Origin of the sequence: Variovorax sp. dw_308, assembly GCF_019207085.1 — a bacterium.
GTDB lineage: Bacteria > Pseudomonadota > Gammaproteobacteria > Burkholderiales > Burkholderiaceae_C > Variovorax.
In genome coordinates this window covers 56,644-112,624 of sequence record NZ_JAATOM010000018.1, presented here as the reverse complement: position 1 = coordinate 112,624, position 55,981 = coordinate 56,644, and the positions used below count along the sequence as shown (strand labels likewise).

Annotated in this window: 53 protein-coding genes and 4 pseudogenes; 30 read left to right on the top strand and 27 right to left on the bottom strand. The window is 64.1% G+C overall.

The features are described from left to right. Positions 1-30: 30 nt before the first annotated feature. The 11 genes from HCU76_RS26970 to HCU76_RS26920 form a co-directional block, all read right to left on the bottom strand. Positions 31-1,011, bottom strand: coding sequence for a tripartite tricarboxylate transporter substrate binding protein (locus tag HCU76_RS26970; protein WP_213958953.1), 981 nt, complete (start codon positions 1,009-1,011; stop codon positions 31-33). A 13-nt stretch (positions 1,012-1,024) separates the two neighbouring features. Then, positions 1,025-2,512, bottom strand: a complete 1,488-nt coding sequence (locus tag HCU76_RS26965) for an NAD(P)(+) transhydrogenase (Re/Si-specific) subunit beta (RefSeq protein ID WP_213958952.1) — start codon at positions 2,510-2,512, stop codon at positions 1,025-1,027. Next, the gene (locus tag HCU76_RS26960) at positions 2,509-2,826 is read right to left on the bottom strand and encodes an NAD(P) transhydrogenase subunit alpha (protein WP_213958951.1); all 318 of its coding nucleotides are present in this window, start codon (positions 2,824-2,826) and stop codon (positions 2,509-2,511) included. Before HCU76_RS26960 ends, HCU76_RS26965 begins: the two co-directional genes overlap by 4 nt. Before the next feature lie 29 nt (positions 2,827-2,855). Continuing rightward, on the bottom strand, positions 2,856-3,986 hold the full coding sequence (locus HCU76_RS26955; protein ID WP_213958950.1) for a Re/Si-specific NAD(P)(+) transhydrogenase subunit alpha: 1,131 nt from the start codon (positions 3,984-3,986) through the stop codon (positions 2,856-2,858). Between the two features lie 113 nt (positions 3,987-4,099). Continuing rightward, positions 4,100-5,092 (bottom strand): tripartite tricarboxylate transporter substrate binding protein, encoded by a 993-nt coding sequence (locus HCU76_RS26950; protein ID WP_213958949.1) that lies wholly within the window; start codon positions 5,090-5,092, stop codon positions 4,100-4,102. A 46-nt stretch (positions 5,093-5,138) separates the two neighbouring features. Further along, positions 5,139-6,461 carry an MFS transporter gene (locus HCU76_RS26945; protein ID WP_213958948.1) on the bottom strand — a complete coding sequence of 441 codons (1,323 nt, stop codon included), beginning with the start codon at positions 6,459-6,461 and terminating at the stop codon, positions 5,139-5,141. 107 nt (positions 6,462-6,568) lie between these two features. Next, a complete protein-coding gene (locus tag HCU76_RS26940) occupies positions 6,569-10,138 on the bottom strand; it encodes an indolepyruvate ferredoxin oxidoreductase family protein (RefSeq protein ID WP_213958947.1) in 3,570 nt (1,189 codons plus the stop codon). 39 nt (positions 10,139-10,177) lie between these two features. Next, a complete protein-coding gene (locus tag HCU76_RS26935) occupies positions 10,178-11,209 on the bottom strand; it encodes an Ldh family oxidoreductase (protein WP_213958946.1) in 1,032 nt (343 codons plus the stop codon). A 22-nt stretch (positions 11,210-11,231) separates the two neighbouring features. Continuing rightward, the gene (locus HCU76_RS26930; RefSeq protein WP_213958945.1) at positions 11,232-11,921 is read right to left on the bottom strand and encodes a GntR family transcriptional regulator; all 690 of its coding nucleotides are present in this window, start codon (positions 11,919-11,921) and stop codon (positions 11,232-11,234) included. A gap of 8 nt (positions 11,922-11,929) precedes the next feature. Beyond that, on the bottom strand, positions 11,930-13,084 hold the full coding sequence (locus HCU76_RS26925; RefSeq protein WP_213958944.1) for a UxaA family hydrolase: 1,155 nt from the start codon (positions 13,082-13,084) through the stop codon (positions 11,930-11,932). Next, positions 13,081-13,341 (bottom strand): UxaA family hydrolase, encoded by a 261-nt coding sequence (locus HCU76_RS26920; protein WP_256354476.1) that lies wholly within the window; start codon positions 13,339-13,341, stop codon positions 13,081-13,083. The genes HCU76_RS26925 and HCU76_RS26920 overlap by 4 nt, the downstream gene beginning before the upstream one ends. Positions 13,342-13,543: 202 nt before the next feature. Here HCU76_RS26920 and HCU76_RS26915 point away from each other — a divergent pair, with 202 nt between their 5' ends. From HCU76_RS26915 to HCU76_RS26880, 8 genes are read left to right on the top strand one after another with little or no spacing between them, the layout of a single operon-like run. Then, positions 13,544-13,993, top strand: coding sequence for a hypothetical protein (locus HCU76_RS26915; RefSeq protein ID WP_213958942.1), 450 nt, complete (start codon positions 13,544-13,546; stop codon positions 13,991-13,993). A 3-nt stretch (positions 13,994-13,996) separates the two neighbouring features. Next, entirely contained in the window at positions 13,997-14,359 is a 363-nt protein-coding gene (locus HCU76_RS26910) for a hypothetical protein (RefSeq protein ID WP_213958941.1), read from the top strand. A 31-nt stretch (positions 14,360-14,390) separates the two neighbouring features. Further along, positions 14,391-15,362 (top strand): zinc-binding dehydrogenase, encoded by a 972-nt coding sequence (locus HCU76_RS26905; protein ID WP_213958940.1) that lies wholly within the window; start codon positions 14,391-14,393, stop codon positions 15,360-15,362. 18 nt (positions 15,363-15,380) lie between these two features. Beyond that, complete coding sequence (locus HCU76_RS26900) at positions 15,381-16,184, top strand: TauD/TfdA family dioxygenase (RefSeq protein ID WP_213958939.1); 804 nt, start codon at positions 15,381-15,383, stop codon at positions 16,182-16,184. Further along, on the top strand, positions 16,181-17,260 hold the full coding sequence (locus HCU76_RS26895; protein ID WP_213958938.1) for a phosphotransferase: 1,080 nt from the start codon (positions 16,181-16,183) through the stop codon (positions 17,258-17,260). Before HCU76_RS26900 ends, HCU76_RS26895 begins: the two co-directional genes overlap by 4 nt. A gap of 18 nt (positions 17,261-17,278) precedes the next feature. Further along, complete coding sequence (locus HCU76_RS26890) at positions 17,279-18,457, top strand: acyl-CoA dehydrogenase family protein (RefSeq protein WP_213958937.1); 1,179 nt, start codon at positions 17,279-17,281, stop codon at positions 18,455-18,457. Then, a complete protein-coding gene (locus HCU76_RS26885) occupies positions 18,451-19,203 on the top strand; it encodes an SDR family NAD(P)-dependent oxidoreductase (protein ID WP_213958936.1) in 753 nt (250 codons plus the stop codon). The genes HCU76_RS26890 and HCU76_RS26885 overlap by 7 nt, the downstream gene beginning before the upstream one ends. Positions 19,204-19,234: 31 nt before the next feature. Further along, on the top strand, positions 19,235-20,452 hold the full coding sequence (locus tag HCU76_RS26880; RefSeq protein ID WP_213958935.1) for a porin: 1,218 nt from the start codon (positions 19,235-19,237) through the stop codon (positions 20,450-20,452). Between the two features lie 143 nt (positions 20,453-20,595). On the opposite strand, the gene HCU76_RS26875 is transcribed toward HCU76_RS26880, so the two are convergent. Then, a complete protein-coding gene (locus HCU76_RS26875) occupies positions 20,596-21,312 on the bottom strand; it encodes an IS6 family transposase (RefSeq protein ID WP_213958934.1) in 717 nt (238 codons plus the stop codon). A gap of 35 nt (positions 21,313-21,347) precedes the next feature. Between HCU76_RS26875 and HCU76_RS26870 the strand changes: the two are divergent. The 4 genes and pseudogenes from HCU76_RS26870 to HCU76_RS26855 all read left to right on the top strand — a co-directional run. Next, positions 21,348-21,781, top strand: a pseudogene (locus HCU76_RS26870) (transposase); the annotation flags it as partial. Positions 21,782-22,507: 726 nt separating this feature from the next. Then, positions 22,508-22,807 carry a hypothetical protein gene (locus HCU76_RS26865; RefSeq protein ID WP_213958933.1) on the top strand — a complete coding sequence of 100 codons (300 nt, stop codon included), beginning with the start codon at positions 22,508-22,510 and terminating at the stop codon, positions 22,805-22,807. Position 22,808: 1 nt separating this feature from the next. Beyond that, entirely contained in the window at positions 22,809-23,003 is a 195-nt protein-coding gene (locus tag HCU76_RS26860; RefSeq protein ID WP_213958932.1) for a hypothetical protein, read from the top strand. 166 nt (positions 23,004-23,169) lie between these two features. Next, positions 23,170-23,328, top strand: coding sequence for a hypothetical protein (locus HCU76_RS26855; RefSeq protein WP_213958931.1), 159 nt, complete (start codon positions 23,170-23,172; stop codon positions 23,326-23,328). A 19-nt stretch (positions 23,329-23,347) separates the two neighbouring features. On the opposite strand, the gene HCU76_RS26850 is transcribed toward HCU76_RS26855, so the two are convergent. From HCU76_RS26850 to HCU76_RS26835, 4 genes are read right to left on the bottom strand one after another with little or no spacing between them, the layout of a single operon-like run. Next, positions 23,348-24,526 carry a 2-methylaconitate cis-trans isomerase PrpF family protein gene (locus HCU76_RS26850; RefSeq protein ID WP_213958930.1) on the bottom strand — a complete coding sequence of 393 codons (1,179 nt, stop codon included), beginning with the start codon at positions 24,524-24,526 and terminating at the stop codon, positions 23,348-23,350. A gap of 1 nt (position 24,527) precedes the next feature. Beyond that, positions 24,528-25,670 carry a TauD/TfdA family dioxygenase gene (locus HCU76_RS26845; RefSeq protein WP_213958929.1) on the bottom strand — a complete coding sequence of 381 codons (1,143 nt, stop codon included), beginning with the start codon at positions 25,668-25,670 and terminating at the stop codon, positions 24,528-24,530. Positions 25,671-25,682: 12 nt separating this feature from the next. Further along, the gene (locus tag HCU76_RS26840) at positions 25,683-26,417 is read right to left on the bottom strand and encodes a Sua5/YciO/YrdC/YwlC family protein (RefSeq protein ID WP_213958928.1); all 735 of its coding nucleotides are present in this window, start codon (positions 26,415-26,417) and stop codon (positions 25,683-25,685) included. Between the two features lie 42 nt (positions 26,418-26,459). Continuing rightward, positions 26,460-27,914: an MFS transporter gene (locus HCU76_RS26835; RefSeq protein ID WP_213958927.1), complete on the bottom strand. Its 1,455-nt coding sequence runs from the start codon at positions 27,912-27,914 to the stop codon at positions 26,460-26,462. Positions 27,915-28,031: 117 nt separating this feature from the next. Between HCU76_RS26835 and HCU76_RS26830 the strand changes: the two genes are divergently transcribed. Continuing rightward, positions 28,032-28,814: a GntR family transcriptional regulator gene (locus HCU76_RS26830; RefSeq protein WP_256354485.1), complete on the top strand. Its 783-nt coding sequence runs from the start codon at positions 28,032-28,034 to the stop codon at positions 28,812-28,814. A 193-nt stretch (positions 28,815-29,007) separates the two neighbouring features. Here HCU76_RS26830 and HCU76_RS26825 read toward each other — a convergent pair whose 3' ends face one another. Continuing rightward, a complete protein-coding gene (locus tag HCU76_RS26825) occupies positions 29,008-29,799 on the bottom strand; it encodes a hypothetical protein (protein WP_213958925.1) in 792 nt (263 codons plus the stop codon). A 284-nt stretch (positions 29,800-30,083) separates the two neighbouring features. Here HCU76_RS26825 and HCU76_RS26820 point away from each other — a divergent pair. Beyond that, positions 30,084-31,197 (top strand): annotated as a pseudogene (locus tag HCU76_RS26820) (IS5 family transposase). 259 nt (positions 31,198-31,456) lie between these two features. Here the strand turns inward: HCU76_RS26820 and HCU76_RS26815 are convergent. From HCU76_RS26815 to HCU76_RS26795, 5 genes are read right to left on the bottom strand one after another with little or no spacing between them, the layout of a single operon-like run. After that, positions 31,457-32,338, bottom strand: a complete 882-nt coding sequence (locus tag HCU76_RS26815; protein ID WP_213958040.1) for a nucleotidyltransferase — start codon at positions 32,336-32,338, stop codon at positions 31,457-31,459. Beyond that, the gene (locus HCU76_RS26810) at positions 32,335-33,234 is read right to left on the bottom strand and encodes an S-4TM family putative pore-forming effector (RefSeq protein ID WP_213958039.1); all 900 of its coding nucleotides are present in this window, start codon (positions 33,232-33,234) and stop codon (positions 32,335-32,337) included. The genes HCU76_RS26815 and HCU76_RS26810 overlap by 4 nt, the downstream gene beginning before the upstream one ends. Beyond that, the gene (locus tag HCU76_RS26805) at positions 33,231-33,707 is read right to left on the bottom strand and encodes a hypothetical protein (protein WP_213958038.1); all 477 of its coding nucleotides are present in this window, start codon (positions 33,705-33,707) and stop codon (positions 33,231-33,233) included. Before HCU76_RS26805 ends, HCU76_RS26810 begins: the two co-directional genes overlap by 4 nt. After that, positions 33,708-34,964: a nucleotidyltransferase gene (locus HCU76_RS26800; protein WP_213958037.1), complete on the bottom strand. Its 1,257-nt coding sequence runs from the start codon at positions 34,962-34,964 to the stop codon at positions 33,708-33,710. Positions 34,965-35,019: 55 nt separating this feature from the next. Then, complete coding sequence (locus tag HCU76_RS26795; RefSeq protein ID WP_213958036.1) at positions 35,020-35,202, bottom strand: hypothetical protein; 183 nt, start codon at positions 35,200-35,202, stop codon at positions 35,020-35,022. Positions 35,203-35,374: 172 nt separating this feature from the next. On the opposite strand from HCU76_RS26795, the gene HCU76_RS26790 reads away from it, so the two are divergent. The 3 genes from HCU76_RS26790 (at position 35,375) to HCU76_RS26780 (ending at position 37,722) form a co-directional block, all read left to right on the top strand. Beyond that, positions 35,375-35,761, top strand: coding sequence for a helix-turn-helix transcriptional regulator (locus HCU76_RS26790; RefSeq protein ID WP_218628315.1), 387 nt, complete (start codon positions 35,375-35,377; stop codon positions 35,759-35,761). Beyond that, positions 35,758-36,636 carry an ImmA/IrrE family metallo-endopeptidase gene (locus tag HCU76_RS26785; protein WP_213958035.1) on the top strand — a complete coding sequence of 293 codons (879 nt, stop codon included), beginning with the start codon at positions 35,758-35,760 and terminating at the stop codon, positions 36,634-36,636. The genes HCU76_RS26790 and HCU76_RS26785 overlap by 4 nt, the downstream gene beginning before the upstream one ends. 216 nt (positions 36,637-36,852) lie before the next feature. Beyond that, the gene (locus tag HCU76_RS26780) at positions 36,853-37,722 is read left to right on the top strand and encodes a site-specific integrase (protein WP_213958034.1); all 870 of its coding nucleotides are present in this window, start codon (positions 36,853-36,855) and stop codon (positions 37,720-37,722) included. 9 nt (positions 37,723-37,731) lie between these two features. On the opposite strand, the gene HCU76_RS26775 is transcribed toward HCU76_RS26780, so the two are convergent. Further along, positions 37,732-38,730 (bottom strand): site-specific integrase, encoded by a 999-nt coding sequence (locus HCU76_RS26775; RefSeq protein ID WP_213958033.1) that lies wholly within the window; start codon positions 38,728-38,730, stop codon positions 37,732-37,734. After that, positions 38,727-39,458, bottom strand: coding sequence for a tyrosine-type recombinase/integrase (locus HCU76_RS26770; RefSeq protein WP_213958032.1), 732 nt, complete (start codon positions 39,456-39,458; stop codon positions 38,727-38,729). The genes HCU76_RS26775 and HCU76_RS26770 overlap by 4 nt, the downstream gene beginning before the upstream one ends. Before the next feature lie 788 nt (positions 39,459-40,246). Between HCU76_RS26770 and HCU76_RS26765 the strand changes: the two genes are divergently transcribed. The 13 genes and pseudogenes from HCU76_RS26765 (at position 40,247) to HCU76_RS26705 (ending at position 52,069) form a co-directional block, all read left to right on the top strand. Next, positions 40,247-40,456 carry a hypothetical protein gene (locus HCU76_RS26765; RefSeq protein WP_213958031.1) on the top strand — a complete coding sequence of 70 codons (210 nt, stop codon included), beginning with the start codon at positions 40,247-40,249 and terminating at the stop codon, positions 40,454-40,456. Next, a complete protein-coding gene (istA, locus tag HCU76_RS26760; RefSeq protein WP_213958030.1) occupies positions 40,440-41,936 on the top strand; it encodes an IS21 family transposase in 1,497 nt (498 codons plus the stop codon). Before HCU76_RS26765 ends, istA begins: the two co-directional genes overlap by 17 nt. Positions 41,937-41,978: 42 nt before the next feature. Next, positions 41,979-42,335, top strand: a pseudogene (locus tag HCU76_RS26755) (acyl-CoA dehydrogenase family protein); the annotation flags it as partial. A gap of 80 nt (positions 42,336-42,415) precedes the next feature. Beyond that, a pseudogene (locus HCU76_RS26750) lies at positions 42,416-42,763 on the top strand (IS3 family transposase); the annotation flags it as partial. Between the two features lie 543 nt (positions 42,764-43,306). Beyond that, positions 43,307-44,179 (top strand): branched-chain amino acid ABC transporter permease, encoded by an 873-nt coding sequence (locus tag HCU76_RS26745; protein WP_213958029.1) that lies wholly within the window; start codon positions 43,307-43,309, stop codon positions 44,177-44,179. A gap of 8 nt (positions 44,180-44,187) precedes the next feature. Continuing rightward, positions 44,188-45,186 carry a branched-chain amino acid ABC transporter permease gene (locus HCU76_RS26740; RefSeq protein WP_213958028.1) on the top strand — a complete coding sequence of 333 codons (999 nt, stop codon included), beginning with the start codon at positions 44,188-44,190 and terminating at the stop codon, positions 45,184-45,186. Then, on the top strand, positions 45,183-45,953 hold the full coding sequence (locus HCU76_RS26735) for an ABC transporter ATP-binding protein (protein WP_213958027.1): 771 nt from the start codon (positions 45,183-45,185) through the stop codon (positions 45,951-45,953). The genes HCU76_RS26740 and HCU76_RS26735 overlap by 4 nt, the downstream gene beginning before the upstream one ends. Continuing rightward, positions 45,946-46,665, top strand: a complete 720-nt coding sequence (locus HCU76_RS26730) for an ABC transporter ATP-binding protein (RefSeq protein ID WP_213958026.1) — start codon at positions 45,946-45,948, stop codon at positions 46,663-46,665. The genes HCU76_RS26735 and HCU76_RS26730 overlap by 8 nt, the downstream gene beginning before the upstream one ends. A gap of 15 nt (positions 46,666-46,680) precedes the next feature. Continuing rightward, positions 46,681-47,850, top strand: coding sequence for an ABC transporter substrate-binding protein (locus HCU76_RS26725; RefSeq protein ID WP_213958025.1), 1,170 nt, complete (start codon positions 46,681-46,683; stop codon positions 47,848-47,850). Between the two features lie 30 nt (positions 47,851-47,880). Further along, complete coding sequence (locus HCU76_RS26720) at positions 47,881-49,524, top strand: acyl-CoA synthetase (protein ID WP_213958024.1); 1,644 nt, start codon at positions 47,881-47,883, stop codon at positions 49,522-49,524. 114 nt (positions 49,525-49,638) lie between these two features. Then, complete coding sequence (locus HCU76_RS26715; RefSeq protein ID WP_213958023.1) at positions 49,639-50,466, top strand: SDR family NAD(P)-dependent oxidoreductase; 828 nt, start codon at positions 49,639-49,641, stop codon at positions 50,464-50,466. A gap of 29 nt (positions 50,467-50,495) precedes the next feature. After that, complete coding sequence (locus tag HCU76_RS26710) at positions 50,496-50,930, top strand: Zn-ribbon domain-containing OB-fold protein (protein WP_213958022.1); 435 nt, start codon at positions 50,496-50,498, stop codon at positions 50,928-50,930. Next, on the top strand, positions 50,927-52,069 hold the full coding sequence (locus HCU76_RS26705) for a thiolase (RefSeq protein ID WP_213958021.1): 1,143 nt from the start codon (positions 50,927-50,929) through the stop codon (positions 52,067-52,069). Before HCU76_RS26710 ends, HCU76_RS26705 begins: the two co-directional genes overlap by 4 nt. 85 nt (positions 52,070-52,154) lie before the next feature. On the opposite strand, the gene HCU76_RS26700 is transcribed toward HCU76_RS26705, so the two are convergent. From HCU76_RS26700 to HCU76_RS26690, 3 genes are all read right to left on the bottom strand, one after another. Continuing rightward, positions 52,155-53,327, bottom strand: coding sequence for an acetyl-CoA acetyltransferase (locus tag HCU76_RS26700; protein ID WP_213958020.1), 1,173 nt, complete (start codon positions 53,325-53,327; stop codon positions 52,155-52,157). Positions 53,328-53,386: 59 nt separating this feature from the next. After that, a complete protein-coding gene (locus tag HCU76_RS26695) occupies positions 53,387-54,940 on the bottom strand; it encodes a class I adenylate-forming enzyme family protein (protein WP_213958019.1) in 1,554 nt (517 codons plus the stop codon). A gap of 157 nt (positions 54,941-55,097) precedes the next feature. After that, entirely contained in the window at positions 55,098-55,688 is a 591-nt protein-coding gene (locus tag HCU76_RS26690) for a MarR family winged helix-turn-helix transcriptional regulator (RefSeq protein ID WP_213958018.1), read from the bottom strand. Between the last annotated feature and the right edge of the window lie 293 nt (positions 55,689-55,981).

The window sequence follows — 55,981 nt, the reverse complement described above, 5'->3', positions numbered from 1 at the left end:
CATCTGCAGGCGGAAGATCTGTCGGGCCGCCTATTCATCTAGACGGATGCCTAGTTGCGCGACGACAGCCGACCACTTCTTCTGCTCTTTCTGAATCAGATCCGCGAATTCCTGCGCTGGGCCACTGGCTGGATCAAAGCCCCGACCCACCAGGCGTTGACGAACCTCGGGCATTCGAAGGACTTTCGCGATCTCGCCGTTGAGCCTGGTCACGATCTTGTCGGGCGTGCCTGCGGGAGCCACGACGCCATACCATTCCGTGAAATCGATGTTCGGTACGCCCGCCTCAGCCAAGGTTGGAACATTCGGCAGCAGCGCCAGTCTACGGGTGCTGACCACAGCCAGCGCTTTGAGCCGACCGGACTTAAGCAGCGGCTCCACCACGGGCAAACCAGGGAACATCATCTGGACATGGCCGCCAACCATGTCCGCCAGCGCCGGTGGGGCGCCCTTGTATGGCGCGTGGACAATGTCGATACCGGCCTGTCGCCTGAAGCCTTCGCCGATGAGATGCAGCTGTGTTCCGGCTCCCGATGAGGCATAGCTGATCTGTCCCGGATTTGCCCTGGCCTTGGCTATCAGTTCCTGCACTGAAATGGCCACGGAAGGATGCACGGCCAGGACGTAGTTCAAATTGACCAGCTGAGTGATCGGCGTGAAGTCTCGCGACAGATCAAACGGCAGGTTGTTGTAGAGACTGCGATTGATGATCATGGGTGTCGTTGCCATCACTAGCGTGTACCCGTCCGGATTGGCTTTGGCCGCTGCCGCCGCCCCGATATTCCCGGCTGCGCCGGGTCGGTTGTCCACGACAACGGGCTGCCCGAGGTTGAGCGCAAGTTGTTCGGCGACAACTCGCGCGGCGATGTCCACGCTGCCACCGGCAGGCCAAGGCACGATCAACTTGATGGCGCGATCGGGGTACGTGGCTTGCGCGCACGCCGAAGTGCCGACGACGGCAAGGCAGGCCATGCCCAGCGCCACGCAGGCGCGGCGGATTGGATTTCTCATGGGATTCCCGTTGTTACTCGATCGCCTTGCCCATGTCCTCGACCACCTTCTTGGCATCGCCGAAGACCATCATGGTCTTGTCCATGTAGAACAGCTCGTTGTCCAGCCCGGCGTAGCCCGCGGCCATGGAGCGCTTGTTGACGATCACCGTCTTGGCCTTGTAGGCCTCCAGGATCGGCATGCCGTAGATCGGCGTGCCCTTCTGCAGCGCGGCGGGGTTCACCACGTCGTTGGCGCCCAGGATGATCGCCACGTCGGCCTGGCCGAATTCGCCGTTGATGTCTTCCATCTCGAAGACCTGGTCGTAGGGCACCTCGGCCTCGGCCAGCAGCACGTTCATGTGGCCCGGCATGCGGCCCGCCACCGGGTGGATCGCGTACTTCACCGTCACGCCATGCTCGATGAGCTTCTGCGCCAGTTCCTTCACCGCATGCTGCGCGCGCGCCACCGCCAGGCCGTAGCCCGGCACGATGATCACGGTCTCGGCGTTGGAGAGCACGAAGGCCGCGTCGTCGGCGCTGCCGCTCTTGACCGGGCGCTGCTCCTTGGCAGCGCCGGCGGCGGACACCGCCTCGCCGCCGAAGCCGCCCAGGATCACGCTGAAGAACGAGCGGTTCATTGCCTTGCACATGATGTAGGAGAGGATCGCGCCCGAGGAGCCCACCAGCGAACCGGCCACGATCAGCATCGCGTTGTTCAGCGAGAAGCCGATGCCCGCCGCCGCCCAGCCCGAATAGCTGTTGAGCATCGACACCACCACCGGCATGTCCGCCCCGCCGATCGGGATGATGATCAGCACGCCCATCACGAAGGACAGCAGCACCATCAGGAAGAAGGCCGGCCAGCTCTCGGTGACGACGAACAGCAGGCCCAGGCCGATGGTGATCAGGCCCAGCACCAGGTTGACCATGTGCTGGCCCTTGAACTGCACCGGCGCACCCTGGAACAGGCGGAACTTGTACTTGCCCGACAGCTTGCCGAAGGCGATGACCGAGCCGCTGAAGGTGATCGCGCCGATGGCCGCACCCAGAAACAGCTCGAAGCGGTTGCCCGCCGGGATCGCAAAGCGCAGGAAACCGTCGACGATCATCGCGCCCTCCGGCGTGTTGACCGTGCCGGCCGCCGCCACCGGCAGCGGCGTGATGCCGAAGGCCCAGGGCTCGACCACCGCGGCGATGGCGATGAACACCGCCGCCATGCCGATCATGCTGTGGAAGAACGCGACCAGCTCGGGCATGGCCGTCATCTCGACCGTCTTGGCGCGATAGGCGCCGTAGCCGCCGCCGACCACCAGGCCCAGCAGTACCCAGCCCATGCCGATCAGGTTGCCGCTGGACAGCTGCACGATCAGCGCGGCGGTGGTCAGGATGGCGATGGCCATGCCGACCATGCCGAACATGTTGCCGCGGATCGACGTGGTCGGATGGCTCAGGCCCTTCAAGGCCTGGATGAAGCAGATGCTGGCGATGAGGTACAGCAGCGTGACGACGTTCATGCTCATGACTTCTCTCCCGCCGGTGCCTTCTTCTCTTTCTTCTTGAACATCTCCAGCATTCGCCGGGTGACCAGGAAGCCGCCGAACACGTTCACCGCGGCCAGCGCCACGGCCAGCACGCCCATGGTCTTGCCGAACACGCTGCCGGTCATGGCCGCCGCCAGCATCGCGCCGACGATGACGATCGCCGAGATCGCGTTGGTCACCGCCATCAGCGGCGTGTGCAGCGCGGGCGTGACGGTCCACACGACGTGGTAGCCCACGTAGATGGCCAGCACGAAGATGATGAGGTTGATGACTGTGTGGGAAACGGGATCCATGCTCTTCTCCTCGATCGTTGCTTCGTTCGTTAGGTGCGGGTGACCTGGCCGTCTTGCGTCATGCGGCAGGCCGCGACGATGTCGTCCTCGAGATCGATCTTGAGCGCGCCTTCCTTGGTGATGATCAGCTTCAGGAAGTCGAGCACGTTGCGCGCATAGAGGGCCGAGGCGTCGGCCGCCACCAGGGCGGCGAGATTGGTTTCGCCGACCAGCGTCACGCCATGCTTGATCACCGTCTTGTCGGCCTCCGACAGCGGGCAGTTGCCGCCGATGCCGTCGGCACCCCGGCCGGCGGCGATGTCGACGATGACCGAGCCGGGCTTCATCGACTTGACCATGTCCTCGGTGATGAGCGTGGGCGCGGCGCGCCCGGGGATCAACGCGGTGCTGATCACGATGTCGGCCAGCGCCACGCGCTTGGCCACCTCGACCTGCTGGCGTGCCAGCCAGCTCGGCGGCATCGGCTTGGCATAGCCGCCGACGCCGACCGCGGCTTCCTTCTCTTCACCGGTGTCGTAGGAGACCTCGATGAACTTGGCGCCGAGCGATTCGATCTGCTCCTTCACGCTGGGGCGAACGTCGCTGGCCTCGATCACCGCGCCCAGGCGCTTGGCCGTGGCGATGGCCTGCAGGCCCGCCACGCCGACGCCGAGGATCACCACCCGCGCGGCCTTCACCGTGCCGGCCGCGGTCATCAGCATCGGGAAGAAGCGCTGGTACTTGTCGGCCGCCATCATCACGGCCTTGTAGCCGGCGATGTTGGCCTGCGACGAGAGCACGTCCATGCTCTGGGCACGCGTGGTGCGTGGCGCGGCCTCCAGTGCGAAGCTGGTCAGGCCGGCCGTGGCCAGGCGCTGCAGGCCGGTGGCGTCGAAGGGGTTGAGCATGCCGATGACGACCGTGCCCGGTTTCATGAGCGCGGCTTCGTTGTCGAAAGGTGTGCGCACCTTCAGCACGATGTCGGCGCCATAGGCGCCATCGACATCGGTGATCTCGGCACCCGCCGCCTGGTAGGCCACGTCGGGCACGCTGGCGGCCACGCCGGCACCCGCCTGCACCCGGACGGTGTGGCCTTGCGCGGTGAGTTTTTTCGCCGTCTCGGGCGTTACCGCCACTCGGGTTTCGCCAGGCGCAATTTCGGCCGGCACGCCTATCAACATGTCATCATTCCTTTTCAGAGGGCGTCATGGACAAATGCCATTGGCCTGGTGTCTGCATCGCACACGTGCCGGCCGGCCCGCGGTCCATGGCCGACCGCAGATGCCGCCGCACGTCAACGCTTCTGCGTGAGCTTCTCCTGCATGCCAGACGCCTTCACGATCGGCCCCAGTCGATCCATCTCCGACTTGATGTAGCCGTCGAATTCCTGAAGCATGAGATACCTCGGCGTGATGCCTTGGTCGGCAAACTTCTGCCGGAGGGCCGGATCGTCGAGGACAGACTTCATCGTGCGCGCCAGCTGGTTCATGATGTGGGGCGGTACCTTGCTGGGCGCTACGAAGCCGAACCAGGTTGCGAACTGATACGCCGGAAGGCCGGCTTCGCTGGTGGTGGGTACTTCGCGAAGCAGGCTCAATCGCTCGGGTCCGGTGACGGCCAGAGCCTGCAGCTTGCCTTCGCGAATCTGCCCGAGCACGAATGCGGCGGGCGTGAAAACCGACTGGATCCGATTGGTGATCAGGTCGGTGGTCACTTCCGATGAAGACCGGTAAGGGACATGCGTCATCACCACCCCGGCCTGGGTCGCGAAATAGGCGCCGGCCAAATGGGTCTGGCTGCCGATGCCCGACGAGCCGTAGTTGATTTCGCCCGGGCGCTTCTTGGCCAGAGCGATGAACTCGGCAAGATTGCGCACGCCGAGCGCGGGCGGCACTGCAATGACCGCGGGTGCATCCCCGACCAGGGCAATGCCCGTGAAGTCGCGCAAGGTGTCGTAGGGCAACGCGTCGTAGGCGGCCGGATTGATCGCATGCTGGGAATTGATCAGCAGGAGGGTGTAGCCGTCAGGCGCCGACTTGGCCACTGCCTGCGCCGCGATCACCCCGCCCGCACCGGGCTTGTTGTCCACCACCACCGGCTGTCCGAGCTTCCTGGCCATGCGGTCAGCGAATTCCCGCGCGACCTGGTCGGTGGTCGTCCCCGGTGTGAGGGGGACCACCAGTTTCAGCGGCCGCGTGGGGAAAGGGGCCGCATCCTGGGCTTGGACCTGTGAAGTGCAAAGGGCCAGACCCAGCAGGGTCAGGCAGAGGGCACGGGCAATGAACATGGGTTGTCTCCTTAATTGTTGAATCGGATGGCCGCGATCAGCTCGTCTATTGCAACTTCCGGCCGAGCGTCTCGGGCACGGCCGCCAGCCCGAGCAGCGAGACCAGGCCGCATCCGATGAGATAGAACGCCGGCGCATTGGGGCTGTCGGCCAGATGGATCAGCGCCGTCGAAAACAACTGCGCGAAGCCGCCGAATACGGCAACGGCCACGTAGTACGTCACGGCCATGCCGGTGGCCCGCAGCCGCTGCGGCAATACCTCGCTCACCAGCACCAGCGTCGGGGGCGAGGTCATGGCCATGGGAATGGCCAGGCATCCCACCACCAGCAGCAGGCATGGCAACGATGGAAAGGCATTGAGCAGGACGAAGGCCGGGTACGCCATCACGAGCAGCGCCACCCGCGTCCACCAAACCATCTTGCGGCGCCCTACCCGGTCCGTCATCCGACCGGCGATGGGGCCAAAGACGACCATCATGGCCGCTGCCACGAAGCCTGCCCAGACTGCCTGGTCGCGAGGGATGTTCAGCTGGAACGTGGCGTAGTTAGGCAGGTAGTAGGCTATCAGGTGCACGGCAGCCGCCAGCCCGGTCATCAGCAGCACGCTCGCCGTCAGTTCACGCCGGTGCTGGCGCATCAGTTGCCATCCGCCTGCGGCCGCCTTCTTGCGCGGTGCAGGGGGAAGGGTTTCTTCCAGGCGTTTGCGGATCACCTGGCCGACCGGGATGACCAGGATGCCGATCAGGAAGGCCACGCGCCAGCCCCAGGACTCCAGTGCCGTTGCAGGCAGCGAATGGCTGAGGACGAGCGCTACCAGCGCGGCGAACACCGCGGCGATGCCCTGGCTGGCCGTCTGCCAGCTGGTGTAGAAGCCGCGCGAGCGTTCATCTGCGTACTCCAGCAGCATGGCGCTGGCCGAGCCCATTTCTCCGCCGATCGCAAAGCCCTGGACCAGACGGGCGACGATCATCAGGACCGGCGCGATGACGCCGATCTGCGCATACGTCGGCGTCAGCACAAGAATCAGGGCGCTAAAAGCCATCAGCCACATGGACAGCAGCACTGCCGGCTTGCGCCCTCGCCGGTCGGCGTAGGCGCCGATCACCAGGCCCCCCAGCGGGCGCATCAGGTAGCCGGCACCAAAGGTTCCAAAGACCAACAACAACTGACCGAGCGGATTTCCCACCGGGAAATACAGCGGGATGATCAGCATGGCAAAGAAGTTGTACACCCCTGAGTCATACAGTTCCAGGGCGCCGCCGATGGTGATGGCGGTGATGGCCGACGCCTTCGACATTGGCTTGGCGCTGTCCTTGGCCGGGACCGGTGCGTGCGGCGGTGCCGCCAGGGTGGAGGAATCGATGAGCATGGCTGTCTCCTTGTGCGGTCGGGTGTTTGCCGCGCTATGGGTCTGTGGGGATGGGAGTCACATGGCCGGTGTCCCGGCCATCGAAAGCTTCGACGGGATGAATGGGTTCAGGCCGCGGCTTTAGCCTTCTTGTCCTGCGGCTGCGACGCCTGATCGCGCCACTGGGCCATCAAGCGGCCCCACTTGGACCTCGCAGCAACGGCATTGCGCGCCTTGACGTGGCCGTAGCCGCGGATCTCCTCCGGGATCCTGGCGATTTCCAGCGCCAGGTCGAGGTTGTGCGCCGACAGCTTGGCCAGCAGCTCCTCGATGCAGATTCGATATTCAAGGATGAGCGCCGGCTCCTGCCTGCGCTCGTCCGTGTAGCCGAAGGGGTCGAAGGCCGTTCCGCGCAGGCCCTTGAGCCGGGCCAAGAGACCGAACGCACTGCGCATCCAAGGACCGTACTCGCCCTTGACCGGTTCGCCATCTCGATTCTTCTTCGCGAACATGGGCGGAGCCAGGTGATGCACTAGGCGAACCTTGCCCTCGAACATGGATTCGATCTGCTTGCGAAAGGCCGCGCCGGTATGCAGCCGCGCCACCTCGTACTCATCCTTGTAGGCCATCAGCTTGAACAGCGAACGGGCAACCGCCTCGGTGAAGCGCGCGTTGCCGACGATTGATTCGCTCTTGCGCACACCGGCGATGAAAGTCTCATACTGCTCGGCGTAGGCGCGGTTCTGGTATCCAGTGAGGAATTCCGCGTGCTTGCCGATGAGGTCGCTCACCGATGGCTTGCGCGTGAACTGGATCACCTGGGCATCGGCTGTCCGCAGCGGCACCCTGGACAGGTCATGTGCGCACAGGCGTCCCCATTCGAAGGCGGCCTTGTTATTCTCCACCTGCAGGGCATTGAGTTCGATGGCGCGCATCAGCGCCGCATGGGACAGAGGGACCCTGCCCTTTTGCCAGGCATAGCCGAGCAGCAGCAGGTTGGCGTAGATCGACGCGCCCAGCAATTGGGTCGCCACCTGTTCGGCATGCAGGCTGGCCAGCGCGCCCTCGCCGACGGCCTGGGCGATCCTTGCAACGGCCTGATCCGCCTGCGCATCCCAATCCGGGTTCTTGACGAAGGCCGCGGTCGGCGTGAGATGGCTGTTCAGGACCACAAAGGTCCGTTCGCGCGACATCGTGGCCAGCGTTGTCTTGCTGGCGGCGACCACCATGTCGCAGCCGATCACCAGGTCCGCCATGGCGAGGTCGACGCGGCTGGCATGCAGCGCGTCCGGGCTGGCGGCAATCTGGATATGGCTCCAGGTCGCACCACCCATCTGCGCCATGCCGGTGGCATCCTGCGTGATCACGCCCTTGCCTTCCAGGTGCGCGGCCATGCCGAGCACGCCGCCGATGGTCACGATGCCCGTGCCGCCGATGCCCGCCACCACGATGCGTCGAGGCGTGGTGGCGTCCGGCAGCTCGGGCATGGGGATGGCGTCAGGAACGGCAGCCTTGCCCTTGGCAGCGGCGACCGGCTTCTTGAGCTGGCCGCCTTCCACCGTCACGAAGCTCGGGCAAAAGCCCTTGACGCAGGAGAAATCCTTGTTGCAGGTGTCCTGGTTGACCTTGCGCTTGCGACCGAATTCAGTTTCCACCGGCTGCACCGCGAGACAGTTGCTCTGCACCGAGCAGTCGCCGCAGCCTTCGCACACGAGCTCGTTGATGACCACGCGCTTGGCCGGGTCGACCATCGTGCCGCGCTTTCGCTCGCGACGCTTCTTGGTCGCGCATGCCTGGTCATAGATGATCACGGTGACGCCCTCCGCTTCGCGCAGCTCGCGCTGCACGGTGTCGAGCTCGTCGCGGTGCCGGATGGTCACGCCCGGGGCCAGGTTGGTGACGCCCTCGTACTTGGCGGGCTCGTCGGTCACCACGACGATCTGGCGCGCACCTTCGGCCGCCAGTTCGCGCGACATGGCCGGCACGTCGAGCTGGCCGCCGTCCACCGGTTGGCCGCCGGTCATGGCGACGGCGCTGTTGAAGAGGATCTTGTAGGTCAGGTTGACGCCGGCATTGATCGACTGGCGCACGGCGAGCAGGCCCGAGTGGTTGTAAGTGCCGTCGCCCAGGTTGGCGAACATGTGCTTGCGCTTGCTGAATGGCGCCTGCCCCATCCAGGGCACTCCCTCGCCACCCATTTGGGTCCAGGAGGTGGTCGAGCGATCCATCCACGTCACCATACCGTGGCAGCCGATGCCGGCCATGGCGATGGAGCCTTCCGGCACGCGTGTGCTGGTGTTGTGCGGGCAACCGGGGCAGAACCATGGAAGGCGGTCGGTACCACGGCTGTCGCCTTGCGCGGTCGACCGCTGCTTCGCCTCGATCTCCCCCAATCGCACGTCCATCCGTGCAGCCACGTCGGCAGGCACTCCCAGCAGCTTGAGACGGTGGGCGATGGCCTTTGCCACCAGTGCGGGCGACAGGTCGGCCTTGGCGCGCAGCAGCCAGCTTTCGGCGGGCCGGCTGTGACTCCATTCGCCACCGGCGCCTTCCGCATGGTCGTATTTTCCGAACACGACGGGGCGATGCTGCGGCGGATAGTGGTACAGCTCATCCTTGAGTTGCTGCTCGATGATCGGGCGCTTCTCCTCGACCACCAGGACTTCGCGCAACCCGTGGGCAAACTCGCGCACGCTTGCCGGCTCCAATGGCCATACCACGTTGACCTTGTGCACCCGGATGCCGAGCGCGCGGCATGTCGTGTCGTCCAAGCCCAGGTCGAGCAACGCCTGGCGGGTGTCGCTGTAGGCCTTGCCACTGGAAATGAGGCCCAGACGGTCGTTCTGGCCCGCCACCACGTTGTGATTGAGCCGGTTCGCCCGGATGTAGGCCAATGCAGCCGGCCACTTGAATTCCATCATTCGCGCCTCGGCACCCAGTGGGTCGTCAGGCCATCGGATGTGGATGCCGCCCTCGGGCATGGCGAAGTCTTCTGGCAGCGCGGTGCGCACGCGCTCGGCATCGGTCAGCACCGAGGCGCCCGATTCCACCACCTCCTGCACCGTCTTCATGCCGGCCCACAGTCCGCTGAAACGGCTCATGGCGAAGGCATGCACGCCGAGATCGAGAATGTCCTGCACGTTCGACGGAAAGAACACCGGCAGTCCGCAGGCCATGAAGGTATGGTCGCTCTGGTGCGCCAGCGTGCTGCTCTTGGACACGTGGTCGTCGCCGGCCAGTGCGATCACACCGCCCAGGGGCGCGGTACCGGCCAGGTTGGCGTGCTTGAGCGCGTCGCCGCTGCGATCCACGCCGGGCCCCTTGCCATACCAGATGCCGAACACGCCGTCGTAGTTCTTGCTCGCCGCATCGAACTCCAGCTGTTGCGACCCCCATACGGCGGTGACGCCGAGCTCCTCGTTGACGCCGGGCTTGAAGACCACGTGGTTGTCGGCAAGATGCTTCTTGGCCTGCCACAGTGCCTGGTCGTAGGTGCCCAGCGGGGAGCCGCGGTAGCCGGAAATGAATGCGGCGGTGTTGTGGCCGGCGCTTGCATCGCGCCTGCGTTGCAGCATCGGCAGCCGCACCAAGGCCTGCACGCCGCTCATGAAGGCGCGGCCGGTGTTCAGGGTGTAGCGATCGTCGAGGGTCACTTTCTCGAGCGCTTCGAGATGCAGTTTGGATACCGGTGCGTTCATGGGGAGATCTCGCTGGTCATGTCTTGTATGGATGGAAGCTCAGGCGGGAAAAGCCAATTGCCGACGCGTGCCGAGTGCGATCAGTTCGCGCGTCAGGCTCTCAGGCAGTTCGATGCCTTTGTGGTGCGCACGCTGCTCCTGTTCGGCACCGCGCTGCCCCGGCAGGCGCGCGTGCTCGCCACCGCAATCCCGGTAATGGTTGATCCACTGGTGCATGTAGTCGGCCAGCATCGGCTGCGGTGCGAAGGCCTGCGGCTTGACCATCCAGACGAAGGCGCTTTGCCGGCCCATGGCACCTGAAGCCGGCACGTGCTGCCATTCCGGCGCAAAGGATTCGGCGGTGGCCGCCAGGGCGCCGGCCAGGCACTCGACCATCATCGCAATGCCGATGCCCTTGTGCCCCCCCATGGGCAGCAGCGAGCCGGCCAGCGCCGCCTTGGGGTCGGTCGTTGGGCGCCCTTGAGGATCGAGCGCCCACCCCGCAGGAATGTCGCGCCCTTCGCGATCGGCCAGCAGCACATGCCCACGCGCCGCGACGCTGCAGGCGATGTCGAAGACAATGGCTGGCTCGCCCTGTGCGGGGCAACCGAACGCGATCGGGTTGTGGCCGATCGCCGCGCCGGCGAAGCCTTCCATTGCGAGCAGTGGCGGCGTGCGTTGCCCGACCAGGCACATCGCGCCGGCTTCGGCCGCCAGCAGCGCGTAGACTCCCAGCGCGCCCATATGACCGCAGGACTGGACGGCCACCAGAACACTGGCGCTGTGCTCGAGCGCCTGCAACCCGAGCCGCACGGCGTGCGCGCCCGCAATCTGGCCCATGGCACCGTCTGCGTCGAGCACGACGCCGCCGGCGAACGAGCGATGCTGCAAGCGCGCGTGCGGATTGAAGTCCTGGGCCAGCAGGCGCTCGACATAGGATGGCAGGCGCGTCATGCCGTGGGTCGCGTATCCACGCAACTCGCTGCGCACCAGCAATTGGGCTGCCAGCAGCGCGTCGTCCGGCGCGACCTGGCAGGATTCCAGGATCTGGGCGGTCCAATCCGTCAGGGATTCGATGGAACGGGTCGTCATGAAGTGCAATCGGGATGTGGAACTAGCGAACGATCACCAGTCGCTCGGAGAAGGGCCCGCCGCAGACGACCTGGTAGTACAGGGGCTTGTCGCTGAGCGTGTAGCCGCGCAGTTCCATCAGGAAGCTCGGCTGCTCCGGGTCCAGGTCGAGCGAGCGGATCGCAGCGGCGGTGGGCGGCGCAAAGCGGATCCATTGATCCACCCGCAGCGTCGGAAGGGCCAGTCGTTGCAGAAGCAGTTCGCGCAGATTGCTTTCCAGATCCTGGCGCTCCACCCCGAGCTTTTCGAAATCTTCCTCGCGCAACCAGAATTCGCTGCTGAGGTCGAACTTGCCGCCGACGTTGATGGTGCGATCGATGCGCACGAAAGTTTCGCCTTCGAGGAAATCCGACCAGGGTCCCTTGCGCTTCATGCGCTTGATGCCATTCGCGTGGACGTAGGACGTGAGCGGATGGCCTTGCTCGTCGAGGAATCGCAGGTGTCGCACGTCGGCCGGGGCCACCTTGTTTCCCGAGATGAAGGTCCCGCGCCCATGCTCGCGCCGAATGAGGCCCGCGTGTGCCAGTCGCGCCAGCGCCTTCTGCATGGTGCCCACGCTCACGCTGTGCTGTGCGGCGAACTCCTCCTCGGACGGCAGGCGATCGCCCTCGCGCAGTGCGCCCGATTCGATGGCTTCGATGATGGCGTCGGAGACGCGTTCAAGCTTGGTCATGGTGGAGTTCAAAGGCTGCGTTCGAACCGGCTGACCGCCGTTTCCCGGATGTTCAGGATCTCGCTGGTGATGCGGGTGCCTGATCCGACCTCCGCCACGTAGTCGTAGAGCTGGTCGCCCAGGTCCGCGATCCGGGCCGAGGACTCGAAGATTGCGCTGACGTCGAAATCAATGTTGTCGCGCATCGAATTCACGGTGTTGACGTTGCCGCAGATCTTGATCGTGGGCGCCACCATGTTGCCGATCGGGTTGCCGACACCCGTGCCGAAGCAGATCAGCTGGCAGCCGCTGACGGCGAAACCCGTCAGGTTCTCGACAGCACCCGAGGGCGCGTCCATGAAGTGCAGCCCCTTGCGCGCTGGGGGCTGGCCGTAGCTCAGCACGCCCACGAGCGCGCTCTTGCCGGCCTTGGCCAGTGCACCCAGCGCCTTCTCCTCGACGGTGGTGAGGCCGCCCTTCTTGTTGTCGGGCGCGGGCTGCGAGTCGCGCATGTTGACGCCGCGCTCGACGGCCATGGTTTCCATGCCCTTCACGGCATCCAGGAAGGCCTTCTTGACGGTGGCGTCCACCGCGCGGGCCGCGAACAGATGCTCGGCACCAATGAACTCGGAGGTCTCCGAGATGATGACCGTACCGCCGGCCTCGACCAGCCGATCGGCCACGCGTCCAATGGTCGGGTTGCAGCTCAGGCCAGACGTGGTGTCGGAGCCGCCGCACTCGACACCCATCACGAGGTCCGACATCGGGCACGGCTCGCGCCTCATCTGCGAGGCCTGCAGCACCAGGCGTGCAGCCCGGCGCGTTCCCTGCGCGACGCACTCGATCGTGCCATTCGGCTGCAGGTGCACGACCTCCACGGGCTTGCCGGTGGGACGGATGCGACGGGCGACTTCTTCGGTCGACGACTCTTCGAGTCCCACCAGGAGAACGCCCGCGATGTTGGGATTGCGCCCCAGTCCTGCCAGCGAATCGAGCGCGAACTCGAGATCGGCCCCGAACTGGCCGCGCACGAACAGCGTGGTGACGGGAAGGGTTCCGCCCACAGCCTGCGAGATCGCGCGCGTCGCCGGATTGCAGTTGTCCATCACCGAGATCACGGCGATCCAGTTGCGCACGCCTGCGGCGCCGTGATTGCGCCGATAGCCGAGAAATGTCTTGGTCATGGTTGGGTTTCCTGGCGTTCTTCCAGATCGCCGCGAGCGCGAGCGGAATCGAAGTTGTGGACGTGCGCGTGTTCTCCGGGAGCGATGGCCCGCGTGGCACGACCGATGACTTGCCCGTACTTGAGCACGTTGGCCCCCAAGGGGATCGGCGATATGCAGATCTTGTGGCCGAACGCGACGTCCTGCCGCGCGACGACCTGACCTGAACCCTCGCCCTGCAGGAAGCACGTGTCGCCTTCGCGAGCGGGATCGATCAAGGTTGCGACGTTGTCGGCGGGATGAAGGGTGATGCTTCTTGGCATATTTGACTCCTGTATAGGACATGGCAACTATAAGCAGTGCATCTCCACTGTGCAAGAAGGAACTTGAGAGAACTCCTAGGTAGTTGTCCTATATAGGACTTGTTGACTCGAACTCACACGCCAACTACAGTTGCCGCATCGTCGAAGGCAAACTCTCATGAAGATCTCAGGTCACTTGGACAAGATAAGGAAGCTCAACCAGCTGCGCGATCGGCTCGACCCGCTGGATGATTTCGAGCTGTGGTTCTGGGCGACCATGCTGTCGGGCACCCATGCGGTCAATGCCGCACTCCACCACTGCGGAGTGACGCAGCCGGTGGAGGCCTACGCAATGCAGCCGGGTGTCTATCTGATGCCGCAGGCCGATGGCGGCCTGGTGCCGCGGTTCGGTGCGCTGGGCGACATCCTGCACGTCGGGCGTCCGGTCATCGAGGCGCCGGTGCCCGAGGACGTCACCCAAATGATGCATGCGATGGAGCGCATCGAAGCGCACCGCGATCCCTGTGTGCGCGAAGGCTGCAAGCCAACGCGGGAGATCGTCGACGCATGCGAGCAGGCCTTCGCCGAATGCCTGGCCATCATGAACCACCGCTGTCCGTCGGAGTAAGGCATGAAGCCCCACGAACATGAAGAGGCAGCACTGCGCATCGAGAAATCCTTGCGCAAGTGCGGTCCGGAAGATCACGAAATCATCATCGAGGCGGCAATGCTCGCCGGCTCGCATTGGCTCAATGCCCATCTGCACCGGCTCGGCGCGACGCCGCCCGCGCAAGACGTCATGCACACCTACCTGCTCGTCGTGAACGAGTTGCGTCGGCTGAGCGTGGCCGACCCGCAGGCGGTCGCTGCGCTCGGTGCCATCGAAGACATGCGCCCTGCCTATGTGCGAGGCGCGCAGGCGGGCGGCAGAGAAGCTGCACAGCGGGCCCTGTCGCTGCTCGAATCGATTCGCGCCAGCACGCGCGCCGCGTGATGCCGGCAACCCACAGCACTCGGAGAAATTCATGAAAGCAGTCAGAGTCATTCCACACCCCGATGGGGGGCGCATCGAAGTGCAAGAGATCGCCAGGCCCACGGTCGGTCCCCGACAGGTGCTCGTGCGCGTACGCGCATCCGGGCTCAACCGGGGCGAAATCACACAGGCCAAGGACAAGCGCAGCGGCGACGCGATGACAGTCGGCGTGGAGTTCGCTGGCGAAGTCGCCGAAGTGGGCAGCGAAGTCACTGCATGGCGCGAGGGCGACCGTGTCATGGGACATGGTCGCGAGTGCCAGGCGCAGTACGTCCTTGCAGATCCGCTGGCCATCATGCCGGTGCCTTCGACGATCTCCTGGACCGAGGCGGCGTCGTTTCCTAATGCATTCATTACCGCGCACGATGCGGTAATCACCAATGGGCAGTTGCAGCCGGGCGAGTCGATCCTTGTCAACGGCGCATCCGGTGGCGTGGCCTGGGCAGCCTTGCAGATCGCGTCGCTGTGGCAGGCCCGCCCCGTCATGGCGATGTCCCGCTCGGCGGAAAAACTTGCGCGCCTCGCGGAGTTCGGCGTCGACGTGGGCATCGATTCGTCGCGTGAGTCGCAGGTCGAGAAGGTCATGTCCACAACCGAGAAGCGCGGCGTCGACGTAATCATCGACCTGGTCGGCGCACCGGTGTTCGAAGCCAACGTCAAGAGCATGGCGGTCGGCGGACGCTACGTGAACGTTGCCAGACTGGGCGGACGAGAAGCACAGCTCGACCTGGAACAGCTATGGCTCAAGCGCCTGAAGCTGATCGGCGTCACCTTCCGCACACGCTCCGAGCAGGAGCGACTCCAGTGCGTGCAGGCCTGCGCGCGCGACATGCTGCCCTTCCTGAAGGAGGGTCGCGTCCGCTGGGCCATCGACAGCAATTTTGCGCTGGACGACATCCATGCAGCTCACGCCTACATGATGCAAGCCCAACACTTCGGAAAGATCGTTCTGACCATTGATTGACACAGACCAGGAGACCAGATGACCAAGCTCAAAGTAACACCACTGACCGGCTCCATTGGCGCCAGCGTCGAAGGCGTCGACCTGAACGGTCCCATCGACGAGGCAACATTCGCCGAATTGCACGAAGCCTTCCTCGCGCATTGCGTGCTGATCTATCGCGGCCAGCAATTGACGCCGGCAGCCCAGGTCGAATTCGGCCGGCGCTGGGGCAAGCCGTTGAACACCAACCCGCTGCTCAAGCACCTGGACGGTCATCCCGAGATCGTGCAGGTCACCAAGATCCCCAAGGCGACCGCGTCGACCGAGGCATGGCACTACGACTCGTGCTACACGCCGGTCCCGCCGAAGATCTCGATCTTGTCGGCCGTGACCGTTCCCAACGGTGGTGACACCATGTGGTGCAATCAGTCCCTGGCCTACGAACGGCTGTCGCCCACGATGAAGCGCATGCTCGCAGGACTGCGCGTGAAGTTCGTCGGACTGCGCCTGGGCCGCATGATGGGCGCTGACGCGGCCAGCCTGCCGACCGCCGTGCATCCGCTGGTGCGCACCCATCCGGAGACCGGGCGCAAGGCGCTCTACGTGGGTCACCGCGAGACGGCGCAACTCATCGAGGGCATGACCGACGAGGAAAGCCGGCCGCTGCTGGACTTCCTGTACGAGCACTCGACGAACCCGGACAACGTCTATCGCCACATGTGGCAACAAGGCGATGTCGTGATGTGGGACAACCGATGCACCATGCACTACGCCATTCACGACTATGGCGAAGCCGAGCGGGTGCTCAACCGCATCACCATGGAAGGCGAAGCGCCGCAATGAAGCGCGACGATTGCGCGCTGGCGCCGGACGCCGAGCCCGTGCGAGAAGCCTTTCGCTTCGACGAGCAGCGCCTGACGCAATGGCTGCTTGCGAATGTCGATGACGACGTCGGAACGCCGCAGGTCAGCCAGTTCAAGGGCGGGCAATCGAACCCGACCTATCGTGTCGACACGGCTCGCTGCAGCTACGTGCTCCGGCGCAAGCCGCCAGGTGACCTGCTCAAGGGCGCCCATGCGATCGATCGGGAGTACCGCGCGCTGGCCGCCCTACGGGAAGTGGATTTTCCCGTGCCGTGGGTGCACGCCTTGTGCCTGGATCGCGGCGTGATCGGTACCGAGTTCTACGTGATGGATCACGTAGAAGGACGCGTGTTCTGGAATCCGCGCCTGCCGGAAGTGCCCGCTCCCGAGCGCGCGGCCTATTTCGATGCCATGAACGAAACGATCGCCTGCCTGCATGGCATTGATCCAGCAACGATCGGCCTGGCCGACTACGGCCGCGCGGGCGGGTATTTCGAGCGGCAGATCGCGCGCTGGTCCGGCCAGTATCGGGACGACGCACTTGCAGGCCGCGATCCGAACATGGACCGATTGGTCGAATGGCTGCCTCAGAATGTTCCCGCGGGCGACGAGACCGCGATCTCCCACGGCGACTTCCGCTGCGACAACATGATCTTCCACCCGACCGAACCGCGCGTCCTGGCGGTGCTGGATTGGGAACTCTCGACGCTGGGGCACCCTCTCGCGGATTTCAGTTATCACGCGATGATGTACCGGCTGCCGCCCTCGATCATGAACGGCCTGCTTGGCGAGGACCTTGCATTGCTCGGCCTGCCTTCGGAAGCCGACTACATCGCGGCCTACGCAAGGCGCACCGGGCGGAATGGCATTCCCGGCTACGCCTTCTACATCGCGTTCAACATGTTCCGCCTCGCGGCCATCCTGCATGGCATCAAGGGGCGCCTGCTGCGCGGGACCGCATCGTCTGCACGCGCCGTCGAAATGGCGACGAACGTCGAGCCGCTGGCGTTACTGGCGTGGCAACAGGCCGAGATCGCGACACGCGAAGCCGGCTGACTCTCAAACAACACATCCATGACTTCACACCTTCCTTCCGCCTGCGGCGCGGAGCTGGCGCAGCACGTCCTGCGCTTTGTGCGCGAAACCGTGATTCCCTACGAAAAAGACCCGCGCAACCACGGGCATGGTCCTTCCGAGGACCTCGTTCATGAATTGCGCGCCCATGCGCGCAATGCCGGCCTGCTGGCGCCGCAATTGCCTGCGGAATACGGCGGCCAAGGGCTCACACACCTGCAGACCGCTGCGGTCTTCCGCGCCGCGGGCTATTCGCCGCTCGGTCCGGTCGCGCTCAACATCATGGCGCCCGACGAAGGCAACATGCATCTGCTGGAGCGAGTCGCCACGCCCTCCCAGAAGGAGCGCTTCCTGCGCCCGCTGGCGGCGGGCGAGGTGCGCTCGGCCTTCCTGATGACGGAGCCTGATGGAGGCGCCGGTTCGGATCCCTCGATGCTCAAGACAGAGGCCGTGCGCGATGGCAACGACTGGCTGATCAGCGGCCGGAAGTGGTTGATCACCGGCGCTGTCGGTGCCGGCTTCGGCATCGTGATGGCCCGCACCGAAGAGCGCGCGACGATGTTCCTGGTCGATATGGCCAGTCCCGGCATCGCGATCGAGCGTGTGCTCGACACGATCGACAACTCGATGCCCGGCGGGCATGCCGTCATCGCCCTGGACCGCGTGCGCGTGCTGGCAAACCAGATCCTCGGCGAAGAAGGTCGAGGCTTCGACTACGCCCAGGTGCGGCTCGCGCCGGCGCGCCTGACGCACTGCATGCGCTGGTGGGGCACCGCGCGCCGCGCGCATGACATCGCCACGGACTATGCCTGTCGCCGCCATGCCTTCGGCAAGCCGTTGATCGATCACGAAGGCGTCGGATTCATGCTCGCCGACAACGAGATCGACCTGAAGCAGTCCGAACTGACGATTGACTGGTGTGCCGGTGTGCTCGACAGCGGGGCCAAGGGGACCCAGGAATCCAGCATGGCCAAGGTCGCCGTGTCCGAGGCGCTGTACCGGATCGCGGACCGATGCGTGCAGGTACTCGGCGGGCTGGGTGTCACCCGCGACTCGGTGGTGGAGCAGGCGTTTCGGGAAATCCGCGCCTTCCGCATCTACGACGGCCCCTCGGAAGTGCACCGCTGGTCGTTGGCCAAGGGCATCAAGCGCCGCGTGAAGGAACACGCGGCATGCTGAAAGCGGATCTGTCGGGCATCACGGTCCTGGTCACCGGCGCGTCGAGCGGGCTCGGTGCCCACTTCGCGCGCCTGCTGGCGCGTTCGGGAGCGAGCGTGGTGCTGGCGGCCCGGCGAGTTGCCGCGCTCGAGGCCTTGGTCGCCGAACTGAAGCAAGGCGGCGCCCAGGCCAAGGCGCTCGAACTCGATGTCAGTCAACCCGAGCAGGTTCGCGCGTGCATCCAGGCAATGCCCCGGCTGGACGTGCTGGTGAACAACGCAGGCGTCACCCTCACGCGCTCCTTCCTCGACCAAACCGATGAGGATTGGGACCGCGTGCTCGATACCAACCTGCGCGGCGCGGCGATGGTCGCGCAGGCCGCGGCACGGCGCATGAAAGCACTGGAGACGCGCGGATCGATCATCAACGTCGCGTCGATCCTCGGACTACGGCAGGCCGGCCACGTGTCCGCCTACGCCGTGTCGAAGGCGGCGCTGATCCAGCTCACCAAGTCGATGGCGCTGGAGCTCGCCCGCGAAGGCATCCGCGTCAACGCCCTGGCGCCGGGCTACTTCGACACGGAACTCAACCATGAGTTCTGGCAGGGCGATGCCGGCCAGGCATTGATCAAGCGCGTGCCGTCCAGGCGTCTCGGGCAACTCGAGGAACTGGACGGGCCGCTGCTCCTGCTCGCCTCCAATGCATCGCGCTACATGACAGGTACGGTTCTCGCCGTCGACGGTGGACATCTCGTCAGTTCGCTGTAGTGCGTATTTTTTAAACACGAGGAACCCCGCAATGAAAAAATCATTAGTTGGCTTGGCTGCTCTGACAGTGCTCGGGACGGCTTGCGCACAGTCGTCCGTGACCCTGTTCGGCGTGCTCGATGAATCGGTCAGCGGCTACCAGAACGTGTCGGAAACGCCCTTGGGCATTACCGCCAAGACAAGTCGCCAGGTGCTGGCGAGCAACGGATACAACCAGAGCCGTCTCGGTTTTCGCGGAACGGAGGACCTCGGCGGTGGGCTGGCCGCCACCTTCTGGCTCGAATCGGCAATCTTTCCCGACGACGGGACGATCGGTGGCAACGTGGCGAATTCAGCACCTGTCGTGCCAGGCTACTTCAACCGCCGCTCGACGGTGAGCCTGTCGGGCGGCTTCGGCGAAGTGCGCCTGGGTCGCGACTACACGCCTTCCTTCTGGAACGACCTCATCTTCGATCCCTTCAGTGCCAACGGCGTTGGCACCAACATCATTGCCACCGCCAACGGATTCAGCAGCAGCGGGGCCTCAGTCAGCGGTTTTCAGGCCAACAGCACCTACATTCGTGCCAGCAATTCGGTCGGCTATATCCTGCCCCCGAATCTGGGGGGGTTCTACGGCCAGGTGATGTACGCGTTCAATGAGCAAATCAAGTACGACCCGGGCATCACGACGCCGAGGGTCCTGAACAATTCGCGCGCGGGCGGATATTGGGGCGGTCGCTTCGGCTATGCCAACAATGCGTTGGACGTGGCCGCTGCGTACGGGGAGAGCACGATTGCTGACTCCTACTTCGCAGGTCTTACGACCAGGCTCGATACCTTCAATCTCGGCGGCTCGTATGACTTTGGCCTCCTGAAGTTATTCGGGGAGTTTTCTAAAGCCAGGCTGAAGACCGACAACGACGGAATCGTACCGGTCGGCACTATCAACGCGTCGCCGCGCGCGACCGGCTATCTGCTCGGCGCAACAGTTCCCATCGGCCCCGGTCTTATCCGAGCCGCCTACTCGCAGGTGAAGATCGATCCGAACCGGGTCATCCAACAACTCACCGGCGAGCCGACGGCCAGCAAGTGGGCGGTGGGCTATGTGTACAACCTGTCGAAGCGCACGGCCCTCTACGCCACCTACGCGCAACTCAGCAACAAGAACGGCTACGACCTCGCCGTTGGCAGCGTGCCGTTTGTCTCGGGTGGCACGCTTCAGGCCAAGTCGTCTCGAGGGTATGACCTCGGGCTGCGTCACGCTTTCTGATGCAGATGACTCTGTCAGGACGCAACGCAGTGCGCAACAAACCGCTATGGGTTGGCAGAGAAGCGCTTTCGGCGATGGTCGAGGGGGGGCTCTGTCGCAATAAGGACGTCGTGGCGAACGAAGGCCGACGCGCGGCACTGGTATCAGAAGGCGAGGCTATAGAACTGCTCAGCAGCGGACACGACCTGGCCTTCGGGGCGGGCCAGTTGCCCCTTCTTGATCATGTGCATAGATTCGATGCCTGCAATGATCTTCGTGGCCGACCGGAACGACTTGAAACCCATCATCGGCCGCGTTCGCCTCTTGATGGCCCGGTGATCCTGCTCGACAACGTTGTTCAGGTACTTGGACTGCCGCAGTTGGATGGCCGCGCCGCTGTCGGCAATCAGACCGCGAACGGCTGCAGTGTTCGCGCCGCTCTTGTCGATCGTGATGCTTGCGGGCACATCATGTAGGTCGATCGCGCGCTCGAAGAAGCGCCGGGCTGCAGCCACGTCGCGGTGTGCAGTCAACAGGAAATCCACGGTCTGCCCGAGCTTGTCGACTCCACGGTACAAGTACTTCCACTGGCCGCCCACCAGCACGTAGGTCTCGTCAACGCGCCAGGATGCACCGACCGGCAGCTTGCGCCGGCGCAGCACCGCCGCCAACCCCGGCAACATCTTCATCGCCCAGCGATGCACTGTGGCGTGATCGACCAGCACACCACGCTCGGCCATCATCTCTTCGATGTGGCGCAGACTCAATGGGTAGGCCGCGTACCAGCGTACGCAGACCAGCATCACTTCCAGCGGAAAGTGCAGCCGCTTGATCACGCGGCGCAGCGTCGAATTCGCCAACTGGATGTGCAGCGGGACCATGGGGACATTCTCGCCGGTCGGCCTACTGCGACAGAACCGTGCTGGCCTACCTGTCTCGCTACACCCACCGGGTGGCGATCTCCAACAGCCGCCTGCTTGCGCTGGACGAGCGCGGCGTGAGCTTCCGGTGGAAGGACTACCGCGCCAAGGGCAAGACGCGCTACAAGGCCATGACGCTGTCGCCCCAGGAGTTCATGCGCCGGTTCCTGCTGCATGTGCTGCCCGGTGGCTTCCATCGATTCGCCATTACGGGTTATTGGCCAATGGCTCGCGCAAGGCGAGTCTGGCGGCAGCGCGCGAACTCTTGCATGCGGTGCCAGTGCCAACCGAGATGGACAACAGCACCGAAGTCGCTACAGATCTTCACTCCGTACGTCCCACCTTCATCTGCCGACACTGCGGCCACGTCATGGTCATCGTGCAGACCTTTGCTCAGAGTGCGCCGATCCGCGCACCCCCACCGCCATGACCGGCTCTACATCCCAACTGGACTCGGTGCCGATGAGCGGTGCGCTCGTCAGCGGGGTCAACGCGTGCCGCCACCAGCCATCAGTTCAATGCAGCCGCTGGCGCGCATTGCAGCATGCGCGGCGTAGCACTGCGAAGGATCAATCCGGACAAGCTGGGTATGCGCATATCGGTCACCCGCAGCCAAGGACCAACCCGCGCACGCCCGAATCCCCATAGCTTCCACGCCCTGAACACGCGCGCTGGGCTTGCCTCCGCGGTTTCCTCCCTCGAGGCTTGTGCGACACCTGCCCTACGGTCGTGTCGTGCATCACTTGCGCCAGTCTCCGGGCAGGTATCCCACAACCCTAAACACAACCGGGCGTTAGCAAGCCATACAACCGCCGACATGGCGGCCGGTGACACGGGCCTGAACACGACGCGCAACAGCAAGCCCGCCGCCGCATCGAGCGACTGGCCGAGCTTGGCGATCGAGCCGTCTGCGGCGCAGCAATGGCGCAACGGCGACCACTGCCAAAGGTTGTCCCGTACCTACACCCGGAGGCAGGTGGACAATCGCTAGCATGACATGTTTCGCTGTTGAGGCTGCCTCGCCGTCGGGACCGATCCGCACGGCGAAACTCGACGGCCCGTATGCGCCTGGCAGCAAATCCCGGCTCGGCGCTTGACGCAGGAGCTTGATGTCCATACCATGTCCATGTACATGAGATCAACCAGGAGCAGGATCATGGCAACTGCCGTCGAGCGAATCGTGGTGCAGACCACACCGCAGGATAAGCGAGCGATCGCGGCCAAGGCAAAGCGGCTGGACCTGCCGGTCTCCGAATTGATGAGACGCGGCGCCTTCGCGTACGAAGCGTCGGAGTCCGACGCAGATCTGGGTACGCTTGCAGATGCAGCCAAGGCCGCAGCCGATCGCGCGGGCCGGGCGATTGATGATGCGCTCGACTTCATCGCTGCGAGCAACCAGCGCATCGCCGCCATGGAAGCAAAGGCGTCCAAGACTGCGCAACGCAAGGTCGCGTGAGATGGGGATCACCGACAGGGTCTGGGGCGCGCTGACGTCGATGGTGAAGCTCGAGGACAAGGTGAATCGCCAAGCGGAGGCGATGAAATCTCAGCAGCAGAAGATCGAGGACTTGACCGGGCGAGTCATTCGCCTGGAGGCGCAACTGGAATTGCTCACCGGCGCGGCGTTCGTCAAGAGGCTCAAGGGCGAATGAGCCGTTTCGTTGGCCAGCGATGCTACCCGGTCGGCGTGTGCCCCCCGCCGCAGGGCCGCGTTCGGAGGAGGAAGTCCAGGGCATGTGAGGTTAGGTACCCATCCCGTCAGCGCCAAGAAGCGAGCGGCTGCGCTGCCGGAAGGCGGCGAGCCTCGGTACTCCGGACGTGCCGCTGCCTTTCTCCGCGCTGAAGGCCAAATTCATGGCCAATGCGACGCGCGCGATCCGGCCCGAGGAGGCCGAACGGATCGTCGAGCGGGTGATGGCGCTGGAGAGTGCAGACTCGCTGGACGAGATCGTGGCGCTCTGCGTGCTGGCGCCGTAGGACTGTCCGGGGCAGAGGCTCAGTCGATCGGAACGTAGACCTCGCCCGCCATCAGGCGCCGCGCCGTACGGGCCAGCCCGAGCGCCCGGTAGCGCGTCTCGGCCGCACTGGCGCCGGGCTCGGCCTCCACCCGCACCGACATGACGCCGAGCGGATGGCCGATCCGCAGCGACTCGCTCGCGATGTTGGCGCTGTCAATATGCCGTTGCACCACCGACCCCGGGATGCGCGACGCTGCCGCCGTGCATATCGATCCGGTCCCGGCCATGCTGTCGTGGCACTTGCCCAGAAAGACCAGGCGCGCGCGGAGGCTCATCGACTTGGCCGGCTGGATCTGACTGTTGGCGTCGATGTAGTCGGCCGGCGGTGCCACGATCACCATCAGCGGCAGGCCGGGCCGGTCGATCTTCGTCCAGTCGGCCCAGAAGCCCAGCCGCTCGCCGACCTTGGCCTGGATCTCGGAGATGGTGGCGACGAGCACCGCGTTCTCCGAGATCGCCGGCGCCAGTTCGCTGCCGCTCAGACCCAGATCGGCGGCGGCGACGAAGACGCACGGGTTCGCCACGTCGCAGACCGTGGACTCGACCACCCGCCCGTCCTGCAGCGCGATGCGGTCGATAACCTCGCCGGTCGGCAGCAGGCGGCCGGTCGCGGCACCGACGGTGCCGGTGTAGTCCATGAGGATCTCGGCACCGCTGCCCGGAACGCCGGGAATGCGGCAGTCGCCCGCCACGCGCGCCTTGCCGTTCGCGACTTGCACCTTCGCGACCAGGTGTTTCTTGGTGTTGGTGTTCCAGATCCGGACCGTCGTCACCGGCGCGACCGCCTCGACCAGCCCTTCGTCGATCGAGAACGGCCCGACCGCCGACGAGATGTTGCCGCAATTGCCGTCATAGCCGATGCCGTCGCGATCGACGTCGATCTGACCGAAGGTGTAGTCGACGTCGGCATCGTCGCGAGCCGAACGCCGGATGATCGCGACCTTCGACGTCACCAGGCGCGCGCCGCCGAGGCCGTCGATCTGCATCACGTCGGGCGTGCCCATCGCCCGCTTCAGCAACCGGTCGCGGGCGCTGCCGGGCGCCGGAAGATCGCGCTCATGGAAGAACAACGCTTTGCTGGTGCCGCCACGCATCAGCACGCAGCGCACGGCTGTCTGTTGTTCGGAATCGAGGACTCCGTCGGTCTCGCCGGCCATGTCAGAGCCCCATCCCCTGCGGATCGAAGCGCATGCCCATCGCCTCGGCCTGCGCCGAGTCAAAGCGCTGGCAGGCGTCGTCGTAGTGATGCCCCTCGATGCCGCCGCGCACGATGCCGGGCTCGATCGCGCCCCAGAAGGCGGCCAGCGAAGGCGGCAGCGGCGGCGCGTCGGGCATCGACAGCCAGAGGCGGTAGAGCGTGCGCTTCTTGTCCTCGGCCTCGTCGTCGCGGAACTCGGTGCGTGAATGGAGCGCCGTGTGATTGCTCAGCAACTGCAGGTCGCCGGCTTCCAGACGCATGAGGTACATCAGATTCGGACGGCGCAGGATCTCGTCGAGGGAGTCCATCGCCTCGTGCTGCGTGGCGCTGATCTCGGGCGCGTTCGGCAGCCTGGCGCCGTTGATCACGCGATTGCGGTTCCAGCCGCAGAAGACGTTGTCGCCGCGCAGGTCGTAGATCGGCGTCTGGCGGAACGCGACCTCGCCCTCTTTCTGCTCGCCCTGACGACTGAACGGGAACGGCTCGCGCAGCACCTCGGCCAGATCGGGCCGCTCGATCAGCAGCTGCCGATAGGCGGCGACGGAACTGGTGCACATGCTGTCGCCGCCCTCGGGCGCCTGGTTGTAGCAGCTGAGCGCGACGATGTCGGCGCCGTCGATATGGAAATCGAGTTGCGCGCGCGACGAATAGCCGCGCCCGGTCGGGCTCCGGTAATCGGCCCCGACGTCCTTGACCATGTTGATGTACCGACTCAGCTTGTCCTGCGGCCGCGCGACGCCGACGTGCAGGCCAATGGCCCAGGTCAGCAGCTCGAACTCTTCGGGCGACACGCCCTCGCGCGGCAGGCCCTTGACCAGTGCGACGCCGCGGCCGTTGAGCGCGTCCTCGAAGGCGCGCTTCAGCTTGGCGAGCACGCGCGACCCGAAAGGAAAGTCACGCCGCCGATAGTCGAGCAGCGGCTGTCCGGGCCGATGGCCGGCGCGCAGCACGGTCAGCAGGTCGGCGCGGTCCTCGGCATCGAGCGGGTGGATCCAGCGTGCATCGATGGTGAGGTCGTGCACAGTCCAGGCCGAGGCATCGCGCCCCGGCGGGCGCTTGCCGGCAGCAGGGTCTTGCGCCTTGGAAATCGTACCGGTGGTCATGTGTCTTCCTGTCTATTCGACGTCCTTGAGCGCGAACTCGTTCAAGTGGCCGGACGGCAGTGCATCCACGCCCGGATCGGGCGGCAACTCGACGTCGAACCAGCGCTTGAGCACGCCGGAGATGAGCTCGTAGCAGGCGCCGATGCGCACCACCTGCATGGTGTCGAAGTTGATCAACGTGCCCGCACGGCGATAGATGTGATAGCGCCGCAGGCCGTAGTCGACGGTGACGTCTGCGATCCGCTTCAACTCGTCAGGAATGTCCTGGACCCGGAAGCGCGTGCCGGTGCCCGTAAGGTTGGCCGAAGAGCCGAACAGCGGCACGACCTCTTCGCGGCTCAGTCGGCACAGTTCGGCATGAAATGCGCCGGCGTTGAGCAAGGTGCCGATCGTCCCTACCGCGGTGCTGGCGCGCACCGCGTCGGCATCGAGCTTGCGCAAGAGCGGATGGTCGGCACGGAAGCTGCCGATGACGCCGAGCGGCAGGTCGTGGTCGACCACGATGGCCTCGACCATCTGCTGGGCGCGGCGGTCGAGCGTGTGCAGCTCGCGCTGTGTCTCGAGGTCGGCCGCCATCGCGTTGCGCTTGTGGCCGCCACGGCGCTTGGTGTCGTAGATGCGCCGCAGCGGGTCCATCGAGGCGCCGCACATCGCATAGCCGGTGTCGTTCGGCACGATCGCGATGCCGCCCTGCTTGATGGCATCCATGGTGCGGCGGGCGTCGCCGGCGATGTCGAGTCTTGTCATGGGAAATCCTTTTCCTTTTCTTTCCGGAGGGTTGGCGAAGGGTCAATGACCGGCGAACGGTGTGTCGAGCGAACGGCCCGTCGTCTCCAGGCCGAGGAATCCGACGATCACGGCCTGCGCCAGCAACAAGGCGACGATCGTGTAAGTGACCGCGTTGACCCCGCCGAAGGCAAACAGCGCGGCGACGGCCTGCGGCGCGACGATCGATGCGGCGCGCCCGGCGACGCTCGAGATGCCGGTGCCGCGCAACCGCAGTTCGGTCGGGAACAGCTCCGGCACATAGGTCGAGAAGCCGACGGTCGAACCGAAGTACATGGCCGCGATCAGGCAGACGCCGACGGCGGTGGTTGCGTTGAGCGAACCGGCATTGGCATACCACCAGCCGAAGACCGCCGCCACCACCGCTGCGCTGGCGATCCACTTGCGGCGGCTCCAACGGTCGGCGATGAATCCGGCCAGCAAGACACCGACCAGGCTGCCGGCGGAAATCAAGGTCGTGTGGCCGAGCGACGCGCCGACCGACAAGCCCTGCTTCATCAAGAAGGTCGGCAGCCAGATGATGAAGCCGTAGAGCGCGCTGAGCGCCACGATGTTCAACACGATGCCGAGGATGGTCGAGCGCAGGATCGGCGGCCTGAAGAGATCGCTGGCGCGGAAGCTGGTCGGTGCCAGCACCGCGGCCCGTGCCGGTATCGGCAGCGGTCGGCCGGTTTCACGAATGACCTCGGCCTCGATCTCGTCGACGATACGGCTCGCTTCGACGAGGCGTCCGACCGACTCCAGCCAGCGTGGCGACTCCGGCATCTTCTTGCGCATGATCCACACGCACAGCCCGCCCAGCCCCGCAATGGCGAACATCCACCGCCAGCCGAGAGTCGGGATGACGAGGTAGGCGATCGCGTTCGAGGCCAGCAGCGAGGCCGTGGCGAGGAAGAACAGCACCGCGCCCCAGCGCCCGCGCGAACGCGGCGGAACGAATTCCGAGATGGTCGCGTAGCCGACCACGATCTCGGCGCCGAGCCCGATGCCCATCAGGAAGCGCAGCGCGATCAGCCAGTTCATCGACGGCACGAAGGCCGCGGCGAGCGATGTGATGCCGAACAGCGCCAGGTTGAACTGGAAGGTGAACTTGCGGCCGAAGCGGTCGCCGAGCCAGCCCGACATGAAGGCACCGATCAACGTGCCGACGGCGCCTGCGGAAGCGAAGTAGGCGTTCGACTGCATGTCCGACCAGCCGATCGACGCCAGCGCGACCATGACGCCGCTCGCCATGTACAGATCGAAGCCGTCGAAAAACAGGCCGAGCCCGATCATGGCCGCCATGCGCCGATGGAAGCGTGTCTCCGGCAGGCGGTCGAGGCGCTGCGCCGCGGTGAATTCGGACCCGGTCCCGCCGCGCGCAGTCGAGATCGGAACGCCTCCTGGAACGGCGCCGGCGCCGGCGGCGGGGGTCGCGGTTGGCGCGCTTTCGCGCAGGGCTGCTGCTGCGGACTTCATCGGCTTGTCTCCTGATGGACCAATTTCGGTGGATCCCTAACTTGGTATGTGTACATTACAACATGACCATGAATCGGCTGGCAAGACCATTCGGCTTTGCTGGCACACTTGCCGTCGATGACGACAAGAGCGATCAAGCTGACTGCCAACGGCACCGTGCTGCATCGGCAGCTTTTCGTCCTGCTCAAGGAGCAGATCGTTTCCGGCCGCCTGCGCAATGGCGACAAGCTGCCGACGCAGGACGCGCTCTGTACCCAGTTCTCGGTGTCGCGAATCACGGTGCGCCGCGCGCTCACCGACCTGGAAGCCGAAGGCCTGGTGCGCAACGAACAAGGCGCCGGCGCTTTCGTGACGGCCGAGCAACCGGCGCCGAACCAGCTGCTTAATCTCGGATTCGTCGACGATCTGCGCCGGCAGTCGGCCGAGACCACGGTGAAGGTGCTTTCGCTCGACCATCAGCGCTGCCCCTACACGGTTGCGCAGGCGCTGCGCATCGACACTTCCGCGAGCGCCCTCCACGTGGTGCGCGTGCGCTCCAGATCACGCCTGCCGGTCATGCTGCTGGATGCCTGGATCCCTCAGGAGGTGGCGGCTTCGGTCACGCGCGAGGCTCTGCGCTCACGCCCGCTCTATGAGTTGATCGCCGGTGGCGACAATCTGGGCCGCGTCGTTCAACAGGTGAATGCCGCGCTGGCCGATCCGGTCGTCGCCGCGGCGCTGCAGGTCGAAGTGAATTCGGCGGTGCTGAAGGTCGAGCGCCTGCTGCACCGCCGGGACGACGTTCCCATACAGTTCATGACGGTCTGGTCGACGCCACAGCGAACCCGTCTGGTGATGGATGTCGATGCCGAGCACATCGACGGGCTCAACGCCGGCCTGCTGCTGCACGACGTCGCCTGAGCGCCCGCGCCCCGCGACCGACAACTTCGCGGTCGGCTGAAAGAGCGGGCGTCCGAGCTGTTGGAGGAGCACGAAACACGGGAGCGTCGTGCCCTTGAGCAGATGGAGCGCATCCACGCCCAACTGGGAAATTCAAGTCAGCCTTGAAGGCAACCTACGCCACTCTTGTACCCGTGCGCCTCGGGAGGTGCTGCTATCTGTCGGGGTCCAAGTTGAACGCCGAGCGCCGCGCATTCACGTAGGGCGCAAGGTCCTTCTTAATCTTGTCCAATGCCAGCCCGCCCCGCATATATGGATCAATCAAGGCGAGCCCGCGAACTGGCGGTCTGGCGGGCAACTTCACGTCCAACGCGTCTCCATCAAACGCTCCGTCATTCACGTAGAAAATTCGCACCTCGTTCTCATGTCCGAACCCGATGCGCTTCATCAGAATGGATTCTGCGGCATACCTGCTCAGTGACGCGCGGGGCCCGCTTAGTTCGTCGTCGATCGCATCGTGAATCGCTTCAGGCTGCATATATCGCACGCGCCCCACGAATAGCTTCGGAGGCAGCCCGCCGCCATCTGCGAGCGTCGCATCGCGCAAGCAAAGGATCAGGTCATGAAGGCTCGTGAAGTCGAGTCGTACCCGGTTCTTGTTGATTCGCCAAAACGCTTCCGACGCATAGTGAAAAGTGAAGCACTTCGCGTAGACCGCCATCCGCTCGAATGGCGACCCGCGACCAAATAGCTTCTTCGCCACGTACCCCTCGAACTTGTCGCCCTTCTTCGACCACACCGAGGGGTGGTCGAAGCGCATCGTGTGATCGCGAAGGAGCCGCAACGCTTCGACTTCGGGCGGCATGTACCGGTAGATTCGTTGGCGCAAAAAGGGCTCCACCTTCGGGTCCACATGGACTTTGGGGCCATAGAGGTCCCGCCACTTGATAGCACTTTCGAAGGTCAGGCTACGAATGAAGTCGTACGGATCGTATTGCGTGGACATTCTTGTCGTTGAGCAAGTTGGCTGCGGGGGCTACAACATAGCCGATCAGACGGGTCGTTCGCACTTGCGGCCCGCATCGTCCGTCTGCTTCATGGGCCGGCGATGGCGGTATCCGGGTGTCTTGCCGCGATCAAACCTCCCGATAATTGCAATCAGAGAAGATCGCAATCAACCTGGAACGACCCTAGCAGGGTGCTGAAATACCTCTGCAATTGGTCGACGCGTGACAGCCCTCGAACGTTAGAAGTTGATCCCCCGACAGTTGCAATCCAAGACCCCAGACGATGCGCGGAGCCGATACCTTCACCGAGAGCTTGTTCACGATGCGCCGCCTGGAGGACTTCGTACCCGCCAATCACCCGCTGCGTCCTATCCGCGCGATGGTCAATGAAGCGCTGCTCAAGATGGACGACTTGTTCGCCGGCATGTACGAGGCCGACATCAAGGGCGGGCGCCCCAGCATCGCTCCAGAGAAGCTGCTGCGCGCGATGCTGCTGCAGATCTTCTTCAGCGTTCGCTCGGAGCGCCAACTCATGGAGCAGACTCAATACAACCTCCTGTTTCGCTGGTTCATCGGCCTGGCCATGGACGATGCGGTCTGGGTTCCCAGCGTCTTTCACCAAGAACCGCGAACGCCTGATCGAGCATGACGCCATCATCGAACTGTTCAACCACATCGTCGAGACAGCTGGTCGCAAAGGCTGGCTGTCGGGAGAACATTTCAGCGTCGATGGCACCCTTATCCAGGCGTGGGCCAGCCACAGGAGCTTCGTGCGCAAGGACGGCAGCGATGATGATGCGGGCAACGACTCGACCGGCAGCACCAGCTTCAAAGGTCAGACCCGCAGCAACGACACCCACGCCTCGCGCACCGATGGCGATGCGCGGCTGTACCGCAAGGGCAAGACCGCCAGCGAGTTGCGCTACATGGGCCATACCCTCTCGGACAACCGCCACGGCCTGATCGCTAACGCGATGGTCACACAAGCCGATGGCTTTGCCGAACGCGAAGCGGCCAAGGTCATGATCAGGGACGCCCGTCAGGCCACCGCGAGTCCGGATGCCGCGGTCACGCTCGGTGCGGACAAGGGGTACGACGCGCAGGAGTTCGTCCAGGCGTGCCAGGACATGGGCGTGATACCGCACGTGGCCCAGAACACTTCCGGGCGGCGCTCAGCAGTGCCCGATGCCATCGCTGCGAGCGAGGGCTATGCGTTGTCGCAGCGCAAACGCAAGCTCATCGAGCAGGGCTTTGGCTGGGCCAAGACGGTGGGCGGAATTCGTCAGGTGATGGTGCGTGGACTCAAGCGCGTGGACCACCTGTTCGTGCTGACGATGACGGCGTACAACTTGACGCGCATGCGCTCGTTGGGGCAAATCCGTCCGCAGGGGCTCTGAGGCCATCAGAGGCTTGCAAAACACCCTCAAATCAGCGGAAACGGCTCCCAAAATCGCCGCTCACTGCACCATGTGAAAAGCGGACCTTCGCCGAAGAAGATGCCTCGCTTTGGAGGGGAGTATTTCCGCATCCTGCTAGCACGCGACCTCGCAGAGCTTCGTCCGCAACCTGCTGTGAAGCGATCCAGAGGCAGGCAAGGTCAATGGGCCGCAATCGGCCCTGCGCACGAACGAACCGCATTCGCCAACCCAGAACGCTCTAGTACTCACCATTGAAGACGAGGCCCCACTGCCGATTGGCTTCCTCGAAGTCCCGGCGCGCCTCTGCGGCAAGAGCAACGTCCGCGTGGAAGGCGGCGTACTCAGCCGCCTTGAGTAGGAACTGACGTTGCACCTCAGTGTCCGTGGATCGAATGTCACCGGCGATCCCACACGGGTCCGTTAGCGCTCCGCAGCTGCCATCCTTGAGCACACGGTAGAAGTCTCGCAGGCAGCTCGCGTACGTTTTTGCCGGCAGGCAGATGCCGCAAGACGCAAGGACCATGTCGATGTAGAAGCTGTGGATTGGCAGCGAAGGCGTGCGCGCATGCTTCCACCACTTCAGCAGTTGCGAGACCTTCGCAAGCTTGTTGCCACTGCGTTCGTGAGCTTGCTCGAAGTAGCGATCGTGCACCTGAGGGCTGCTTTCGAACCAACCACCCATGCCGTCTGGAATCAAGAACACTGGCCGGCCAGCATTGAATCGGACGAAGATGCCCGGCACGATGTCAAGGCTTTGCTTGCTGCCACCGAACTCGATGACTGCCGCCAGGCCGTCCTTGTACACCGTCGAAGCAGGATAGCGTTCACCGAGGTCGTCGAGGATTCTACGTAGCAGCGTGTCCGACGAGACCAGCTTGCCGCTCCGCATCACCTCGGCCTTGCGCATGATCACCATCGTGTCCAGGTCGCTGTACCAACGGATGGCTGTCCCACGTGCGTGGCTGCCAATGGGTCGGACGCCGCTGACCGAAAACGACTTCTCCAGGCGCGCGCGACTCGACATCCGGTGAGCTCGCGCCGCGAGCAGTTCGCCGCCCTGCGGCTGAATTCTTGCGCCCAAGGCAAGAAGGTTGAACTGTGGCGGCACGCTCACTCTCATGTTACGGCCTTCTTGTATAGGTTCACCCAGTGTTCCGCGCCGTGAATCAGCTTCGACTCAAGACGTGGACGCACGCGGTTGTATAGCCACTCGAAAACGAGCGAGCCCGTCGCCCTGTGGCCGAAGATGGCGTCCTGCAGTTCGCGGGAACGACGCCGTCCCTCGACGGAGTCGATGCCGGTGATGGCCGCCATCAAGAGCTTCTCGGACTCGGCCTTCAGGCGGGCCAACGTCTCGATGGTGTCGCCCTGCCTCCAGCGCTCGCGCAGCGCCCAGGTCAAGGCTGGAGCCGCCGGCACCGACGCAAGCACAAACGATATGAACGAGAGGTTGATGGCCAGGCTCACCCCGCTCGCCACAACCACGAAGGCAACGATGAACCAGAACAACAGCCTGCGATAAGCCAGGCGCAGGTCGCTGTCGTAGACCAAGTTCTCGCGTTGGCAGATCAGCCGGCCGACTTCAACGGGGACGTCTGCCACGCTGGTCGGATACCAGTCGCGCAGTCGTTTCTCGCCGTCGGCGTCTAACGTACACCGCCCATCCTCGAAGGTCTCTTCGGCGTCGACCTTGGCGCCCGCAACAAACGCATTCCAGTCGATGTCGAGAACCTCGCAGTCGAACTCTTCTTGCAGCCTCGCTCCGACCTTTAGACGCGACTTGATCCAGCCTTCGATCGCGGTTAAGTCGAAGATGCCCAGGATGACCGCGACCAGCGCGATCGCCGGGCGCGCCGTAGGCATCAGCGCCGCCGCGATTGCCGACGCGACCGGCAGCGTCAAGTTCAGCCCCAGGACAACTGCTTGGCAATGCTTGGCACGTCGGTAGACCAACGTTCGCGCCCGCACGAGGCTAAGCATCTCCGGTCGGAGTTGCCGTTCGGCGATAGTGCTCATGGATTGACTGCTCCGGTTGTTTCGCGCCGCCGCTTTTTTCGCGGCGGCGGGTGTTCTCCGCCGCCCGCCCACTCGCCCGTGGCGAGCCATTCTTCGAAATAGTTCAGCCACTCGCCGGTCCAGGCCAAGTAGGTCTCTAGCAGCCCCATCTGCGGAACCCACTCCTTCTTGCGCGGCAACCACAGGCACAAGCAGGTGCCCGGACCGTCGTGGTGATAGACGTGCGGCAAGGGCCGCCCGTCGGCCAGTGCGCACAAGTCTGGCTTCACGACGAACATCACCGGGGACCTCGCTGGCGTCAGCAGCAACGTGCACCGGTAGAGACGTGCGAACACTGTCGGCGCTATCGAGAAATCGAAGCGAAGCTCACGCCCCTGGAGGAGTCGCACGCGCGCATCGGGAAAGTTCAGCGCACGCAGTTCCATCGCACGCTGCGCAAGCGTAGGAACCCGGACGGGCGGCACCATGCGCATTCAGTCACCGTAGTTGGTGTGGGCGCGCGCGGCCATCGTCACTCCGGCACCGGATCCGAGAACCAAAATTCCTCGGCCGGCCGATCGATTGGCTTCGCGTCGCTGCGCGTTGTTCTCGAGCACGGCCGCCTGCGCCCGAGGACCGAAGACCCGCTCGACAGCACGAGCGACGACATCCATGCCGGCACCTTGGTCGATGGCGTCGACGAGAGCGTTGAGGTCCATCACTAGTCGCTCGTGCCAGGCATCGAATGCCTTCTGCTTGGCCTGAGTGTCCATGCAGGCGGCCAAGTTGTCGTTCTGCGCGGTGGGGTTGTCCAGGTACCAGAATTCGCTGCCGTCGGGCATCGGGAAGCGCTTGATGAGCGTTGGCATCAGCTGAACGATATCGAGCAGCAGATCCATAGGGCCATCGTGCGGCTTCGGCGCCTCGATCGCGTAGGCGTTCGCGACCAGCGTGGTCAAGATGCTGGAAGACGGCGCGAGGTTTGCGCCGTCTCGAGGTGCACCGAACGCGATGTTGCGATTGATCTTGGTGAGTTGGACCAGCCGCGAGAGCAGCCTGGCGAACACCTCGTCGGCATCAGGCAGCGGGATGAGCTCCGACTTGCGCATCGAGTCGAATGTGGCGTTGAGCGCTGCCCTGCCTTCGAACGTCGGCGCGATAAGAGCGGCCTTGTCGAAAGCCTGACAATAGCCGCGCGGGTTCGTGGAAAGGTAGCGCTGCAGGTCGCGGTCGGGAATGCGCCCGTGGGTGTCACCGTACAGGACGACTTGGGACGGATCGTCGATGATGGATGAGAAGTCAGCCTTCATCCCGCCGGCGTAGGTCATCGTCACGCACCGGTCGTTGCGCGCGAGCTTCAGGTCGTGACGATCGGCGTAGCGCTTCAGCGCAACGTACATGTGTTCGATGAGACGCGCGGGCCCGCCGGGACCACCGTAGCGCAGAAGCCCCTCGCGTGCGAGGCAGGCAGCCAGATCGACGTCGTACCCCTCCCGCAGCGGATCCATCGGTCGCACCATCGTGCCGAGTTGTCGCGAGCCGTACGCGTGCACCCGATATAGAAGTCCCTCGAACTCCGCGCAGGCGGCTAGGTACTCGCCGGTGCTCTGGTAAGCGCGGTCGAGATCGCTGAGCTGCGTCTGCGTCGGCTCGTAGACGCGGCCGATGGCTTCGGCCAGGAAGACAAACTTGGCAGACGCGCCGGCCGAGAAGCGGCGGCGCACAGGGTTGATGGGAAGGTCGCGGTGCATGCACATCTCCGGTGGGTGGGCGGGAGACCGCACGCGGCGGCCTGACCCACCGCGTTTACTTCACAGGTTTTTCCTTGCGAACGCCCTTGAACGGGTCGCCGTCAGCCTTCTGATCCATGAAGCGGCCGTTCGAGGTATCGCGCTTCGTCCAGACCTGCGTCTGGGGGTTGAAGACTTGCGAGCGGTCCCGGACCGCTCCGACCCGGGCGTTGTCGCCGATGGGCTTGTTCTTCGCCATGAAATCGTCCTTTCGAAGTGCGCGCTTGCAGTCGCAAGAGCCGGGTGGCATAGTCGGATACTGTCTGCGTAAGCAACATCATCCGATCTGTCTGAGAGGTGTGTCGCCCAGATAAATTTCGCATCTGTTGCCTGCGCAGGCAACAGTTTATGCTGATTTCAATCGGAAGGGAATGTTTTTGATCACGAAGTCCGGCCTGGGGACACTCTTGCGCAAGTTGCGCGAAGCCCGCGAGCTCTCGTCGCGCGAGCTGGGGCAGCTCGCAGACGTCGATCACACGTATGTCTACCGATTGGAAACAGGGGAAAAGCAGTCCCCTTCCGAGGAGCTACTCGCGCGACTGCTGCGCGTGCTCAAAGCCAAGCCACGAGAGGTGGAGATGGCTCAATTCATGATGAGCAACGACGTGAACCCCGACTGGGTAGAGCACGTGCTTCAGACCGACATGACCGCGGAGATGTTCGAGATGGGCGCCACCATGAGGAACCGTGGGAGCGGGCGACCGGACATGCAGGCGTTGGAAGCGCGAGTCCGCAGGGCGCTGGAAGACGACGCATGATCGACGAGGTGTCCATCAGGTCGAAAGCGCGCCAGTTCATGCGCGGTTTGGATCTATCCAACATCGACCAGGATCTGTCGGTATACACGCGGAAGGTGGACGCCAAGATCACCTATGAAGAAATGGGCGACGGCGAATCTGGCTACACACTCACGCGACGAAACGGGAAGTCCACGATCGTCATCAACGAGGTGGAGCGCCGCGAACGCCAGCGATTTTCGGTGTGCCACGAAGTGGCACACCTCGTCCTAGGGCTCGCTTCGAATCACCAGGAAACGCCCTCCTGGTCTTACGCGAAGCGTGAAGACAACGAAATCGCCTGCGACATCTTCGCTTCCGAGCTGCTGATGCCATTCGATGTCTTCAAGCTCGACGTTGACCAGGAGGAACCATCGTTCGACTTGGTCGAGCGGTTGCGCGCGAAGTATGGCGCTTCCTTTGCCGCGTGCGCTTCACGTCTTGCCGCCGTGACGGACTACCCGTGCGCGTTCGTCTTCATGAACTCGACGGTCGTCCGGTACGCCTCACGGTCGAAGGCACTTCGGGACCTTAACGCGTGGGTCGAGATGCGCTCCCCGATTCCTCACGAATCGGTCGCCCTTAGACTGATTCAGGGTGGTGAGTGGTCAGGCGAAGACTCACGCGTCTCGCAAGATGTATGGTTTCGGGACTGGCCGAAGGGCTACGAGCTGACAGAGCTGGCGAAGCACTACCCCACTTTCGAGGAGACGTTTTCCTTGATCTGGTTCGAGCAGGACAGTGGACCGGACGAGCCCGTCAAAAACTGGAGCGGCACACCGACGCAAGAAGACGATGACGGACTGAAGGAGCTGGACGGCGTGCTGAGGTTCCACTCGAGATCGAAGAAGAAGTAGCGGGTGGCAGGCGCAACGCCGCGAGTCTGGCGCGATGTCTGCTGGCGGAGATTGCGGACGTCCAACCCGCGAAGGCCGAGCGGCTGCAATCAGTCTTTGGACTAAACCGCTCTCGCGGTAGGCGCTCCGCGCCAGGCCGGGTGTTTCATTTCGTGAGTTGCTGCCACCGTTGACAGCGAGGCAATCCCGCCTCGTTTTCGACGGAGAGCATCAACCATGGACACGATCATCTCGACGGTCAACCCGTTGCGTCAACGCATGCTCGAGGACATGCGCATGCGCAAGCTGGAGCCTCGGACCCAGGAGGCCTATGTGCGCGCCGTGCGCAAGCTTGCGGCATATCTTCACCGCCCGCGTGACACGGCTACCGTGGAGGACCTGCGCAACTTCCAACTGCACCTGGTCGACTCGGGCACTTCACCCATCACGCTCAACGCAACGCTGACCGGCCTGCGCTTTTTCTTCGACATCACCGTAGGCCGCCTCGAACTGATGGCCAAGATGCAACCGGTCAAGTTGCCGCGCACCCTGCCGGTGGTGCTCAGCCCACTCGAGGTCGCGCGGCTGATTGCCGCGGCGCGCAACGTCAAGCATCAGGCGGCGCTGTCAGTGGCATATGGCGCAGGCCTTCGCGCCAGCGAAGTCATCGGCCTGAAGGTCACCGACGTGGACAGCCAGCGCATGACGCTTCGGGTGGAACAAGGCAAGGGCCGCAAGGACCGCTACGCCATGCTCAGCCCAGTGCTGCTGCAGCGCCTTCGCACGTGGTGGCGTATCGGCCACGCCCAAGGTCGCATGCTGCCCGGGGGGTGGCTGTTCCCCGGCATGAACCCGACGGATCCTCTTACCGCGCGCCAACTCAACCGCGCCGTGCACGCTGCAGCCGAGGCGGCCGGCATCGACAAGCGCGTATCTCCGCACACGCTGCGCCACAGCTTCGCCACGCACCTGCTGGAACGCAAGGTCGACATCCGCGTCATCCAGGTGCTACTGGGCCATAAGCGGCTGGACTATCTCCCGCGCCGGACTATGTCCCGGGGCCCGTGCGCCGCACCTGTGGCGAGCGGATCGCACCGCGGGACATAGGAGGGCGCGCTACAAGCTCTTCAGGAAGGCCAGCAGTCGGTCATCGGGCCGATACCGACCGGGCTTGCCTTCCGGCGGCGTTGTCTTGTCGAGCACCGCCTGCTTAATTGCGAGATTGGCGTCGAGATAGATTTGCGTCGTCTCGATCGACTCATGCCCGAGCCAGAGCGCGATCGTCGGTTGATCAACGCCCTCTTGAAGAAGGTCCATTGCCGTCGTGTGGCGCAGCACGTGCGGGCTTACACGTTTGTTCTTCAACGACGGACACTGTGCAGCGGCCGTCGCGACGTGCTTGCTCAGCAAGTAGTGCACGCCGTGAGAACTCAGCTTGCCGCCGCGTGCGTTGGGGAACAGCGGCTGGTTCCCGTCCAATGGCGGCTCTCGCGCCCACGCGGCCAGCACGGCGCGCGTGTTCTTGCTCAATGGCGTGCACCGCTCCTTGCGTCCCTTGCCGATGACGCGGACGTGGGCACCAACGCCGAGCTGCAAGTCTTCATGCCGCAGGCTTGTTAGCTCTGACAGCCTCAAGCCGGTCTGCACCGCCAACAGCAGCAATGCGTGATCGCGGCGACCCGACCAGCTCTGTTGATCCGGCGCCGCCAGCAGCGCGTCGACCTCCAGCCGATTGAGGAATGGCACCAAGGTGCGCGTGAACCGCTTGGCCGGAATGGCCAGCACGCGCTGGATCTGCGCCGAGTGCGTCGGCGCCTCGAATGCCGCAAAGCGGAAGAACGAGTGCACGGCCGTCAGCCGCAGGTTGCGCGTGCGAGCGGTGATGCCGCGTACCCGCTCCATCTCGTCGAGGAAGGTCATCAGCAGCGGCGCATCAATGTCGGCCAGCGCCAGTGCCGAGGGCGCCTTGCCCAAGCGCTTGTGGACGAATTGCAGCAGCATCTTGAAGGTGTCGCGGTATGACGCGATCGTGTGCACACTGGCCCGACGCTGCTGCATCAGGCGCTGGGTGAAGAACCGCTCCAGAAGAGCACCGAAGTTGGGTTGACCACTCATGACGATTCTCCCCAGCGTCGCTCCAGTCGAGCCATCGCCTGTGCCATCAGTTCAGGGTTGCCGCTCAGGTACCAGTAAGTGCCTGCAACGCATACATGCCCGAGGTAAGTCGAGAGCAGCGGCATCTCGCGTCCAGGGTCCTTGCCTGACAGGTACCAGCGCGTCAGCGTCTGAACGGCGAATCGATGGCGGAAGTCATGCAGCCGCGGCCCCTTGCTCGCGCCCACCTCGCGCAAGCCCGTTCTACGCGACAACGTGTAGAAGGTCCGATGGACATGGCCGACGTCGAGGCGAGTGCCGCGGCGCGAGACGAACAGGTAGGAGGAGACCGGGTGGCGGAAGAATTGTTCGCGTCGCTTGAGGTAGTCGGCCAAGACCGCGCTGGTAGACGGGTGGATCGGCACCAGCCGCCACTGGCCGAACTTGGCGCCGCGGATCGTCAAGACCGCCTGATCAACGTCGACGTCGGCAAGTTCGAGGTTCAGCGCTTCGGACAGGCGCAGGCCCGTCACGCTGAGCAGGCCGAGCAGGCCGTGGAACACCCATGGCCGCAGCGATGTCGACGGCCAGGCCACGGGGAGGTCCAATACCGCATCCAGCAGCCGCCTGATCTCGTCCTCGGTGTACAGGTGCGGCCTGGCGCGCGTCGATCGGTGTGGCAACAGGCCGAGCGGCGGTATCTCGGTGCGGCTGTCGGTGGCGCTGCAATGGCGGGCGAAGCCGCGCACAAAGCAAAGCCGTCGGGCCCACTCGGCGGGTTGTACCGATGCCCGTTGAGCCCATTCGAGCGCTGTGAACGGCGGTCAGGAACCGCGTTTATTCGGCGGTGAGGAAGCGTTTTTCGTTTTGGATTGCCTGAGGTTCGAGTGCTGTGTGCTCGATGCCTTTGGTGATTGGTCTTGTTGCCTGCCTGGGCGCCCCGGAGGGGCGGCCAGGCAGGCGCGGCCAGCCCGTTCCTGGCCGGAGCCAGATTCAGCGGAGGTCGATGGGATGTGAGCTTCGCGGGCTCGCGCCGTGGGTTCGTTGCGCGTCTGCCCTGTGGCGCATGCACGCCGTGGTCTGTACAACACACGATGTTGCCGAAGAAGGCGGGTACGGCAGCGGTCCCATCACGCCGGCAAGCTTGAAGACCGCGCCGCGCCCTACACCGTGCCGATAAAGGCGGTGCCACCACAGTGTGGCGCGCTGGGACGCGTCCGTCCAGCATCATTGGCAGCGCCTCGAGGTGCGGATGGAACGCGGCGCCCGTCTGTTCCTGTGCGCGCGCTGTCGCGACCAGGTGCTTCTGTGCAGTCACTGCGATCGTGGCCAGCGCTATTGCAACGCGGCTTGTTCACGCCAAGCCCGTGAGAGTGCGCAACGCGAGGCCGCACGACGCTACCAGCGCAGCCGTCGCGGTCGCATGGCCCACGCGGCACGGGCACGGCGGTGGCGCGCTCGCCACCGCAGCGACGCAGAAATGGTGACGCATCAGGGTTCCAGAGTGAGCCCCACCGATGCTTCACTGGTCGCATGCATGGACATCACCACAGACACCGCCATCGCGACGGCGCCCGGGCACGACGAGGCCGACTCACGTGCTGGCGTGACACAAACGGAGGCGGCGCTTGCCGGCTTACGTTGTCGACGCTGCGAGCAGGCGCTGATGCCTTGGGTGCGTCAGGGCTTCCTGCGTCAAGGCCGGCAGGCCGGCACCCGCATCGCGCGCCATGACCATAGCCCCTGAAGTCGGCGCGCGAATCCTGCGCCTGTATGACGTGGAGAAGTGGCGCGTGGGCACCATCTCCCGGTTGCTGGGCGTGCATCGCGACACCGTGCACCGGGTGCTCGCCCAGAGCGGCCTGCCGACACCGTCGACGCCGTTGCGCCCGAGCCGCATCGACCCGTACCGGGCGTTCATCCTCCAGACGCTGACCCAGTTCCCCGTGCTGAGCGCCGTGCGGCTGTTCGCCATGGTCAGCGAGCGGGGCTATGTCGGCAGCGGCGAGCATTTCCGTCACCTCATTGCGGGCATGCGTCCGCGGCCGGTGGCCGAGGCTTATCTGCGGCTGCGCACGTTGCCGGGCGAACAGGCTCAAGTCGACTGGGGGCACTTCGGCCATCTGCAGGTCGGACGTGCGAGACGCCCGCTGATGGCCTTCGTCATGGTGCTGAGCTACTCGCGCGCGATCTTCCTGCGCTTCTTCCTGGACGCACGCATGGACAGCTTCCTGCGTGGCCACGTCGAGGCGTTCGCCTCATGGGGCGGGTCCAGCCGGGTGGTTCTGTACGACAACCTCAAGAGTGCCGTGCTCGAGCGCCGGGGAGACGCGATCCGCTTCAACCCGGCGCTGCTGGAGTTCGCCACGCATTACCGCTATGAGCCGCGCCCGGTGGCGGTGGCGCGCGGAAACGAGAAGGGCCGCGTGGAACGCGCGATACGGTATGCACGCGAGAGCTTCTTCGCCGCACGGGCATTCAACGGCTTGGACGACCTCAACGCCCAGGCCCGCCTGTGGTGCGAAGGCCAGGTCCTGGACCGGCGCTGGCCCGAAGACAGCGCCTTGAGTGTGCGCGAGGCCTTCCAGGCCGAGCGGGCGAGTCTGCTGCCGCTGCCCGAGCGCGACTACCCGCTGGGCGAGCGCGTGGCTGTCTCGGTCGGCAAGACGCCCTACGTGCGCTTCGACCTGAACGACTACTCGGTGCCGCACACGCACGTTCGTCGCACGCTGGGCGTGCTGGCCGACGAGCGTCGGGTTCGCATCTTCGAGGGCATGCGCGAGCTCGCCGCTCACCCGCGCAGTTGGGATCGCGGCGCACAGATCGAGGACACCTCGCATGTGCAGGCGCTGGTCGATCACAAGCGCGGTGCCCGCGCGCATCGAGCCTGCGACCGCCTGGCGCACGCCGCTCCGGCCAGCGCCGAACTGCTCAAGCGCGCCGGCATCCGAGGCCACAACCTGGGCTCGATCACGGCCGCGCTGATGCGCCTGCTGGAGCGCTATGGCGCCGCCGCGCTGCAGGCGGCCATCACCGATGCGCTCGAGCGCGACGTGCCACACCCCAACGCCGTGCGCCTGGCGCTGGAGCGCGCCCGCGAGGCCAGCGGCCGGCCACCACCGGTGGCGCTGGTGCTGCCCGAGCACGTCGCGCGCCGTGACGCCCCGGTGCGCGCACACGACCTGGCTTCCTACGACCGACCGGAGAACGTCGATGAACACGAGTGATTCCACGACGCCCACGATGATGTCCGATGCACACCTGCGAGAGCAGGCCGGAGAGCTTACCGCCCGATCGGCAAGAACCAAGGCGTGCAGCATCCACTGGCCGAACGCTGGATGCACCTCGAGGCCGCGAACCTGATGGCCTTGCAGGCAGCGCGCCAGTTCGATGCCAGCGAGCCCTGTGGCACTGAAGCCAACACCGCCAAGTATCTTGCCGCGCAAGCCTGCTGGAGCGCCTGCGAGACCGCCGTTTTGACGCACGGCGGCTATGGCTACGCCAAGGAATATCACGTCGAACGCTACCTCCGCGAAGCGATGATCATCCGTATCGCTCCTGTCAGCGAACAGATGATCTGCTGCTTCATTGCGGAAAAGGTCCTCGGGCTTCCAAAGTCGTACTGACGCGGCCGCCGGCCGGGCGGCAGAACCATCAGCTTGGGCCAATTTGAGGTGGCCGACGCTCGGCCTTCGCGCGCACACCTTCGCGGAAACCCGAGCGCGACAGCAGCTTGATTCATCACTTGGACAGGGGGTCGCAGTACCTGTCCATTCGCTACAGCGAGCGCTTGGCAGAGGCTGCCATCGAGCCCTTGGTGGGCAACAAAGGGCGACAGCTACGACAACGCCTTGGCCGAAACGATCAACGGTTTGTACAAGGTCGAGATGATCCATGCGCCTTGGAAGACCAAGGAGGCCGTGGAACTGGCCACCCTGGAGCGGGTGTCCTGGTTCAACTGCCACCGGCTGCTCGAGCCCACCGGCTGTCCCGCCGGCGGAATTCGAGGGCCAACTACTATCGTCAGATTGAGCAGCGGGCCATGTCGGCCTGACTCAAGCTAAGGGGCTACCGCGAAATCCGGGACGGTTCAGGTTGAACGTCTTGAAGCCACATCTACGCGTTGGCGCGAGCCGGCGTCGAGGTGGCACCGTGGCTCGCACCAGTTCGGGCTGGTCGTGCACATGCTTCGCGGAGTCGTTTGCCGTGATCGGCGAGGTGCTGCGACACCGCAGCCCGCAGTCGACATTATCTATGCACGGGTTGATCTCGATGCGCCAAGGGCTCCACACTCAAGGGGTTTGCCGTCTCACCAACTAATATTCAGCAATATGAATAGTTAATATGTATTGACATAAATATCGGCCCGCGCGTAGAGTACGAGAACTGAGAACAGACGGAGACGATCGTCAGGGTGCGCGGTACCCTGTTCGAACTGTGTAATGACATTCATTGCTACATGCGCGAATCCTGCGGCCGGTGCCTCAACGCATTCCTGGCCGCGCGGTAGAGGACCCCGGACCTGGCGCGGCGCAGTCCGTGCGTTATCGCCCCTCGTCCGTCTCCATCCTGGCCTTACACGATCAGGAGAGACAAGATGCAGACTCTGATCACGCTGGTCATCAGCGGGCTGACGGTAGGGTGCATCTACGCCATTGTGGCGCTGGGCTTCGTTCTCATCTACAAAGCCACCGACACCATCAACTTCGCGCAGGGCGACCTGATGATGCTGGGCGCCATGGTCGGGGTGACGTTCATCGCGACCCTGAAATTGCCCTATATCGTGGGTGTGCTTCTCGCTGCGATCTCGATGGGCATTTTCGGATGGCTGCTGGAACTTGGTCTGATGCGGCACGTCATCGGCAAGCCGCACCTGACTGCCGTCATTCTGACAATCGCGATCGGCTACGTGATGCGCTCTGGCGCCGGCCTTGTCTGGGGCTATCAGCCGCTGGCAGTGCTGACGCCGTTTTCCGGTCAGGTCGCCCACATCGGATCCACTGTCGTCAGCGGCGACAGGCTTGCCGTTATCGGGGGCACCGCCGTCCTGTGCGGCTCGATCTACTCCTTCTTCCGCTTCACCCGGATCGGCATCGCGATGCAGGCGACCGCGCAGAATCGATTTGCCGCTTATCTGATGGGGATCCGGGTCAGGCGCGTCTTCGCGGCCACGTGGGCAACCTCGGCGGCGTTGTCGGCCATCGCCGGCATCCTGTTCATTCCGATCGCGCTCGCTGACGTGAACATGGGGGCGCTGGGCCTCAAGGCCTACGCAGCGGCGATCCTGGGAGGATTCGGCAGTATCTCGGGTGCGCTGGTCGCGTCGTTGATGATGGGCGTCGTAGAGCAATTCGCGGCCCGGTATCTGCCAACGGGCATGCACGAGGTGACCGGCTTCGTGTTTCTGTTCGCGGTCCTAGTCGTCAGGCCACAGGGACTCTTCCCGCAATCGGCGCGCAGCAGGGTGTAGGTGCCGGAATGGAGCAGCTTGAAAAAATGGTGAGCACCAAGGCCTTCTGGAGCTCACGTCTGCAAAGCGTCGCATTCTTTGCGATGGCCTTGCTTGCGCCGCTGCTGCTGGATGCGTATTACATCGACACGTTCAGTACCGTCCTGATTTATGCCATTGCGGGGATCGGGTTGACATTGTTGTCCGGCGTCGCGGGGCAGGTGTCGCTGGCGCATGCGGCGTTCGTCGGCATCGGAGCCTATCTCCATGTCTATCTGCTGAGGCAAGGGCTCCCGCTGCCGCTTGCAATGGTGACCGCCACCCTAGTCACGGCCTTCGTCGGCTTTCTTTTCGCCTTCCCGGTTCTGCGCATGCCGATGCACAGCCTGGCGGTTTGCACCCTGGCGTTCGCGTCCATTGTGGAGCATGTGTTCGTCAGCTGGGAATCCTTCACGAACGGGGTCCAGGGCGCCCTGACGCCCAAGGCGCCATTCTTGGGCTTCGACATCGCGCAGGGTTCCAACCTGTACTTCGTGTGCGTCGTCGTACTTGCGGTATGCGTATGGCTAGCACGGAACATCATTCATTCCGCCACCGGCCGCGCCTGGATGACGCTGCGTGAGAGCGAGCCCGCTGCACGCGCACTCGGCATCAACGTCACCTACTACAAGACCTTGGCGTTCGCGCTCAGCTCAGGTTTCGCTGGTGTCGCGGGCGCGCTCTTCGCGCACAGGGTGAGTTACCTGTCGCCCGACGTGTTCACCGTAGCGATGTCAATCGAGATGTTTCTCATGATCGTCGTCGGCGGGCTGGGCTCCGTGCGCGGCGCGATCGTGGGCGCCTTCCTCGTCGGCCTGCTGCCCGCGGGGATTGCGGTGCTGCGCGACTATCTGCCGCAAGGCATCGGCAACCTGCCGGGGCTGGAGCCGGGCATCTTCGGGATCATTCTCGTATTCGTCATCCTCTTCGAACCGGAGGGCATCGAGGGACGGCTGAGAAGTCTCGCGCGAAAGGGGACGGCATCATGAACGCGCTTGAGGTCAGCGATCTTCACCTGAGCTTCGGAGGCGTGAAGGCCGTTGCCGGCGTGTCCTTCGACGTCAGGCCCGGCCAGATATTCTCGATCGTCGGACCGAACGGGGCCGGCAAGACGTCCGTGCTCAACATGATCAGCCGCATGTATGACGCCGACGCCGGCCGCGTCGTGCTGGAAGGCCGGGACATCACGGCTGCCCCCGCGCACACGCTGGCCTCCCGCGGCCTGGCGCGCACCTTCCAGAACCTGGAGCTCTGCAAGCAACTCAGCGTCACGGACAACGCCCTGGCAGGTCGCCATACGCACCGTGGCACCACCTTCTGGGCCGAGTTGCTGGCTTGGCCCACGAAGGCCGCCAGGGAGCAGGCCAACAGAGATCTCGTCCTTGGACTCCTGAAGGATTTCGGGCTCGCCCGCATTCAGGACGCACTCGTCGGCGAATTGCCCTATGGGTACCGAAAACTGCTAGAGGTGGTCCGCGCACTCTCAGTCGAGCCGCGCGTCCTGCTGCTGGATGAGCCCGTCGCCGGACTCAACACGACGGAGTCAAATGACATGGCCAGGCGGTTGCTGGCGGTTCGAGAGAAGCTCGGCATATCCATCGTCCTGATCGAACACGACATGAAATTCGTTCGCGAAGTGTCTGATGCGATCCTGGTCATGAACTGGGGCAAGTGCCTCACCGTCGGCAAGCCTGACGAGGTGCTGCGGCATCCCGAAGTGATCGCCGCCTACCTGGGAAGCGCGCGCGATGAATGAGCGGATTCTTTCTCTCAGGAATCTCTCCGCTTACTACGGAACGACCAAGGCCGTGGAAAGCGTGTCAATTGAGGTGCCGCGGGGCGGAATGGTCGCCATCCTGGGCGCGAACGGCGCAGGAAAGTCGACCATTCTCCGAGCCATCTCCAACTGGGTCCGATCCGAAGGCGAAATCGAGTTCAACGGCGCCAGCACCAAAGGACTCTCGCCTGATGGAACGGCTCGACTGGGCATCGCGCATGTCCCCGAGGGCCGGGAGATATTCCCTTCGTTGAGCGTTCTGCACAATCTGATGATGGGCACCTTCGCGGGCCGCCGCAAACACGCCCAAGTCGACCTGGAGGCGGTCTTCTCGTATTTTCCGAAACTCGAACAGCGCCAGCGCCAGGCGGCTTCATCGCTGTCCGGCGGGGAGCAGCAGATGCTCGTCATCGGGCGAGCGCTGATCAGCAATCCGGAGTTGGTCCTCCTCGATGAGCCGTCCCTGGGCCTCAGCCCGCAACTGGTCGACGAGATTTTCAGAAACATCGCCCGGATCAACGAGGAGCGGCAAGTGAGCGTCCTGCTCGTGGAGCAGAACGCCATGCGTGCGCTCCGCTTGGCGAGCTATGCCTACATCATGGAAGCAGGACAAATAGTTGCGGAAGGGAAAAGCGCACTTCTCTTGAAGAGCCCTGAAGTGCGCGCCGCATACCTCGGGCTCAACCAGTAAACATCGGAGATACCCATGCGATTGATCATCAGTGCCATCGTGTCCAGCATGTTGATTGCCGTGCCGTTCGCGGCCGGCGCCCAGAAGGCTGTCAGGGGAGTCACGGCCGACGAAATACGCATCGGAACATACCAGGATCTCAGCGGCCCTACCGCCAGCGCCGGCGTGCCGGCGGTCAACGGCATGCGAATGCGTTTCGAGGAGGTCAACGCCAAGGGCGGCATCAACGGTCGCAAGATCCGCTACATCGTGGAGGACATGCAGTACCAGGTGCCGAAGGCGCTCCAGGCGGCCAACAAGCTGATCAACAGGGATGACGTGTTCCTGATGATCGGCTCGCAAGGCACCTCGATGAACAACGCCGTATTGAATGACATTCAACTCAAGGCCGAAGTGCCGAACATGTTCCCGATGGCATTCTCAAGATCCCTGCAGGAACCGCTGAGCCCGTACAAGTGGGGGGCGGTGTCGACTTACTACGACAACATGCGCCTTGCCACCAAGTACGTCGTGGAGGAGAAGAAGCACAGCAAGATCTGCCTCATGTACATGGACAACGACGCCGGTCTGGAGTTTCGCGACGGCGTGAACGAGCAGTTGAAGAAGTACAACATGACGGTTGTGGCCGACACCAAGCACCGGCCCACCGATACGGACTTCACGGCACAGCTTATCCGCTTGCGCGAGGCGAATTGCGACGCCGTCATGCTGGGCTCGGTGATCCGCGACACCATTGCCATCTACACCACGGCCAGGCAGATGGGTTGGAATGTGGACTTCGTATCGGCGACCCCCGCCTACAACAATGTCACGGCCGCGGTGCCGGGCAACACTACCGAAGGGCTCGTCTCCTTCCATTCCTTCGTGGAGTCCGATGCCTCCAAGGAAGGCATGGCCTGGCGACAGGACTACGCCAAGCGGTTCGGCGAGCAGCCCAATACCAACGCGGTGCTGGGTTATGTGTTTGCTGACTTGGTCGTCACCGGCCTCGCCAACGCAGGCTCGAAGCTGACGACGGAAGGCTTCATCAAGGGGATGGAGCAGATCAAGGACCAGAAAGACAGGTTCGGAAATCTTTCATTCACCTTCGGCCCCCAGCAGCATGCCGGCTCGTATTCGTCGTTCATGTCGGTGATCGAGGGCGGCAAGTGGGTTCTCAAGCGAGGCGCCGCGTCTTACCAATAAGCTTGGCTCACCCTTGATCAAGGATCTCGTATGACACCGGACATCCGCATCAGCGAAATCATCAGCGGGAACGATTGGCGGATTCCAACCCGCCTGAATTTTGCCGCCGCGGTGTGCGACAGGCATGCCATTGCCACACCCGAAGCGCCAGCGGTGATCTTCGAGGCGGAGGACGGAAAGAGCGTGCGCTACAACTTCCGCCAGCTCGATCGCGCCGCCTGCCGGGTGGCCAACATGCTCGCGGCCTACGGCGTGAAACGCGGCGATCAAGTGATGATCATGCAGAGCCAATCTGTCGAAGCGGTGCTGACATATGTCGCCTGCATGAAGATGGGGGCGGTCTTCGTGCCGATTTCAACCATGTACGGGGAGGTCGCGATTTCCGAGCGCGCATCGGCCGCCGATGTGTGCGTCATCGTGGCCGACAAGGAGAACTACCCGAAGCTTGTCAATCTGAAGGCAAAGGTCGAGAGCCTGAGGGCGATCTTCCTGGTCGATGGCGAAGAGGCGGGCGCCATCGACTTTGGCAAGAAAATGCTCGAAGCCAGCGATGAGTTCCAGACGGTCGACACGGCCGCGGAAGAGGTGGCCTACATCTGCTACACGTCCGGAAGCACGGGGGCGCCCAAGGCCGTGATGCACGCTCATCGCTTCCTGCTGGCCAACATTCCGGGCTTCAGCATGCTGCACAACAATTTCGGCCAGGAAGGCGACGTGATGTGGTCGCCGGCGGATTGGTCCTGGGGTGCTGGCATCATCGCCGTGCTGTTGCCCACGCTCTGGCACGGCAAGCCTATCGTCGCGTGCCGGCCCAAGAGCCGCTTCGATGCCGAGCATGCCTTCGCACTGATGAGCCGCCATGGCGTTCGCAACGCCTTCCTGATCCCGACCATGCTTCGCATGCTCCAGCAGGTTCGAAAGAAGCCTTCGGTCAAGTTGCGATCTTTCTTCAGCGGCGGCGAGATGATCACGCAGGAGCTGGTCGACTGGTCGTCCCACGAGTTCGGCGTGCTGCCGAACGAAGGGTATGGACAGACCGAATGCAACATGGTGCTCGCGCATCTGCCGCAGCTGATCAGTCCGCGCTACGGTTCTCTGGGCAAGCCGTTTCCCGGCATGACGGTGATGCTCCAGAATGCCGACGGTTCGCCGACGCCGGTCGGAGAGATCGGCGAGATCACCGTGCGCGCGCCGAGTCCGTTGATGCTGCTCGATTACTGGAAGAACCCGCAGGCGACGGCGGAAAAGATGCGGGGGGGGTGGTTCCATTCGAACGATCTGGCGCGCGTCGACGAAGAAGGCTACTTCTGGTTCGCGGGTCGGAACGACGATGTCATCAAGACCTCCGGCTACCGGGTCGGATCCGCGGAAATCGAGAGCTGTCTCACTTCTCATCCAGAGGTGGCGGCGGCCGTCGCGATCGGCGTTCCGGACGCTCTGCGCGGTCAGATCATCAAGGCCTTCGTCATACCCAGGGACGAGGCATTGGCCGGCGAGGCCTTGAAGGCGAGCTTGAAGTCGTACGTCGCGGAAGGTCATGCAAAACATTTCGTCCCGAGCGAAATCGAGTTCGTCGATTCGCTGCCGGTGACCACGAGCGGGAAGGTCGAGAGACGGACGCTTCGTGAACGCGAAATCAGGAATCGGGCCTTGGCGGCAAATCTGCGCGTATAGATCTTCCCGATGGCGACGGTCGAATCCCGTCGACGTATCTGGGGCTGCGCAAGCCCTCGTTCCACTCCCGGCGCCCAAGCGCCCAACACCATCTCCCTTCAGGAGCAGCCAGCGATGACCAAGTTGAACGACAAGATTGCAATCGTGACCGGGTCTGGCCGGGGCGTCGGGCTTGCCGTGGCCCGCAAGCTGGCGCAGGAGGGGGCGTCGGTCGTCGTCAACGACATCGATGAAGCGGAGGCAGAACAGGCGGTGGCCGATCTGCGCGCGCAGGGCGCGAAGGCCGTTGCCGTGGTGGGCGACGTCTGCGCCAACGGATTCGCCGAAAGGCTGGTCAACACAACGCTGTCGAATTTCGGCGGCATCGACATCTTGGTCAACAACGCCGGGTATGGATGGGACCGGTCCATTCAAAACACATCGGACGATCACTTCCAGGCCATGCTGGACATCCATGTGGTCGCGCCCTTCAGGATCCTGCGTGCCGCCTCCGGTTTCATCAGATCCGCCGCCAAGGACGAGGCCCAGCGCGGACTCACGGTGCATCGCAAGGTGGTGAACGTCTCGTCCATGGCAATCTGCGGCATTCCGGGACAGGCGGCGTATGCGTCGGGGAAGGCCGCGGTGGTGGGTCTCACCAAGTCCCTGTCCAAGGAGTGGGGCCGCTACAGGGTCAATGTGAACTGCGTGGCGTTCGGGCTGATCCGTACGCGCCTCACGCGCGTGCATGGCGCCGAGGGCCCGGACGTGACGCGGGTGGGAGACCGCGAATTCCGTGTCGGACTCGACGAAGCCGGGTTAGCGGAGATGAACCGCCGGACGGCACTCGGCCGGCAGGGCGAACCGGAGGATGCCGCCGGAGGCGTCTATCTGCTGTGCACGCCGGAGTCGGACTTCATCACCGGGCAAGTGCTGTTCGTCAGCGGCGGTGCGTCGGTATAGCTTCAATTCATTCATGCAGGTTGCCAACGATGCCTACTTCCTCGCCCACGCCCGTCCTGCCCGTACCCACGCCGGAGACCCGGTTCTTCTGGGAAGGCACAAGAGCGGGGGAACTTCGATTTCAAAAGTGCCGGGCGTGCGCCAAGGCCATCTTTCCGCCGCGCCCGTTTTGTCCGCACTGCCTGTCGGACAAGCTCGAAGTGGTGAGCGCCTCGGGCGTGGCGACCCTTCTGACCTACGTCATCAGCCACTTGCCTGTGCCGGGGTTCACGCCCCCTTATTCGATCGCGGTGGTGCGCCTTGAGGAGGGCCCGCAGATGCTGACGAACATCGTGAATTGTCCCCAGAGCCCCGAGTCCCTGGAGCTGGACATGCGGCTCAAGGTCATCTTCAAGAAGGCGAGCGACGACATCTGGTTGCCGCTTTTCGAACCCTATCCGGTCAGGGAAGGAGTCTCGGCATGACGAAGAAACCCAGTGTGGCCATCGTGGGGGCGGCCGAGACGTCACGCATCGGGAGCGTGCCCGAGATGTCGCAGCTGCAACTGCATGCGGACGCAGCCATCAACGCCATGCGCGACGCCGGACTGAAGCCGGGCGACATTGACGGCATCGCGACCTGCGGCGAGCCGGCGATCGGCGTGGCGGGCTACCTGGGCATAGAGCCCGCGTGGGTCGACGCCAGCGAGGCCGGCGGGTGCTCGTTCCTCATCCATGTCCGGCATGCGATCGCGGCGATCGAGGCGGGTTACTGCACGACGGTGCTCGTCACGCACGGCGAAAGCGGCCGTTCCAAGGTGGGCGCGGGCTACATCGACATGGGCTTCACCGAGTTGAATCGCCAGTTCGAACTGCCGTTCGGCGCCACCCTCCCGCTGACACTGGTCACGCTGCCGATCACCCGCTATTTGAAAACCTATGGCATCACACCCGAGCTGTTGGCAACGGTTCCCGTCATTCAGCGCGAATGGGCAGCCAGGAATCCGCGCGCGGCCAAGAAGGACCCGCTGACGGTCGAGGACGTTCTTCGCTCCGACATGATCGTCTATCCGCTCCATCGCCTCGAGTGCTGCCTGGTCACGGACGGGGGAGGCGCATTGATCGTCACCAAGGCGGAAAGGGCAAAGGACTTTCCGAACAAGCCAGTGTACGTTCTCGGAACGGCCGAGGCCTACGACGCAGGCTTGCCCAGCCAGGTGGCGAACTACGATTTTCCGAAGGCGTTCACGAGTTCAGGCCCGCGCGCCTTCCAGGACGCGGGAATCAAACCGTCGGACGTTGATCATCTGATGGTCTATGACGCCTTCGCGCACCTGCCGATCATGGGCCTCGAAGCACTGGGCTTCGTCGCTCCGGGCGAAGGTGCCGAGTTCATCCGTGCCAGGAACACGGCCCCGGGTGGCAGGCTGCCGCTCAATACCAATGGCGGTGGCTTGAGCTACACGCACTCGGGCCGCTATGGCATGTTCGCGGTGCTGGAGTCCATTCGCCAGATCCGCGGCACGGCTGCGGCACAGGTGCCGGGCGTCGAGATCTCAGTGGCGCACGCCGTCGGAGGCATGTTGGCTGCCGGCGCGACATTGGTGATGTCCAGCCAGTGGTAGTGGCGACAGGACGGTGTCGGCCGCGGCTACGTCCGATGCGAGCCGAGGCTCGCGGACGCATCGCGCGGCGGGCACGTCGCCGTGCTCACACCAGCCGCTCCAGAATACTGACATAGGTCACACAGGCCGAACCGCCCAGATTGCTGATCGCGCCAAGTCCGGCGCCGGGCACCTGGAGGCTGCCCGCCGTGCCCGTCAATTGCATCGCGGCGAGCGCGTGCATCGACACCCCCGTGGCGCCGATCGGATGCCCCTTGGCTTTCAGGCCGCCCGACACGTTGATCGGCAGGCGGCCATCACGAAGGACCCAGCCCTCGTCGATGGCGGTGGCACCCTTTCCCTTGGGCGTCAGCCCCATGGCCTCGTACTGGAGGAGTTCCGCAATCGTGAAGCAATCGTGCACCTCCGCGAAGTCCAGGTCGTGCACGATTGCTCCCGCCCGCTCGAACGCGCGCGACCATGCCGTGGCCGTGCATTCGAAGGCAGGCATGTCGCGGCGCGCTGTCGGCATGAAGTCACTGACGTGCGCGGCGGCCCTGAAGGCTACGGCCTTGTGCTTGCTTCGGGCAACGTCTTCACTGGCCAAGATGATGGCTGCCGCGCCGTCCGACACCAGCGAGCTGTCGCTTCGCTTGATCGGCCCGGCCACGATGGGGTTGCGCTCGCTGACGTGGCGGCAGAACTCGAAACCAAGATCTTTCCGAATATGCGCCCATGGATTGAAGGTGGCGTTGTAATGGTTCTTGGCCGCGATCCGCGCCAATGCATCGTCCTGGGGACCATGCAAGCGGACGTATTCGTTCTGAATGTCCGCCCAGGCTTCGGCAAAGCCGCCCTCAGCTGTGTAGTGCTCGTCCTTTCGATAGGACGCGCGCACGAGAATGTCGCGCACCGTTGTGCCGGGCAGATGCGTCATCTTTTCCGCGCCCACAACCAGCACGATGCGCGCGTCGCCCGCACGGATCGACTTCAGGCCCTGATAGACGGCCGCGGACCCGCTGGCGCAGGCGTTCTCGACTCGGGTGGCGGGCTTGAACCGCAGGTCAGGGTGCGCCTGAAGCACGAGTGACGATGGAAAATCCTGCTCGTCGAGGCCGGCATTGAAGTTGCCAAGTACGATCTCGTCGATCTCCGAAGGCGCGACTTCTGCGTCCTCCATCGCTTGCCGCGCCACCTCGACGATCATGTCCTCGAGCGACGTGCCGGCCAGCTTTCCGAAGGCGGTGTGGCCCCATCCAACAATACATGGTCCTGACATGATGTCTCCTTCTTCTTTGGCGTCTTCAAACGCCGGCGAAGTGTTCGCCGTTCGAGATGCTAGATCGAGCGCCCCGTGCCATCCCAGAAGCGGGCACGGATTTCTTTCTTGCTGACTTTGCCGACGGCCGACCGCGGCAGGGAAGGCCAGATCTCGATGCTCTTGGGCGCCTTGGCGCTGCCAAGCCGGGACTTGCACAGGGCCAGCAGGTCCTCCTGGGACGCGCTCATCCCCGGCTTGAGTTCGATCACCGCCTTGACCGCCTCGCCCCATTTCTCGTCGGGCACGCCGATCACCGCGCATTCCTGCACCGCTGGATGCGACCAGACCACCTGTTCGACTTCGGCCGGATAGATGTTCAGCCCGCCGGAAATGATCATTTCTTTCTTACGGTCGCAGATGAAGACGTAGCCGCGGGCGTCCTTGTAGCCGATGTCCCCGCTGCGCAGCCATCCGTTGACGAAGGTGGAAGCCGTAGCGTCCGGCTTGCGGTAGTAGCCGAGCCCGACCAGCGGCCCGTTCATCACCAGTTCGCCCATTTCCCCTACCGACAGGAAGCGGCCCGAATCATCGATGACCTCGACGCGCGTCATCAGCGTGGGACGGCCGCAGCTTGCGAGAAGCGAAACATGGTCCGGCGACTCCACCGCCAGCCGATGATCATCGGGCGTGAGCAAGGTACATATGAGAGGCGCTTCCGATTGGCCCCAGGTCTGGGCCATGACCGGCCCGAAGATCTCCATGCACTGCTTGAGCTTCTCCACCGACATCGGTGCGGAAGCGTAGTGGAAGCATTCGAGAGAGCTGTAGTCGTGCTTGGCCGCATCGGGATGCGACAGAAGCATGTAGATCGCGGTCGGCGGCAGATGCACGTGCGTTGCGCGGCGCTCGTCGATCGTTGCGAGGAAGCGTCCGGCTTCGAAGCGATCGTGCATGATCACATGGCCGCCCGCGGCGAACAGATAGATCGCTAGGCAACCCGCGGCATGCGTCATGGGCGTGGCGGCAAGGTAGACCGGCTGCGCTCGAACCGGCATCGCGGCGAAGAAGCTCGCCGCCTGTACATCCCAGGCGAGCCCGGAAATCATGGCGCCCTTGGGCGCGCCCGTGGTTCCGCCGGTGCTGTAGATGGATGCCAGGTCGTGAAACGAGGCTCCGGGGTCCGGCGCCTCGCCGGTGTAGGCCGCGGCGATCTCGCGCAGTCGCTGATCGGAACGCTCGCCCGCATCGAGCCGGATCGACAGCCTGATTCGTGGGCACACTTTCAGAAGACGCTCCACCACGCCGGAAAACTTCGAGTGATAGAACAGCACCGAAACGTCGTTATTCTGGATGATGGTGCTGTTCTCTTCTTCGGAATTCAGGACGTTCAGCGGCACGAAGACGCAGCCCGCACGATAGATGCCGAGCATCGCTTCGACCATTGTGACCGCGTTGGGACTCAGGGTTGAGATCTTGTCGCCCGGCACCACGCCCCGAGCGCCGAGCGCCAGAGCGATGCGGTGCGAAGCATCGCGGACTTCTTCGTAAGTCCGAACCTCCAGGTCGTCTTCAAGACAGGGACGGTCCGCATGGCGCGCTGCGCCGTAATCGAAGAGCGAGATGACACCCATCGTTCTAGGCGGCAGCCCCACTGGCTGGGGCTACCGCCACCCTTTAGTTGCAATGGCTGCACTCTAACCGGCTAAGGCGATTTATGTCAACATCACTTAACTATTTAGTCTAGCTTGATTAAATTGGCGGCGCGGACCCGACCCCAGCCCCGTCCCTCTACGCCTTGGGCGTTGTTTTCCTTCGGGAGTGCGGCTTGCTTCGCGCAACGCCAGAGATTGTCTTCAACAGGCAGTCCTGCCCCAAGGCATCCAACCGGCCCGCATACACGGTCAGGACCTGGGCCGACTCGGGCTCCAGCATGGCAGCCAAGGTGCGGAAGAAGGTGACGGTACCTTTCGCTCCGACATGGTGGAAGCCGCGATTGAAAATGTCCTTCTGCAAATCATCGAGCCGGCGCATGAGCTCGAAGCTTTGCGGTGTCGGCAGAATCACGCGCTTTCGCCTGTCGTCAGGATCAACCTCCTGCGTCAGATAGCCCTGCGAAAAAAGCCGCTTGAGAACCTGGGAGAGGGCCTGGTTGCTGATGCCGAGCAACGCACCCATCTCGCCAACGGTAAGCCGCACATCTCGCGTCGCAAGGAAGAGGACCCGATGATGGGCGCGCCCCATGCCGTTTTCCGCGAGGGCGTCATCGCAGCGCCGAGACAACGTCCGGATGAACTGCAGGCAAAGGTGCAGTCCCAATTCCAAGCGCGCCGCCTCTTCCGAGACGCAGTCGAGCACTGCGGGCTCAAACTCTAGTTCCATCCGTTCACCTCCACAGTCGCGCGCCAAGAAGGACAGCGCTTCGCCACCGGCGGGCCGCGAAAACGCCATCCGAACGCGAAATCCGAAATGCCTGCAGCCCGCGAAAATTCCGGGGGAAGCCGGGCCATGCAAGCTTGAAAAGCCAGGACGCAATGAGTCCTGGGAAATGCGCGGCCGCATGCCGGCAGCGCGGCAGCGTCGACGCGAAGCGCCCGGTTTTTCCGCTTCCGACTGCCTTCTTCCGACCGCCGATCCCACCCCGTTCCCTGCTTGTGTCTTCGCGGGCTCGGCGT

Excerpts from the sequence above, each read along its gene's own strand:
- HCU76_RS26765 (WP_213958031.1), top strand. The coding sequence starts at position 40,247 with ATGGACATCACCACAGACACCGCCATCGCGACGGCGCCCGGGCACGAC.
- HCU76_RS26875 (WP_213958934.1), bottom strand. The coding sequence starts at position 21,312 with ATGGTCCCGCTGCACATCCAGTTGGCGAATTCGACGCTGCGCCGCGTG.
- HCU76_RS26730 (WP_213958026.1), top strand. The coding sequence starts at position 45,946 with ATGAATGAGCGGATTCTTTCTCTCAGGAATCTCTCCGCTTACTACGGA.
- istA (WP_213958030.1), top strand. The coding sequence starts at position 40,440 with ATGACCATAGCCCCTGAAGTCGGCGCGCGAATCCTGCGCCTGTATGAC.
- HCU76_RS26825 (WP_213958925.1), bottom strand. The coding sequence starts at position 29,799 with ATGTCCACGCAATACGATCCGTACGACTTCATTCGTAGCCTGACCTTC.
- HCU76_RS26810 (WP_213958039.1), bottom strand. The coding sequence starts at position 33,234 with ATGAGCACTATCGCCGAACGGCAACTCCGACCGGAGATGCTTAGCCTC.
- HCU76_RS26735 (WP_213958027.1), top strand. The coding sequence starts at position 45,183 with ATGAACGCGCTTGAGGTCAGCGATCTTCACCTGAGCTTCGGAGGCGTG.
- HCU76_RS26885 (WP_213958936.1), top strand. The coding sequence starts at position 18,451 with ATGCTGAAAGCGGATCTGTCGGGCATCACGGTCCTGGTCACCGGCGCG.
- HCU76_RS26970 (WP_213958953.1), bottom strand. The coding sequence starts at position 1,011 with ATGAGAAATCCAATCCGCCGCGCCTGCGTGGCGCTGGGCATGGCCTGC.
- HCU76_RS26795 (WP_213958036.1), bottom strand. The coding sequence starts at position 35,202 with ATGGCGAAGAACAAGCCCATCGGCGACAACGCCCGGGTCGGAGCGGTC.
- HCU76_RS26720 (WP_213958024.1), top strand. The coding sequence starts at position 47,881 with ATGACACCGGACATCCGCATCAGCGAAATCATCAGCGGGAACGATTGG.
- HCU76_RS26925 (WP_213958944.1), bottom strand. The coding sequence starts at position 13,084 with ATGACCAAGACATTTCTCGGCTATCGGCGCAATCACGGCGCCGCAGGC.
- HCU76_RS26775 (WP_213958033.1), bottom strand. The coding sequence starts at position 38,730 with ATGAGTGGTCAACCCAACTTCGGTGCTCTTCTGGAGCGGTTCTTCACC.
- HCU76_RS26830 (WP_256354485.1), top strand. The coding sequence starts at position 28,032 with ATGACGACAAGAGCGATCAAGCTGACTGCCAACGGCACCGTGCTGCAT.
- HCU76_RS26965 (WP_213958952.1), bottom strand. The coding sequence starts at position 2,512 with ATGAGCATGAACGTCGTCACGCTGCTGTACCTCATCGCCAGCATCTGC.
- HCU76_RS26800 (WP_213958037.1), bottom strand. The coding sequence starts at position 34,964 with ATGCACCGCGACCTTCCCATCAACCCTGTGCGCCGCCGCTTCTCGGCC.
- HCU76_RS26745 (WP_213958029.1), top strand. The coding sequence starts at position 43,307 with ATGCAGACTCTGATCACGCTGGTCATCAGCGGGCTGACGGTAGGGTGC.
- HCU76_RS26845 (WP_213958929.1), bottom strand. The coding sequence starts at position 25,670 with ATGACCACCGGTACGATTTCCAAGGCGCAAGACCCTGCTGCCGGCAAG.
- HCU76_RS26910 (WP_213958941.1), top strand. The coding sequence starts at position 13,997 with ATGAAGCCCCACGAACATGAAGAGGCAGCACTGCGCATCGAGAAATCC.
- HCU76_RS26790 (WP_218628315.1), top strand. The coding sequence starts at position 35,375 with ATGTTTTTGATCACGAAGTCCGGCCTGGGGACACTCTTGCGCAAGTTG.
- HCU76_RS26935 (WP_213958946.1), bottom strand. The coding sequence starts at position 11,209 with ATGACGACCCGTTCCATCGAATCCCTGACGGATTGGACCGCCCAGATC.
- HCU76_RS26930 (WP_213958945.1), bottom strand. The coding sequence starts at position 11,921 with ATGACCAAGCTTGAACGCGTCTCCGACGCCATCATCGAAGCCATCGAA.
- HCU76_RS26890 (WP_213958937.1), top strand. The coding sequence starts at position 17,279 with ATGACTTCACACCTTCCTTCCGCCTGCGGCGCGGAGCTGGCGCAGCAC.
- HCU76_RS26705 (WP_213958021.1), top strand. The coding sequence starts at position 50,927 with ATGACGAAGAAACCCAGTGTGGCCATCGTGGGGGCGGCCGAGACGTCA.
- HCU76_RS26960 (WP_213958951.1), bottom strand. The coding sequence starts at position 2,826 with ATGGATCCCGTTTCCCACACAGTCATCAACCTCATCATCTTCGTGCTG.
- HCU76_RS26740 (WP_213958028.1), top strand. The coding sequence starts at position 44,188 with ATGGAGCAGCTTGAAAAAATGGTGAGCACCAAGGCCTTCTGGAGCTCA.
- HCU76_RS26895 (WP_213958938.1), top strand. The coding sequence starts at position 16,181 with ATGAAGCGCGACGATTGCGCGCTGGCGCCGGACGCCGAGCCCGTGCGA.
- HCU76_RS26900 (WP_213958939.1), top strand. The coding sequence starts at position 15,381 with ATGACCAAGCTCAAAGTAACACCACTGACCGGCTCCATTGGCGCCAGC.
- HCU76_RS26815 (WP_213958040.1), bottom strand. The coding sequence starts at position 32,338 with ATGAGAGTGAGCGTGCCGCCACAGTTCAACCTTCTTGCCTTGGGCGCA.
- HCU76_RS26915 (WP_213958942.1), top strand. The coding sequence starts at position 13,544 with ATGAAGATCTCAGGTCACTTGGACAAGATAAGGAAGCTCAACCAGCTG.
- HCU76_RS26710 (WP_213958022.1), top strand. The coding sequence starts at position 50,496 with ATGCCTACTTCCTCGCCCACGCCCGTCCTGCCCGTACCCACGCCGGAG.
- HCU76_RS26880 (WP_213958935.1), top strand. The coding sequence starts at position 19,235 with ATGAAAAAATCATTAGTTGGCTTGGCTGCTCTGACAGTGCTCGGGACG.
- HCU76_RS26840 (WP_213958928.1), bottom strand. The coding sequence starts at position 26,417 with ATGACAAGACTCGACATCGCCGGCGACGCCCGCCGCACCATGGATGCC.
- HCU76_RS26850 (WP_213958930.1), bottom strand. The coding sequence starts at position 24,526 with ATGGCCGGCGAGACCGACGGAGTCCTCGATTCCGAACAACAGACAGCC.
- HCU76_RS26955 (WP_213958950.1), bottom strand. The coding sequence starts at position 3,986 with ATGTTGATAGGCGTGCCGGCCGAAATTGCGCCTGGCGAAACCCGAGTG.
- HCU76_RS26950 (WP_213958949.1), bottom strand. The coding sequence starts at position 5,092 with ATGTTCATTGCCCGTGCCCTCTGCCTGACCCTGCTGGGTCTGGCCCTT.
- HCU76_RS26805 (WP_213958038.1), bottom strand. The coding sequence starts at position 33,707 with ATGCGCATGGTGCCGCCCGTCCGGGTTCCTACGCTTGCGCAGCGTGCG.
- HCU76_RS26865 (WP_213958933.1), top strand. The coding sequence starts at position 22,508 with ATGGCAACTGCCGTCGAGCGAATCGTGGTGCAGACCACACCGCAGGAT.
- HCU76_RS26940 (WP_213958947.1), bottom strand. The coding sequence starts at position 10,138 with ATGAACGCACCGGTATCCAAACTGCATCTCGAAGCGCTCGAGAAAGTG.
- HCU76_RS26905 (WP_213958940.1), top strand. The coding sequence starts at position 14,391 with ATGAAAGCAGTCAGAGTCATTCCACACCCCGATGGGGGGCGCATCGAA.
- HCU76_RS26780 (WP_213958034.1), top strand. The coding sequence starts at position 36,853 with ATGGACACGATCATCTCGACGGTCAACCCGTTGCGTCAACGCATGCTC.
- HCU76_RS26725 (WP_213958025.1), top strand. The coding sequence starts at position 46,681 with ATGCGATTGATCATCAGTGCCATCGTGTCCAGCATGTTGATTGCCGTG.
- HCU76_RS26695 (WP_213958019.1), bottom strand. The coding sequence starts at position 54,940 with ATGGGTGTCATCTCGCTCTTCGATTACGGCGCAGCGCGCCATGCGGAC.
- HCU76_RS26785 (WP_213958035.1), top strand. The coding sequence starts at position 35,758 with ATGATCGACGAGGTGTCCATCAGGTCGAAAGCGCGCCAGTTCATGCGC.
- HCU76_RS26945 (WP_213958948.1), bottom strand. The coding sequence starts at position 6,461 with ATGCTCATCGATTCCTCCACCCTGGCGGCACCGCCGCACGCACCGGTC.
- HCU76_RS26860 (WP_213958932.1), top strand. The coding sequence starts at position 22,809 with ATGGGGATCACCGACAGGGTCTGGGGCGCGCTGACGTCGATGGTGAAG.
- HCU76_RS26715 (WP_213958023.1), top strand. The coding sequence starts at position 49,639 with ATGACCAAGTTGAACGACAAGATTGCAATCGTGACCGGGTCTGGCCGG.
- HCU76_RS26690 (WP_213958018.1), bottom strand. The coding sequence starts at position 55,688 with ATGGAACTAGAGTTTGAGCCCGCAGTGCTCGACTGCGTCTCGGAAGAG.
- HCU76_RS26835 (WP_213958927.1), bottom strand. The coding sequence starts at position 27,914 with ATGAAGTCCGCAGCAGCAGCCCTGCGCGAAAGCGCGCCAACCGCGACC.
- HCU76_RS26700 (WP_213958020.1), bottom strand. The coding sequence starts at position 53,327 with ATGTCAGGACCATGTATTGTTGGATGGGGCCACACCGCCTTCGGAAAG.